Source organism: Corynebacterium glyciniphilum AJ 3170 (assembly GCF_007673095.1).
GTDB lineage: Bacteria > Actinomycetota > Actinomycetes > Mycobacteriales > Mycobacteriaceae > Corynebacterium.
Genome location: NZ_VDYZ01000017.1, coordinates 1 through 56,886 on the forward strand (window position 1 = coordinate 1; position 56,886 = coordinate 56,886).

A 56,886-nucleotide genomic window follows, 5' to 3' on the forward strand; every position below is an offset into this window, starting at 1 on the left:
TGACACCGTGGCCGCCGGGGATGCGGTCGCGGTGATCGAGGCGATGAAGATGGAGGCCTCGATCACCGCCCCGATCGCCGGGACCATCACCCGGGTGGTGATGAGCCAACCGACGAAGGTGGAGGGCGGCGACCTGCTCGCCGTTATCGAATAGGGCCCGAAAACGAACCCACACGTGATCGACGCCCCTATCTGACTTACTGAAAGTCAGATAGGGGCGTCATTCGTCTCAGCGATTCTCGGTGAGTTCTCGCTCAGTTCGCTACTCCCGCAACGAAGGTAGGACAGCCAAAGACCCCAACCACACGAGATGATCGGGGTCTTGACTGTCAGGTGCGGTTCAGAACGCCACTGCTATTTCACGTATTGGTCTAACAGGCCCAGCGCCTCATCCGTGATCTGCAACCCCCGCACCAACTCCCCCTCCGAAATCACCAACGGCGGTGCCACATGCACCCGGTTGAAATGCATGAACGGCCACAACCCGCGGGCCTTACACGCCGCAGCGAACTCCGCCATCGGCGCATTATCCTCACCCGCAGCATTAAACGGCACCAACGGCTCACGAGTCTGCCGATCACGCACCAGCTCAATCGCCCAGAACAACCCCACACCACGCACCGCACCAACCACCGGGTGACGCCGGGCAAGATCCTCCACAAACGGGCGCACAACCCGCTCACCCAGATCCCGCACCCGCTCCAGAACCCCGTCCTCCTCGATCACACGCAACGACTCCACACCCACCGCACACGCCAACGGATGCCCCGAATACGTCAACCCACCAGGAAACGCCCGATGAGCGAAGGTCTCCCGAATGGCGTCACTGATCACCACACCACCCAACGGCACATACCCCGAGTTCACCCCCTTAGCAAACGTGATCAGATCCGGGGTGACACCCCAATTGTCCACCGCAAACCACTGACCGGTCCGACCGAACCCCGCCATGACCTCATCAGCGATATACACAATCCCGTAACGGTCACACAGTTCCCGCACCCCGGCCAAATACCCCGGCGGCGGCACGAGAATACCATTGGTACCCACCACCGTCTCCATGATGATCGCCGCGATCGTGGAGGCACCCTCCAGAATGATCTGCTGCTCCAACTGCTCCAGAGCCCGATCCGACTCCTCCTGCGGACTGGACGAATAAAACGGCGAACGGTAATCATACGGCCCGAAGAAATGCACCACCGACGAATCCGACGGCTCATTAGCCCACCGCCGCGGATCCCCGGTCATACTGATCGCCGTCGACGTCGACCCGTGATACGAGCGGTACATGCTCATCACCTTGCGCCGACCGGTATGCACCCGCGCCATCCGCACCGCATTCTCATTGGCCTCAGCACCACCATTGGTGAAAAACACGTGGTTGAGATCCCCCGGCGCCACCGCCGCGATCATCGCCGCCAACTGTGAGCGCACATCATTGGCAAACGCCGGAGCAACCGTAGCCAACCGATCCGCCTGATCCTTGATCGCCGACACCAACCGCGGATGCTGATGCCCCAGATTCGTGTACACCAGCTGGGAGGCGAAATCCAGGTACTCATTGCCCTCATAGTCACTGAACACCGACCCCGAGGCAGACTTCACCGGCACCGGGGCGATCTCATCCTGCGCCGACCACGAATGAAACACATGGGCCTTGTCCATCTCCCGGATCTCAGCGTCAGAGGTGGGACGGGACGGAAAAACAGTCATGACAGATTCACGCTCCTACTAGTTGGTGGGGAAACCCAGGTTGATCTGCGACTCACTCGGCAACGGCCACCGCTCGGTGACCACCTTGCGCCGCGTGTAGAAATTGAACGACTCCGGGCCATACATATGGGTATCCCCGAACAACGAGTCCTTCCACCCACCGAACGAAAACGCCCCGATCGGCACCGGAATCGGCACATTGATCCCCACCATGCCCACCTCAATATCGAACTTGAACTGCCGGGCAGTACGCCCGTCACGGGTGAACATCGCCGTACCGTTAGCATACCGACTGGAATTGATCAACTCCACCGCCTCGTCATAGGACCCCACCCGCACCACCGACAGCACCGGCCCGAAGATCTCCTCGTCATACACCGCCATACCCGGGGTCACGTTGTCGACCAGCGTCGGACCGGTGAAAAAACCCTCGGTCGGCAGATCATGCTCACGACCGTCGACAACGACGGTCGCGCCTTCGTCCGCGGCACCAGCAACAATGGACTCGATCCGGTCACGCGACACCTCCGTGACAATCGGGCCCATATCCGCACCCGGCTCGACACCATTGCACACCCGGATATCCCCCATCCGCCGGGCGACCTTGTCCACCAGCTCATCGGCGATGTCACCGACAGCCACCAGCACCGACACCGCCATACACCGCTCACCAGCTGAGCCGTACCCCGCAGAGATCGCCGCATCAGCGGCTGAATCCAGATCAGCATCCGGCATCACCACCATATGGTTCTTCGCCCCACCCAGAGCCTGCACCCGCTTACCGTTGGCCGCCGCGGTGGTGTAGATGTGCTTGGCGATCGGAGTGGACCCAACGAAACTGACTGCCTTGATCCGCGGCTCCTCCAGAATCGCCTCCACAGCCTCCTTGTCCCCGTGCACCACGTTCAAGACACCGTCGGGCAAACCTGCCTCACGGAAGGCCTCAGCAATCCACAACGCCGCCGAAGGAACCTTCTCACTGGGCTTGAGGATCACCGCATTACCCGCGGCAATCGCGGTGGTGATCATCCACAACGGCACCATCGCCGGAAAATTGAACGGAGTGATACACCCCACCACCCCCACCGGCTGACGGATCTGAGAGACATCCACCCCACCGGCAGCCTGCTCCAACGCCTCACCTTTCATGTGATGCACCAGCCCGGCACAGAACTCCACGTTCTCCAGCCCACGGTCAATCTCCCCGGCCGCATCATCAAGCACCTTGCCGTGCTCAGCAGTAATCAGAGCAGCGAGTTCCCGCTTACGGGCGGTGATGATCTCCCGCAACCGGAACATCACACCCGCCCGCTTAGCCATGCCCGTGGCCCGCCAGCCCGGCTGAGCGGCCTGCGCAGCATCCACCGCCGTAGCCAACGTGCTCGCCGAAGCCAACGGCAACTCACCGGTCTGCTTGCCGGTAGCCGGGTTGAACACCTGCCCGCTACGCTGCCCGTCAGTGTTCTTGGCCCCACCGATCAGGTGGTACAGCTTCTCAGTCATGCTCGATCGCCTCCTCAAGGCTCATGTAGGACGTTCCAGATTGATTGTATTACAATTCCTACAGTGATGTAAACCACTTTGCTCGGAAACTTTTCCTTACGTCTCGAAGTATTTGACCTGCCCAGGGCCACTCCTGGTCAGGTCAACACCACCGCTACCAGGACAGTGAGCAGCCCTACCACCACTGCATTGGCAGCGAGAACCACCTTCATGATCCAGCGGGTATCCACCGAACCTTCGCACTCCCCTCGTAACGAATCCGCTACCCCCGCGGCCACTGCGACGCGTGCCGGACACATCATGATGGCCGCTCCTGTCGCGACGTTCTGCATCGCCAGCGCAGTGGCAGTGTCCGTACCCAGTGAGTGAGAAGCTTCGGTGATACCCACAGTGACAAGCGCCGCACTGGCGCTTCCTGAATTCGTCACGTAGCCAGACACTGCGCCGATAGCAGGGATAAGGAACAGGAACGGCGACCCCATGTCGGTGGCCTCCTCGGCGAGCCGGCTGCTCATCCCGTTCATGGAGAGCAGGGCCCCGAAGACGATGTAGAGCAGAGTCAGAGTGCAGATGGGGAGCCACAGCCGGGCCCCCCGCTCCACCGCGGCTGGAATCTCGGACCGAGACATACCGAGCATCAGGGGCGCAACCATCGCGATCACCATGATCCACAGCGCCGGACCGGTGAGGGTTTTCTCCCAGGAGCCGAGGTCCACCACACCGGCGAGTCCTGTGGCGGCGGCCATCACGACGACAAGGGACGCATACGGGGAGAACGACTGCCTGGTTGCGGAATCCATGGAGATCCGTGGACCACTGCGGAGACGTGCCAGCGCGATGAAGACGATGATGCCAGCGAAGGATGCGAGAATCCCGCCGAGGGCAGGCGTGACCCACGCATTGGTGGCGACGAGCACCAGCCACATCGCGACCGTCGCCACGAGGATCTCAGCGATGTACCGGCGAAGGACGACCGTCCCCAGGCCTACGATCCCGATGGCCGCCCCCATCACACACTGGACGGGGAAGTTCAGCACCGCCGACCAGACACCCAGCTCCGACAGTCCAACCCCGGACATCCCGGTGGTGATCAGCAGTCCGGGCCCCATCGACCCCCAGGGGGCGAGGATGATTCCGAGCAGTGACACCGCCGCGGCACGTGTCGGAGACAGCCCGGTCCGGAGGAGCAGTGGGACGGTGGTGATCACACCCACGCCGAACCCGATGACGGACTCCGCCAGCGGGGCGATCCCGAGCCCGAGCAGAAGCACGCTGCGCTCCCTTGTTCCGGCGGCATGGCTCAGCCATTCACTGATTCTGTTTTGCGCACCCGAAGTGGAGAGGAACTCAGACAGCACAATCCCGCCGAGCATGATGAACACGGCAGACAGTACAGAGAATGACAGGGACCCGACGCTATCCTGTAGTGCTGAACTGGTCACGGGGAACCAGGGCGACAGTGCCAGAGTGGCGACGATCACGATGAGCACGGCGTGAAGTGGGCGCACCCGTAGCAGAAGCAGAACTACGATGGCGACCATGGGAAGACCTGCGAGTATCAACTCCACAGCACTCTGGGACATGTACCTTCTCCTCTTCGATGAGTCCTCGCTTAACCAATGGAAAGAAGGTGCCGCACCTCGCCCATAGAGCAATGGGAGTGGTGACGGCACCTTCCGGGTAGTGAGTCGCCTTTAGTAGGGCACTCGCCTACACAAGATGAGGCTGGCGACGGGAACGTGTCAGCTTTGTGCCCTCTCCGGGGCGAAGATCAGATCGTGCCAGTCCTTATGCTGCTCTGCTGTGATGTCACTGATCACGTGTTTGACATTCGTGTATTCCTCGAGCGAGTACTGCGACATGTCCTTGCCGAAGCCGGACGCCTTGTAGCCGCCATGGGGCATCTCACTGATGATCGGGATGTGGTCATTGATCCACACACAGCCGGCCTGGATCTCGCGGCTCGCCCGCTGGCTGCGGTATATGCTCGTCGTCCAGGCCGAGGCAGCCAGCCCGAACGGAGTGTCGTTGGCGAGCTCGATGGCTTCATCGTCCGTACTGAAAGGAAGCGCGATGAGGACGGGACCGAATACCTCGTCCTGGACGATCTCCGAGTCCTGGGCAGCACCGGTGATCAGCGTCGGCGCGTAGAATGCCCCGTCCTCAGGCAGTCCTTCGGGGACACGCCCGCCACATCGGACCTGGGCACCGTCTTTCACGGCACGCTCGACCATGCCCTGGACCTTCTCTCGCTGGGCCACCGAGACCAAGGATCCCAGGTCCACTGACCGATCGGTGACCGGGCCGACTGTTACTTCGTTCATGATCTCGGCGACGCGTTCGGTGAATGCGTCGAAGATGCTCTCGTGGACGTAGGCGCGGGTCGCAGCAGTGCAATCCTGGCCGACGTTGATCAATGATCCCGCGACGGCACCCCGGGCTGCGGCCTCGAGGTCCGCGTCGTCGAAGACCACGAAGGGGGCCTTCCCACCAAGTTCGAGATGCACCCGCTTGACCATCCCTGCAGCGGTTTCACCGATGTGCTTACCGACGGCCGTGGAGCCCGTGAAGGAAACCATGTCCACGTCCGGGTGAGAAATCAGGGCCTCGCCGGTACTTGGTCCAGCGCCTGTGACAACGTTGAAGGCACCAGCCGGAAGCCCTGCCTCGACTGCTGTTTCAGCGAAGAGCAGCGAAGTCAGTGGGGTGATTTCGGCCGGTTTCAGCACGATGGTATTACCTGCGGCCAGTGCCGGGAGAACCTTCCATGCCGCCATCTGCAGTGGATAGTTCCACGGGGAGATCGAACCGACAACTCCAATAGGTTCACGACGAATACTCGAAGTATGGTCTCCGGAATACTCAGCCGATGCCTTACCCTCAAGTTGCCGAGCAGCACCGGCGAAAAAGGCGACGTTGTCGATGACGCCGGGGATGTCGAAGCCTTCGGCGAGTTTCCAGGCCTTACCGCCGTTCAGGCTCTCCAGCTCGGTGAACTCCTCGGCACGCTCCGCGACGATCCTGGACCACTGGTGCATGATCTCGCTCCGTTCTGCCGGGGTTCTCCCTGCCCAGTCCGGAAAGGCTCGTCGCGCTGCGGCAACGGCACTATCGACATCCCGGGGAGCAGCCTCGATACCAACAGCAAGTTCGTCCTCTGTTGAGGGGTTCGTGATCGTCAAGACCTGGTCCGAGGTACCGTCACACCGGCGCCCGTCGATGTACTGCAGAGGAGTGTTCATGACCCCAGCCTTTCGTAGTTGGGTGAATCGTCGTCTCGTCCCCAGATGTCTCCGGCACGATAGCCCGCCTGGAACGGATCGTCGGGTTCGAGGACAAGTTGGTTGATGCCTGTGATCCAGGCACGGCCGTTGATGATCGGTGTAGTCGCGTCGTAGTACCCGCAGGTGGTGGGCTCTCCGACTTCCCCGGTGAAGGTGACACCGACAAGTGATTCTGCGACATAGGTATCGCCCTGTTGCAGTCGCCCGCGCGCCACTTCCGTGGCGATCCGCGAGGAAGTACCGGTACCGCATGGCGACCGGTCCAGAACGCCATCCCACGTTTCCGGATCAGAGGGGTCGACTACACCGTTCGGCAGCACAGTCATATGGCGGGCGTCGACACCCTCATTCGGGCTGTCCTGGTAAAGCATCGGTAATGCAATGGTATTGAGGTCGGAATTGACCGGATGAAGTACGTCCACATCGCGTGCGGCGACTGCATGAATAAGCGACGCCACGCGAATTGCGCGCCGAGTGTTGTCAGCGGTGAGGTCGAAACCGAACTGTGAGGCATCCGCGAGGACATAGAACTGGCCCCCAAATGCGATGTCAACAGTCACTTTCCCGTATTCGGGAAGGTCCAGCTCAAGGTCTCGTTCCACGCTGAAGGAGGGGACGTTGGAGAAGCAGACATTGGAGGCACGCCCATTCTCCATCGTCACAGTGACCTCCACGGTGCCGACAGCGGTATCGACCCGGAGGGTCTCCTCACCGTCGAGGATGTCGATGGCACCCGTCTCGGCCAGGGCAGTGACAGCGCAGATCAGGTTGCTTCCCGACATTGGCCGGAAACCGCCTTGCTCCATCACGATCAACCCGAAAGCACTGTCAGGATTCACCGGTGCTGTGATCAGCGGTGCACAGACCGCCGGGTAGCCCCGCGGTTCACTCAGAACAAGGCGCCGGAACCAGTTGAGATTCTTCTCGCAAAAACGAAGACGCTCCGCCATGCTCGAACCTCGCACGCGGAGATCCTGTCCGAGAACGACTCTGCCGGGTTCCCCAGCATGCAGGTCAACCACATTGATTACTTTCCTACCCATACCGGGCTACGCCTTGACGTCGACGCCCGCGGAGCGAAGAACCTGCCGGAACTCCTCCACCACAGACTCAGAGAGGGGCCGCACGGGTTTACGGACGGGGCCCGAAGGGACACCCACGAGAGTGGTGCCTGCCTTAATGGCGGCAGCGTAGTTGTGGGACTCAAGGAACACGCAGACGGGCTGCAGCTTCCTCCACAGCTCGCGAGCTCGATCGAGATCCCGGTCGGCAAAGGCGTCGAAAAGGGCACGACATTCGGTGGGGAGGATACTGGCCGCTCCCCACACTCCGGCCTGTGCGCCCAACGCCAGTGCGCTGAAAGTGAGAGTGTCGTATCCGTTCAGGGCGGTGATGTCGTCAGCGTGGTGAAGAACGGCTTCGGTGAAGGACGGGAAGTCATCGTCGGTGTTCTTGTAGCTGAACACGTTGGTTTCCCTGCCCAGCTGAGCGAGCTGCTCTGGGGTGAGCTCAACCCCGGTGTTCGACGGAATGTTGTAGTACATGATCGGAAGATCGACAGCCTCGGAAACTGAACGGAAGTGATCGAGCAGCTCGTCGAACGAAAGCGCATCATAGTAAGGAGGAACGACCATCACGCCGTCGGCACCGTCGTCGGCAGCAGCGCGGGTCAGTTCGATAGTTTCCTCGGTCGTTTGTGCACCTGTCCCGACGAGCACGGGCACGCGCCCGGCGACCGCGTCAACGTACCTCTTGTTTGCAGCCTTACGTTCCTCTACCGACAACGTCGTGAATTCCCCGGTCGACCCACCGGGAACAAGACCGTGAATACCGTTGCCGACAATGTGCTCCACCTGCCGGTCAATCCCTTCGAAATCGATGCTCAGGTCTTCGTTGAAGGGAGTCACCACTGCGGCGAGGATGCCGGTGAGTTTGATAGTCATGAAAATGCCTTTCTGTGTGGAAGGTGCAGCGTGCTCAGAGGTAGCGCGCCGGACTGATCAGATCCTGGTCGTGACGATCCAGGCGAGGTTTCCTGCCGGTGACAAGGTCAGCGATGTGCTTTCCGGTACCGGGGGCGAGTGTCAGACCGAGCATCCCGTGACCGCCGGCGATGTACGTATTGGATGGCCCGTGAAGCCGTCCCACGACCGGAAGGCCGTCCGGAGTCATCGGTCTCATTCCTGCCCACGCCGCCCGTTCTCCGACGCCATCCGGCCCTGTCGCCTCCGCGGTCGCCCAACCACGGATGTTTTCTCGCGCAGCACGTCGAATCGCTTCCACCCTGACAGCAGATACGTTGTTCTTGTAACTGCCGAACTCCATGGTGCCTGCAAAACGGAGAAAACCATTGAGCGGAGTGACAGCGACGCGGGCGTCTTCGAGGGTCAACGAGGTCTTCAGATCGACAGGAGGGGCGGTGTAGTCGATGCTGTAGCCCTTACCCGGGTGGATCGGAAGGTTGACACCGAGTTTGTTCGCCAACGGACGCACCGCCACTCCCGCCGCAAGAACGACAGAGTCACACAACAGACGGTCGCCGTTAGTCAGTGAAACCGCTGTTACCTTTCCGCCCGAGACACCGAAGTCATCGACGGTCACGTTCTCCACAACCTTGCCGCCAGCTGAACGGATCGACGTGACCAGAGCCGCGGTCAGGGTGTCGGGATCGAGCTGCCGGTCAGTAGGGAACGACAACCCATAACGAATGCGTTCGGTCAAAGCCGGTTCTTTCTGCCGGACTTCATCGGCGTTGAGGCGCTCCGCAGGGTAGCCGTATTTTTCCCACACGGGAAGGAACGTCGCCTGTTCTTCCAGCCTCTCCTTGGTCTCGAAGGCCAGGAGCACTCCCCGCTCATGCATCTCGAAGTCGAGGCCATCCTCGACATACTCGTCGAGCAGGTCATTGGCGTCTTCAGCGAGTCTGAGCGTCAGTTCGAGGCCCTTCCTGAAGTCACGTTCGTTGCAATGGCGTGCCATCGAGAACATGAACTTCAGGTAGGACGGAGCCAGGGAAGGTTTGACCGACAGAGGACTGTCCGGCCGTAGCATCCACTTGATTCCTTGCAGAAGCACGCCCGGCGCCGGCACCGGACCGCATTCTCCGACAGCGATCTTGGCCGCATTTCCGTGAGACGCACCCTGCCCGGCGGCAGCCGCATCGACCACCACTACATCGTCACCGGCTTTGATCAGCTCGTATGCAGTAGCCAGTCCGACAGCACCCGCACCGACAATCACTGTTGTCACAGGTAGCCTCCTACTCTCCACAGGGCACCAGCCCGCGGTTTTGTATTACAATCAGGATACGTTGTGACACAAGTTACCCTACAACCATTTGGTCGTCAATAGCTCACTAGCCACCGTAAGAGCCGCACGTCACACAGGAATCCGGTCCGGTTAGCCCCCGGAAACAATGCCCCGACGCGCACTTCGGAAGCACAGGAGGTCGCAAGGCTGCCGAACAGATCACGCAGCTTCGTGCATCACGCGCAATCCCCGCATCCCAGAGCGGCAGAATGCCGAGAAGCGACTGCGGCACGGCCTTCTGCAGCAGACGCAGCGAAACAATCAGTCCTCCGCGCCGATGAGCTAAATGGCCGCCGCTACCCCCGTCACGATTCGCAGGCGCTCAGAAGACAAGAGCACAACCAGGAAAACCTGGCCCCACAGTGACATTCGAGCAACCAAACGCGGCCGCGCCGACGATTGACGGAACCCTTCACAAACCCGGCAGAAGCGCGACAAAGTACGCCGACATCATCGCGATAAAGAGACTATCGACCCCCGTCCCCTTCACCACCTCGTCCGACTAGCTACGCCTCGTCGACCATCATCCCCACCAGCTCTCTCGCACTACCGACGATATGCTTCTCAATCTCCACACGGATGGCTTCAGGATCCCCACCCCGGACCGTGTCAACAAGCCGCTCATGCAGTAGCACAGCACGCGCATTGTCGTGGCGGTGACGCTGTTCGTACGCCAACACAAGCGCCATTTCAGCTTCAACTGCGGGCCACAACTTGAGGAGGAACGAGTTTTCTGACGACTGCCAGAAACCCTTGTGGAACCGGACATGCGCCTCGTGGACCGATACGGGGTCCTCTGAGACCATGTCGCGGCGATAACGCTCGAGAGCCTGCTCGAGACGGACGAGCCTCAATCCCGAACTGTCATCGAGAATATCCTTGGCAGCATTGACATCAAGCCCGTAGCGCACCCAGGCGAAGTCCATGACCCGTTGCGGGTCTACACTCCCGACCCTGTGACCCCGGTATGCTTCCTGAACGAGATATCCGCTCCAAGCAAGCTGATTCAGAGCTTCCCGAGCGGTGGGGCGTGAGACCTCGAGCCTGGCGGTCACCTGAGCCTCGACAAGCCGCTCTCCGGGCGCAATTGCACCGGAGATAATCCAACGTCGAATCTCGTCGACGACCCGCTGACGGCGGTCAGTATTCCCAGCGTTGCGCACCATGTCGCTTACCTTCCCAGAACCGTCAGAGACGCGCGCCGAGACAGATCCCGGTCAGAGCTGCATAACATAGAGACCATATTGCCATACATCAACATCGACCCCCCAGGTCACTCGGTGGTAGCCTAGCAGCAAGCCATCATTGTCTGACAAAAGGAGGCCGGTATGTCGAGAGTTCTCGTCATCGGAGCAACAGGCACCATCGGTGCAGCCACTGCCGAACAGTTCCGCTCGCACGGAGACGAGGTCATTGAAGTGTCCCGGAGTACATCTCCGTCTGTGGACCTTTCCAGCGGTGACAGTCTCTCTTCCCTGTTCAAGGAGATCGGGACTGTCGACGCCGTCGTGTGCGCCACCGGCGGTTCCCCATTCGTCAACACAGCCGACGCTTCTCTCGACCAGTTCCGCGCAGGCCTCGAGGACAAGCTGCTCAATCAGGTCAACCTGGTTCTGGCTGCGGAGCCGCATCTCACCGACAACGGGTCCATCACGTTGATCAGCGGAATTCTGACGCAGCACCCGGTCTCAAAGAGCGTCATCGCGGGCACCGCAAACGGCGGTGTCGAAGCATTCGTCACGAGTGCTGCGACGGACCTCCCCCGGGGAGTTCGTATAAATGCGGTAAGCCCGAACGTCGTACGTCAGTCACTCGCGAAATACGGCCCCTCATTCCCGGGCTTCCAACCGGTGGAGGTTGACCACGTCGCCGGTGCGTTCGTGCGATCAGCGCACGGTGTTGAAACGGGCCAAGTCTTCAGAGTCTGGTAGTTCACCGCTCCAACACGATGACCCCGGCCGCAAACGCGGCCGGGGTCATGTCATGTCTGCCCGTAGACAACTACCGGGGTGCGCGATGCTCCAACGCAACCGGTGCAATCTCGCCGCTCCTCAACTCGCCAACATAGGTTGAGAACTCTCTCCTGATCACCTTGGACATCAGGTACAGGCCGATACCGTTACACACAGCCGGCAGGAAGAACACTGAGTCTGTGAACTCGATGATCGGCCCGAGCGCGACAGCTGACCCGATGACGGTGAACCCCAGGTAGACAATCTTGTAGACGTTCTCTGCTGTCCTGTTGTCCCCGAACAAGTACCCGAAACCTTTCATCCCATAGAATGCATTACTCAGCAGGGTGGAGAAGGCGAACAACACGACCGCAACGGCCAGCAGGTAGGGGAACCACGAGGAAACTGTTGCAAAAGCGTCCGACGTCAGCGTAACCCCGCCTACGGCGTCAGGGTCCTGGACCTTGTAGACGCCGGTGACCACCACCGCCAGTGCCGTCATAGTGCAGACAATGATGGTGTCGAAAAAGGGCTCCAAGGCGGCGACAAATCCTTCTGTTGCAGGCCGATTCGTTCTCACCGTAGAGTGAGCAATGGGGGCGTCTCCGACACCTGCAGAGTTCGAATAGGCTGCCCGCTGGAACCCGACGATCAACGCACCTATGACGCCTCCGGCAACCCCTTGCGGGTTGAATGCTCCAGAAACTATATCGACGAAAGCCCCGGGCAGATCCGTAATATTCACGCCGAGAACGATCAAACAGCAGGCCACGTAGAGAATCGCCATCAATGGAACAAGAAGACTCGCCATCTTCGCAATTGACTTGATTCCGCCGATCACGACAGCGCCTGCCACAACCGCCATGAGGAGACCAAAGGTCCAGCGGTTGGAGCTAATCCACTCTCCGAAACCGCCGTCTCCTGACACCGCCACGACTTGGGCGGTGGCTTGGTTGGACTGGAACGCATTGGTCCCTAACGCAGCGATCATCATGAAGAATGCCCACAGAGCTGCGAGAACCTTACCGGTCTTCGCTTTTCCGATGGAAGCCAGACCATCACGAAGATAGTACATCGGCCCACCCGACACTGTGCCATCGTCCCTTACGTGCCGGTACTTGACGGCCAACATACATTCAGCCATTTTTGTCGACATCGCCAGGAACCCTGCCACGACCATCCAGAATGCGGCACCGGGACCACCAATCGAAATAGCCACCGCGACGCCCGCAATGTTACCCAGGCCCACAGTAGATGCTAGCGCAGTAGCCAGCGCTTGGAAATGACTGACTTCACCAACGGCATCTTTAGGTGTATATATTCCCCTGACGAGGTCGAATGCATGTTTAAAGCCCCGAATATTGAGGAATTTTAACCACAGCGTGAAGAACAGGCCGAGCAGGACAAGCCAGAGCACGATCAACGGCATTTCCGTGCCAAAGACGGGTACCGCGTAGAAAACCACACTCGACACAGCTTCCGACACCGGCGAGAAGTACTTCTCGAGGAATGCATCGATCCCAGTTGCCTCTTGGGCCATGTACAGCATTGAGGTATCCATCAGGGGACCACCACCACGGGGACGGTGGCATACTGCGCAAGCCTGCTCGCCGTCGAGCCGAAGATCGCCACCCTGAGGTTTGACTCTCCTGCCCGGGCCACGACGATAATGTCGAATCCTCCTGTCGCGGCGATATCTGCCAGGACCTCGGACGGACGACCGAAGCGAACGACAGTATCGACCTCGACTCCGTCGGACCAGTGTTGTTCCTCGGCATGCTTCAACATGGGAGCGATGACTTTCTCTTTCGCCCGTTCCATCTCCGCAGCGAAGCGAACAGGCCGATTCTCATTCTCCTGGGGAGTCGTTGGCCGGTATGGGTTCCAGTTGATGACGTGCGCAACCGTCACCCGCCACGAGTTGGCCTTCGCCCTCTCCATCGCGAAACGGATGGCGCGCTGCGAGTTCACACTGCGGTCCACCCCTACTAGTACGGATTCCATCTTCCTCACCTCTCAGGTCAGCTCCGCCGGGCGTACTGCCACCGGCCTCCGAGTGACTCGCATCACTCTCACACCCAAGAGTGTCATACAATCTGCGTGAAGTGAAGTACAAAACAAAACTTCTTCGCAGGCTGACGAGCTCGGCACCGCACGAGGGTGTGGCCCACCCCTACGTCCCCGAGGATGCCTTTACTCCTAACGCACGTAGTCGGCGCCCGTGATATCGATGGTCGCCCCGGTCACATGCCGCGCCCGACCCGAGGCAAGAAAAGCCACGGTCTCAGCCACATCACTGGGCGGAGTAACCTCCCCCAGAGGAAGCGCCGACAGTGTTTTCTCGTCAACCGCGCCGGCGGCAAGACCGGTATCAACCCACCCCGGCGCCAACGCATAGGCACACACTCCTGCGTGCCCGTATCCACGCGCGATACCTTTGGTGAGGCTCAACAGTCCCGCCTTCGCCGCACCGTATGCGAGGTGTTCAGCATCGTCACCACGGTGTGCCGACCTACTGGTGATGTTCACGATCACCCCGCCGCCAGTCGCCATGAAATGCACGAGTCCGGCACGACACAGGTCAGCGGCGGACAACAGATTGAGGGAGAGATTCCTGTCCCATCCGGAAGCCCAACCCTCCACGTTTTCGACTGGCGACGCGATCCATGCGCCAGCGTTGTTCACCAACACATCCAGACCGCCCCAGAACTCCGAGGCCTTGTCCCACAGCGCATTCCCGACTCCCGTTTCAGACAGGTCCGCCTGGACACTCACCGCCGCCTCCCCCAGCTCGGCGACCAGCCCCTCAGCCTCACGCCTACCACTGTTGTAATGGACAACCACCCTCGCACCTTCGCGCACAAGGGTGCGCACGATGCACTCACCGATGCCGCGGGAACCTCCTGTCACCAGCACGCGGAGCCCTTCAAGCATTCCTCCTGCAACGTTAGTCATGGTGCCACCTGCCCGCCTGCGATTTCCACCGTAGCGCCGCTAACGAAGGTGGACCCGTCCCCCAACAGGAAGGCAACCAGAGTCGCGACGTCTTCCGGACGCCCGAGCCTGCCTATCGGGATATCCGCCGCAAGTTCCGCTTCCGACATACCGCCCGACGCCAGCTTCTCTTCCACCATCGGGGTGAGAATCTCGCCAGGACAAACAGCATTGACTCGCACTCCGACATGACCATGATCTCGCGCCAGACTGCGACTGAAGGCCACCACGGCAGCCTTCGAGGTGTTGTATGCTACGTGTCCGGCAGCTGGATGCACGCCCCACTGCGAAGCGATGTTGACGATGGAGCCTCCACCACTGGCGCCCATCATCGGGACAAAAGCCTTACAGAGCCGAAAGACGGCATCGAGGTTGACGTCGAATGTGAAGCGCCAGTCATCTTCTCCGATTTCCGTCACGTCACCTCGGCGCATCACCCCGGCACAATTGACTAGACCATCAAGCCGCGCGTTCTTCTCAGTCAATTCCTTGACAAGAACGTCACAGCCTTCCTGCGTAGACAGATCCGCCGTCAGCGCTACCACCCGACCTCGTACATCTTCCGGCACCCCGCCTAATTCGGCAGCGACCTGGTCGACCAGCACGACTTCCGCTCCGCGCTCTGCACACGTAGACGCTATTCCAGATCCGATGCCACCGGCTGCGCCCGTGACCACGACCACTTTTCCTGCCAGGTCTTGGCCCATACTCTCCTCCTGAGATTGTCCATCAGATACCGTCCTGATGACAACTAGTCTTCTTCGTCAGACAACTAGCTGTCGGACTTCAGAGTATTCATTCCCCAAGGAAACTGTCAATCTATTACTTTTAGCAAATAATTTGATTACCGGATGATTCCCGGAGTCTTTGCGGAGCATTACCGCACGCGACACCGGGCCCGCCTTTGCCGCTGAACGCATGTGTGCGCCCCGGGGCGAGCAAAGAGCCGAGCCAGCAAGAACACCAATTGCTTTCATTTGCTCCCCCGCACCCATCTATGCGCAACCAAAGAAACCCCCGGGCCTGCGGGTGCAGGCCGGGGGTATCGGTGGAGCCGCCGGGGCTACACCCTTACTCGGCATCTATGCAGTTAGATGGGCATTTTTCACAGGAGGTTTTCCTGGTCTGGTCTGGATTCTGGTCTACCCCCGCATGGTGAGGCCACCCTAACCCTCTTGTTGTTGGCCCCCGCCCCGTGGTCCTGGCTTCATTCTACCGCTCCGGCATGATCCTAGGGGACAGTCGTCTTCCCAACCGGACAACGATCAGTGTTTCACTGTGCGGGACACATAATCTCACTATGTGGGATCCTGCATACCCTTATGCATAAGTAAATGTTGGAAGGTTCGCGGAAACTAATGGCCAGCACCGGAGGCGCACGCTCTGAAGGGGGCGGGGGTCTCCCCTCCCCGGGGCTTAGGCACACTCCATGACGAACATACACGCGCCACCGCATACCCACGTACCCTCGCCAACGTTCGACCCCGCACAGGGCCAGCCAGAGCCGATTGTGCAGACCACCAGACCCACACCACCCCACACCACGGCACCCCGCCGCGGTGAGCGACGGGGCACAGGGGTAATGGATGACCAACAGCTACGGAGCCGTTAGGAATCATGGTACCCCACGGGGTAGGGGTAGCGCGGGGGTATCCCCGTCAAAACTTTTAGTTGCGGACCCTAAGTAGCTCAGTAAGCTCTACCGTGCTGCCAACTTCCTCGGCACTAGTCACGCGCACCACGCGCCTTCAAGAGAGAAGCACATTATGGGATCCCTGCCTGACATCTTTACCGAATTGACCGCCAAGTTTGAAGAGATCTTCGGTGAGCTCATTGACTTCATCGTCAGCCTGACCGCTGGCTCTTCGGCACCTGAAGCACCGGAGACCACCCCGACTCCGACCCCCACCCCGGAGCCGACCGCGTAAAAGCGCTCGGAACTTCTAGCCCCGCTCTTCATATCCTCGGAGCGGGGCTTGTGCGGCTCTAGGCCAAGGTAACCCCGCATACTCATACCAAGGTAGGTACAGCTTGACCTCTCAGCTTGACCCTCAAGCAACACCACAGATTGCACCTGTGGCGGTTGTCCTAGCCCCACAACCGCGAACGAGAATGGGGATCCTCGGCTTCCTGTATGTGGTGTTCATGGTGGTGTTCGCATTTTGTCTGCTCGCCACCCTATTCGGTGTCGCCTTTGCAATCTCGTCAGCATGGGATCCTGACCCGCTACCGGCCGATGAGGTCATGTCTAACACGATGTTCGTAGGTAGTGGCGTACTCGGCATGGTCCTATCCGGGATCGGCTGGTCGATCTGCATCATCGCTGAGCGACTGGCGAACAAGGGGATCATCTAAAGCGCTCTCAGTGCCACCCTTAGCCTTCCCCGGCCTAGAGCCACGCGTAACACCGCCTGGCTGTCCCGCTCCCGCGCTTACAGCACGTACCCTTCCCCGTGGGTCGTGGTTCCCCCTGATAGCTCAGACGGCCGTATAGGCAACCCTTCTGGGTAGCTCTACCGCTTCCGCGTGAATCGCTCCGGTGGCCTACCGTTCCACGCGTACCGCACCACCTCATCGCCAACGGTGATAGCGATTTCATTCTGTCCTCGAGAGAAGTTCAGCGAGTGATCACGCGCGTAGTTGAGCACATCACGCTCGGTAGCAAAGTCATCGGGAAGATCGTCGGTGTTCATACGTCAAGGCTACCCAGATCACCTACCACCGCGGGGGTAAGCCGTGCACGACCTTGTCACGACCTTGTCACGACCTCGAGAGCAAGGTTGTGCACGACATAACACCAGGTAGATGCCCTAATTTGCGCAGCTGATCACGACCTCACGACCTCGAGGTGAAAACTCCCCTATACATAATCCGCTCTCTCCTATCCTCGTATGCAACTTTCATCAATGAGGTTGTGAGGTCGTGATTCAGAGGTAAAAAATACCCTCTGAACTGGACTTTTACTCTGCACAACCTCGTTGAAAAGGTCGTGCAAGGTCGTGCACAAGAAGACCCCCACCGATAAGGGCGGGGGTCGGTTTCGGGCGGCGATGAGACTAGGAGATCTGCCGGGTCTCCTCCGGGAGGTGGGGGAACTCGATGACGTTGCTGATCCTCCACCCGCGATAGCCGCGCTTCCGGTCGACCTGGGCGGCGTCATTCTCGTAGCCCTGATCTTTGAACCACCGACCAACACGCATCTGAAGACTCTTCGATGTCACCTCAACCTCGGACTCCCCGGTGACTTTGCGTAGCTTCGAGGCAAGCTCCGCGGTGGCTACGAAGTCCTCCGGATCCCCGGTGCGCTCCAACTTCCGGAAGAAGGCCTGGGACGGGTCCGCGGCCTCGATGAACCGCACGGTCGCCTCTGCCACGGCGGGCGGGTAATCTTCGGTCTCCATCCTCTCGGTCATCGCCATGATGAAGCCCTCAACGAGCCACCGCAGCATGTAGACCTTCTCCTCCTCGCGGTCGCGCCACGGCTCCATCACGGGCGGTTGGGCGTCTCGGATGGATGCACGAGACTCGTTGAACGGGATCACTGCCAGGCGCCGCTCCACGGCGGTGTCATGCTTGAATTCGAAAGGGCGATTGGTCATTACCGTGACCGTGTTAGCGTCCGACTCCACAACCGAGTTGGAGTACAGCGCACGGCCCTTACGAACCTCAGTAGCCCGTTTTATCGCAGCAGCATCTATCTTCTGCCCCTCGTCGGTCTCGTTGACGAACGACAGTCGGGTACCTAGGGACATCGCGTAGTCCGGATCCGGGCGGGAGCCAGACCCCTTGATGAACGACTGCGGGGTCATCTCCGAGACATAGTCAGCTCCAAGCGTCGCGGTGACCGACTCAGACAACGACCCTTTACCGCCTCCGCCAGGTCCGAACCAGACAAAGAACTTATGCATCTTATTGTTCCCGGACATGCTGTAGCCCAGAGCCTTCTGAGCGAAGGTGCGGGTCTCTGGATCCGGGAAGATAGCTTCGAGCAACTTCTCTGTGTGGGTCTTGCGGTGGGCGACAGGGCCGTCCTCCCGGTGAGCCAGCGAGGCCAGCCCCGCCTCTACATCCACGGGCGCGGAGCGGGTCACGGCGTCCTCGTAGGTCCGCGGGCGCATCCAGTCAGTCAGGTCACCGTCCGGGTTGTCCTTGGCTAGGCGGAGGTCCAGGACCTCCTCCCCGACACCGATCAACCACGGGTCACGATCTAACTTCTCCGCATCAAGCACCCGTCCTGCATCGGTCACCGCGTTGGCCACCAGATCCAGTAGCGCATTCAAGGTAGCCGCACCGATGAGCTTGGATACCTCCCTCTTGGTTGTGGACGCAATCGTGTGCTCGGCGGTGTCCTCCTCAAGACCACGAACCAGACGACCCACCACGGGCGTGACGGTCTCACCAAGGATTCTCCGCAGCTCACCGGACGTCAGTACCGCACGGGAGGACTCGTCGCGCACGATATCATCACCTCCACGGACACGCACGGCCACCAGCCCCGGACACAACAGCGCAATCAGGGCCGCCACCGCGACACCCGGTGCGGGCGCACCAAGGACGATCCTCCGGACGGTCTTCTCATGCTCGTTCACCGCATTGCTGATACCCCGGGCACCGGCGATCGACACAGCGTCCAGCCCCTCGAGACCGGCCACCTTCGACTTCCACGTCCGCTGGTGCCCGAACTCGACTTCCCCACGTACAAGGTTGACAGCACCAGTCAACGACGACCGCCATTCCCACTCCACGGCACGATCACCGGCGCGCCGGGAACTCACCGCAGCGTAGAACATCTCCTCCAAGGTCCGTAGGGCGGTTTCTAGCCCCACCTCACCCTCGAGGACGGCCAGCTTCACGGCCCACGTCTGGCGTTCAATCATCGTGGGGTGAGCACTGGCATTGAACCGGGCGATAAGCTCGTCCCTCTTGACTGCCCCGAACTCAGAGCCAAAGATCGCGCCGGGCTCATCGTCGAACCCCGGTGCGGACGCCTTCAACCATTCCATCGCCTCAGTCACGTTGTAGGGCTCGGTCGGATCAGCCGCACTGGTCTCGGACACTGCACCGGTCGATAGGTAGTCGATCCACTTGCCGGGGAAAACGGCCAGCTCGTCCGACCGGGGCGGGCGCTCCGACAGCTCACCGTTAGGCTTGTACCACTCGTAAGTGTCGCCGTTGAACTGCGACGGCCATACGACTGTGTACGACAACCTCATATGTCGGACATCGACGGCCCCGATGGTCTTCCCATCGACCTCTACCCGTGCCTCAGATTTCCAGCTCAAATCCTTCGGAACAGTGAAGTAGTAGTGACGGCTCTCTGCATCCGCACCGTGGCGGGTGCATGACCAGGTAGCCGGAAGTGATCCTAGCTTTTCCTCGAGAGCGGCCATGGTCTCAGCACCGGGCTTACCTCCGTGGGCATCGACATCGAGGGCAAGGATGTTGGGTGCCAGACGGAGAGCAATGTTGGCGTCGTCCTCAGCGGCCGTCCACGCCTTCTCCGCTACCTGTGCGGACGCCTCCGGGCTCACTCGCTTCCCGGTGACATTCGCGGGTGGCTTCCCTTTCTTGCCGGACGGCAAGGGGAAAGGCACCCCTAGACCACTGTCTCGGTAGACCTCTGCGGCTTCACTAGCGGTCATAGGTGTGCTATTCTGAGTCATGCGTATCCTTCCTTCCAGTTGCTCACTGGGATTGAATTGGAGTGGGTGGTGCCCCCGTGATCCTTGTGGTCATGGGGGTACTTTCTTTTGTCAACTTCGGGCGGGGTGGTAGGGACAGTCTTGGTAGACACCGCTTTCGCGTCGACAGTTAGCAAGGTGCGTACCTACAAGGTGCAACCAGATTCCGTCGGGGACATCGACCAGGGGCTCTTCCTCGAGAGCTTCAATATGGGTCAGTGAAATTAGGGGATCAGGAACCTTAAGGCCGTGTCGATCGTAGAAAACGACTTGGCGATATAGGTCGTCATTCTTGAGTGGGTTCCACAGCGGGAGGTAGTCGCGACGGTAATAGTCCTCCGCTACCTTCCTAGCCGCGGAATTAATGGCGTAGGCGCGTTCAAGTGCGGTCATCATGCGGCCACCGCCTTAGTGCTCCGGCCAATTTCCCGCATAGTTTCGGTGAACAGCTCCGGCGTGGCAGGTGCAGCCATACAGAGACTAGCCAGACTTTCGATCGTCAGCCGTCCGTGGTGAATGTTTTCCGCCATTGCTCGAATGACGTGGGTGCTGTAGCTCATTGCGTATCCTTCCCTGTGGTTCAGCTAGCTTGTACGGATTGAGTTGATGAACTGGTCAAGGTCGCGCTGTGGGTAGCGATAGCGACCACCGATCTGATACCAGCCGGGTCCCTTTCCATTGTTCCGCCAGACCACCATCGTTGCGGGGCTGACACCCAAAATGGCGGCTACCTCTTTGGCAGTGAGATCTTCATTGAGCATTAGCTCGTTCCTTCCTCCAGAGACCATCTCCGGCTTGCTCGTATTTCTCATCATATCAGGATTAATTTTCCTAGGTCGCCGTCTTCCGGCTGTAGAAGCCCCCTCCGACCTGCTGCGGAAGGCGCAAGGTGCCGACTTTCGGGCGGTTTCTAGGCGTGTCCGGGCCGTAGGCGGGTATTGGCCTCTTCCAGAAAAACTCCGGAAGAAAGTTTCTACTCGACGTCTCGGCCCAAAGCCAGACATATCAGGGCATGTACGTCTGGCCACTGAGCGGGCGACTTCAAGGTCCGCTCCGCCGCGGCGACAATCTCGGCATTGTCGTCCGTCATTCCCGCCGTGATGTCGTCCCACGACCGCGCCAGGTCGTCAAGTAGCGTGCCAGTCGACACGGTGACACCCTCGCGGTCGACAGCCCTCTCTGCCAGTTCACTCAATGGTTCGTGCATTTGCACCGTGAACTTCCCCACCCCCGCGGGGGAAATACCACGGAACAACGCGGCCGCTAATTCGGCCACCAGCTCCGGCCCAGTGCTCGCAAGATCCGCAAGCCGCTTGGCTTCCGCGGGCACGGCTTCGGCCAGCCGTCCGAGGCCAACGTCAGCGGCTTCCTTTCGGTCGCGTTGTTCCGCTGGTGTGGCGGCATTGCGGTTGGCCCTTGCTGCCGCGGACACCGCTTCCGCATAGAGTTTCGCGAACGTCTCATCCGTCCTATTTTCCATATGGATCATCGATTACGCTCCTTCTACTAGTTCGATCGTTACTTTGAGTCGGTCGTCTTCAGCTTCGATATCGACGTTGAAAGGCTTACTCCACCGGACTCTCTTGGAAATGTAAGCCAGAGCGGCCATGTCATTTGGGCTAAGGCGCTCCGGTCGTGAAATCCACACGGTATGGCTATCATTCACGGTGGCATTCTGAATCCATTCGCGGGAGAATTGCTCTCCGTAAGGATCGCGGAGCTTAGAGACCAGTGGCCCTTCGGTCCACTCCGGTGCTTCGGGTACGGGCGGAGAAACCACTGAGCCTATCGATTCGAACCCTCTCATTACGCCACCCCCTTTTCATTCTCGGACGGTTCGTCGTCCACTCCAAGGAATTTCTCGACAGCCTTCACGGTGAAGCGGCGACGTTCTCCGACAAAGATGGACTCCGGCCCCTCTCCCCGTCTACACATAGCGTGCAGATTGCGGGTGGACGTTCCGAGGATCTTCGCGACCTCCGCGGTATCTAGCGTTCGATCAAGGTACATAGGTGTGACCTCCTTTAGGTCGATGAATGAATGCGATAGCATAATGCTATCAAAAAGAGTCGAAACGGCGGCTCGTCTTATATGGGCTGACCAACGGGTGGTTTTAGGCCTTTCGGACAATCACCGCGGCGCTGTACGGCTGTCTGAGACGTTGAAAGGCACCGTGGGGTGTCGTAGTACCCGACAACCGCTCTGAGCGTCTGCGGGTGCCCCGGCGCGATAGCGGGGCACTTAACGAGCGGCGCTACCCATCGGGACCATTGCAGCTTCCAGCTCGGAGATCCTTACTCGGATCTGCCGTCCCAACCGGTAGGCAGGAATCTCCTTCCGCGCGGTAAATCGCCTCAAGGTCTTTTCGCTCACACTGAAGTGCTCGGCGGCTTGCTGAAGACTCACGTAGGGCTCGGTCATGCTCTCGACCGTAGGTTCCGATCACAGGTCAATGACCGGGAGGACGGTAGCGGTCGCCTCAATATCCGATAGTCGGACTCGAGTAGCACGGCCTAACTTCATCACCGGTACGCGTCCCGCCGCTATGAGTCGGTGCACGGTGCGGGTACTCACCTCGAAGTGTTCCGCTGCGGTCGCGACACTCACCCACGGCTCAGCAGTGATGCTGTCCTCGACGGGTGCGGACATATATTTGGGCATGGCGAGATCTCCTAGGATCTCAAGCCATGCCCACTGGTTTGATGTGTTCCCGGATTTCCCGGGGGCGAAGTAAGTTGTGGAACAGAGAATAGACCAAGCTGTCTGCCGATGTCAACTCCTGTCCCACCGAGACACGGTATGGCGAAGCTTCTCTGTGGGCGACATCGACGGTGAGCCGTCCTCGGTGAACGGACTACGAACAAGCCGTCCCGCGTCCTCCCCCGCCACGGGCGCGATGTCGTCCGAGGTTAGGATGATGCTCTTCCTCCCCGTCAGGACGGTCTCGAGAGGCACCAGGCCGCGAACATGGGCGCTTGCGACGAACACACCAGGAACGATCTCGGCAGAGTCGCTAACCTCGTCCTCGTCCACGTAGGCGGTCCACGTGATCCGTGGATTGCCACCACTAGAGCGATACAAGCCGTTGAGATCCCTGTCGGTGACCTGTTCCTCGTCGATCTTCCGCATAGCCTCTGAGAGCGTCCAGGACGCTACTTCCCCCAGGCTCAGGCGCGGGTGCTCGGCAGGGATCGGCGCGAAGTTCGCTCCGCTGGACTTGGCATTGACCTGACCTACGACAATCGCGTTCCCGTCGACCGCGAGTGTCCATCCGAGGACGTCCCCCGCTCCCGCCAGACGCCACGTTGAGACCAGGTGCCTTTTCTTTACCTCCGGATTGAGCTGTAGCCACCGTCCGAGTGCATCCGCCTTCGTCATCGTCCAGACACCTTCTTCATGAGATCCGTAGGCCGGTTGGCCTTCACCTTCATATACACGCTAACGATCGTCGTCAGGTCTTTCTGTCCGAGGATAGAGCCGATCTCGGCGGGCGTAGCTCCGCTCTCTGCCAACTCCACAGTGAGCCAGTTCCTCCCGTAGTGGGGAGTGATGTCGGCTCGGACTCCCGCCTTCTCCCGCGCTCGATTCCAGATCGACCTGAAACTCGTATCCATGACGACCGCGCCGTTCCTCGTCGTCGTAAGGTACTCGTCCCCCGCAGCGGACGCGGTGGCCTTCTGGTTGAACACGATGCCCTCGAAGCCGTCCAGGACAGGCACCTCACGTTCTCCGGAGACGGTCTTCGTGCCCTGTCGAACCATCATCGTGTGACCGTCCTCGACGATGCGCTGGACGTTGCCCTTGACGCGGATCTTCACGGATGGCAGCAACGGGCCGATGAAGAGCTTCCCGTCGACGGTAGGCCGGTCGTCGTCCGTCAGCTCGGAAACCAGGACATCGTCAGGCTCCAGCCCTAAGGCCTCACCGATCCGCAGACCATGGAACGCACACATCACCGCGACGAAGCGATAGGCGTCAGGTACATGGTCGACGATGGCCCGTAGCTCGTCGCGGGTCGGCAGCTCCTTCGTCTTCGTGGTGATCTTCTTACCGGCCTTGCGCACCTCGACAGGGTTCGCGGGGATCATCTTGCGGGCCACGGCCTCACCGCAAGCGGCCTTGAGCCGGACGTAGGCCTTACGACTCGTTTCCCGTCCGCTGGCCTTGCGGTCGTCTCGTTCCGGGAACTCACGCTGTAGTCCGTCCCACCAGTCCTGCACGTCTTCGGCGGTCAGATCGACCAATGGGATCTTGGCTATGGGGTATGCGTGGATTCTTGAGGCCGTATGGTTCCGGTACGTCCGCAGAGTCGACTTCCGCAGCCCTTCGGCTTCCTTGATGTCGTGATACCGGTCCAACCACTGACCCACGGTTAGCTTTGAGCGCTGCTTAGCCGCGTAGCGCTCTGCGGGATCCGTCCAGTCGCCATCGCGAATCAGGGCACGCTCCTTCTCTAGCCATGCTCGTGCCTGAGACTCCTTGACGAACGGTTCGGGGCTGGAGTATTTGCGACCGGCAACCTGGTATCGCGCAGACCACTTCCCCTCACCGGTTGGTCGGACGGTGCCGAAGCTACGTGGTGCCATTGGGGGCTCTCCCTGGTCTGGTCTGGTCTGGATCCTGGTCTGCGACCGTCGATTCTGGTCTCAAACTGTCATCTCCAGTCACTTTCGGAGACTAGCGAAAAACCTCTTGACATGCGAAAACCCCCGGTCACCTCAGTGGTAACCGGGGGTATCTGTGGAGCCGCCGGGAATTGAACCCGGGTCCTTCGCGACCTCGCCAGGGCTTCTCCGTGCGCAGTCCGCGGCCATCTCTGCTCGGCTCTCCGGGTCATGCGGACGTGCCCGGACGATGAGCCCAGTCGCTCTGAAATGTCCGCTACTCGCCCGAACGACAGGACGGTAGCGTCAAGTCCCTTAGCTGATGCCAGTGACCGGGTCAGGGACCTACCCGGGCTGACAGACACGCGGTCGCTGATTAGGCAGCGAGGGCGTAGTCGCGCTGAGTGTTCTTCTCGGCGCCTATAGGTTGCTGCGACGCTTACGGTGGTCTCCAGCCTGCACCGGCACGCTTCCCCTGGCTCAATGCACGAAGTCGAAACCTGATCGACCCCTTGTGGTGCATCCCTGTCACCGGAAAGCTCGGCGGTGGCAGGATGACTCACTCTAGTTCGGGTGAGTTACCCCAGTCAACCTGGTGACTCAGCCCTTTATTCCCTTGATCCGACGACCCAGCTCACGGGTCGCCTCACGCTCCTCGGTACGGCGCTTGATGTCCTGACGCTTGTCGTAGTCCTGCTTACCGGTGGCCAACGCCAGCTCAACCTTCAACCGTCCTGAGACGAAGTAGAGCTGCAGCGGGACCAGGGTGTTGTTCCCGTCCCGGACCTTCCCCATCAGCGAGTCGATCTCGCCGCGGTGGAGCAGGAGTTTACGGACCCGACGTGGCGAGTGGTTCGTCCACGTCCCCTGCGCGTACTCGGGAATGTGGAGGTTGCGCAGCCATACCTCGCCGTCGTCGATGGTGGCGAAGGCGTCCACCAGGGACGCCTTGCCCTCACGCAGCGCCTTGACCTCGGTGCCGACCAGGGCGACCCCGGCTTCGACGGTGTCGAGGATGCGGTAGTTGTGGCGGGCCTTACGGTTGGTGGCGACGACGAGCGGGCCACCGTTCTTCGTGCCGGCTTTCCCCGACTTGGCGGCCTTCTCGCCCTTTTTACGTCCGGAGTCCACCGGTGTGCTCTTCTTCGCCATAGCCCGAAGAATTCTACCTGCTTACTTCTTCACGTACCAGCGCAGTGTGACCTGCGCAGTCACCCCGGCGACGAGGGCTCCCGCCACGATGATGAACGGGGAGACCAGCCATATGTCGGCGGCGGTGATTCTGGCGATCAGGTTCGCGTCGTACAACGACCCCAGTGCCTGGTCAAGAAGGAAACTCTTGCCGAGCAGCAGCGCACCCACCGACAGCAGCGAACCGATGAGGGACGCCAGCACCGCTTCCAGGATGAACGGCGCCTGGGTGTACCACCGGGTCGCCCCCACCATGCGCATGATGCTGGTTTCGTGCCGGCGGGAGAACGCCGCGAGCTGCACCATGTTCATGATCAGGAAGACCGCGGCGACCGCCTGCACTGCGGCGAGGACGAAGCTGGCGTTGCGCACCGCGTCGAGGTTCTGTGTCGCCCCGCGCAGGTCGTCCTGCTGGTCGACGATGGTCGCCACTCCGGGCTTTTCGGCGATCTCGTCGATGGGGCTGGTGTCCAACGGGTCGGCCAGACGCACGTGCAGCGCCGCCGGGAAGGCATCCTGCGAGGTCTGTTCGACGAGAACGGGGTCGGACTGGCCGAAGAGTTCCACGAACCGCTCATAGCTCTGGTCCTTGTTGCGGAAGGTCACCGATTCGACGTCATCATCGTTCTCCAGAGTGTCCCGGATGTCCTTGCAGACGTCACTGGAGCAGTCGAGGTCGCTGGCGGAGATCTCGTCGTCGAGCTGGACCATCACCTCGATCCGGTCGAGGTAGAGCTCCTTGGTGTCGGCGGTCATGTTGGTGATCAACACGCCGGTGGCCAGCAGGGCCAGGGAGATGGCGGTGGTGATGATCATCGCCACGGTCATCGTCACATTACGGGTCAGCCCCGCGAAGGCTTCCTTGAGGACGAAACGGATCTTCATGGTCGTGTTCCTTCCCTAGCGCCCGACGGCGTAGATGCCGTGGGCGTCGTCGCGGACGAGCTTTCCGTTGGACAGTTCCAGCACGCGCCGCCGCATGGAGTCCACGGCGACGTCGTCGTGGGTGCTCATCACGACGGTGGTCCCTCCGCGGTTGATGCGGTTGAGCAGTGCCATGATCTCCGCCGAGGTGTCCGGATCCAGGTTGCCGGTGGGCTCGTCGGCGAGCAGGACGAGAGGACGGTTCACTGAGGCCCGGGCGATGGCGACCCGCTGCTGCTCACCGCCGGAGAGTTCGTCGGGCATCCGCTGACCCTTACCCGCGAGGCCGACCATGTCCAGAACCTCGGGGACGGTTTTCTCGATGGCGTCGCGACGCCGACCGGTCACCTCCAGCGCGAACGCGACGTTGTCGTAGACGTTCTTGTTCGGCAGCAGCCGGAAGTCCTGGAAGACGTAGCCGATCTTCTGCCGCAGCTGAGGTGTCTTCCGCTTGGGGAGGGTGTTGACGTGGAAGTCGGCGACGTGGAGTTCGCCGGCGTCGACCTCCTCCTCCCGGATCATGAGCTGCAGGAAGGTCGACTTGCCCGACCCACTGGGGCCGATGAGGAAGACGAACTCCCCTTTCTCGATCTCGACCGAGATGTCCTGCAATGCAGGCCGGGTGGATGTCCGGTATGTCTTGCTGACCTTGTCGAATGTGATCACGTCGCTACCGTACCCGACCCCGTGGGACAAAAGAAACAGATGTGACTGCTGTGACAAGTCTATTTCCGTACATTTCCTGCACACCCCCTGCCGCGTTGGTAGTCTGCTGCCCCATGACGCCACAGGAGACCCCGACCTCGTCGGAGACCCCCGGAGACCACAGAGACACGGACACCCGGAAACGGGGAGACCGACCCCACGGTTTCCTGGGATGGGTGGAGTGGCTGGGCAACAAGCTGCCCAACCCGTTCTGGCTCTTCGTCATTCTCGGCGGCCTCGTCCTCGTTATCAGCTGGCTGGGATCACTGGCAGGTTGGTCCGCGTCCGATCCCCAGACGGGGGACCCGGTCGAGGTGACGAACCTGCTGACCACCGACGGCCTGCACCAGATCGTGACCGGTGTGGTCACCAACTACACGGACTTTCCGCCCCTGGGCGTGATCATCACCGTGATGCTCGGTGTCGCGGTCGCTGAACATGCCGGACTCATCAGCGCCCTGGTGCGGGCGATGGTGGCGAAGACCGGACCGAAGACCCTGACGTTCGCCGTCGCACTCGCCGGTGTCACCGGTTCGGTGGCGTCGGATGCCGTCTACGTCATCGTCATCCCCCTCGGCGCGATGGCCTTCCACGCCATCGGACGCTCACCGATCGTGGGCGCCATGGTCGCCTTCGTTGCATCCTCCGGCGGCTTCAACTCCTCGCTCGTGCTCAACATCACCGATGTCCTGCTGTCAGGACTGTCCACCTCTGCCGCGCAGATCGTCGATCCAGACTATGTGGTGAACCCGCTGTCGAACTACTTCTTCGTCATGGCCTCCGCGATCGTGTTGTCCGTCATCATCACTCTGGTCACCGAACTGTTCATGAACAGGCGCATCCACCAGCTGGTGGACCACGACCACGTCAATTACGAGGAAGTGGCCTTCACCGACGAGGACGGGAACGAGGTCAAGGACCTCACACTTCAGGACAAGGAGAGCCGCGGACTGAAGATCACCGGCCTGGTCAGCCTGGTCGGACTCGCCGTCTACTTCGCACTGCTCTTCGTGCCGGGGTCTCCGCTGCAGGGCGAGGGCGGTGAGGTGATGGACAGCCCGTTGATCACGGACATCGCCGTACCGATCGCGCTCGGCTTCTTCCTGTTGGGCACCGTGTACGGTGTCGTCGTCGGGACAGTGACCGCTCCCGCCGACATCCCGGAGTTCATGGTCCGCGGACTGAAGACGCTGCTGCCGATGATGGTGCTGTTCTTCGCGGTCTCGCAGTTCCTGGCCTGGTTCGAATGGTCCAACCTCGGGAACTTCCTGTCGATCAAGGGCAGCGAACTGCTGCAGACCTGGGACCTGCCCCCGGTGGTCCTCTTCATCGGTTTCATCGTGATGGTGTGCCTGCTGAACCTCATGATCACGTCGGGTTCCGCCCAGTGGGCGCTGATGGCACCGGTCGTTGTGCCGATGATGATGTACGTGGGCATTTCACCGGAGGTCACACAGATGCTCTACCGCATCGGCGACTCGACGACGAACATCATCACCCCCATGAGTCCGTATTTCGCGCTCGCCTTGTCCTTCCTCACCCGGTACTACAAGAAGGCGGGGCTCGGAACCCTGCTGTCGATGTCCATCCCGTACTCGATGGCGATGCTCGTCGGATGGTTCCTCTTCTTCCTGGCATGGTGGGCTCTGGGCATTCCGCTCGGCCCCGGTGCACCGATGGAGTACCCCGCGAACTGATGACCTGGCGGACAACGACGATTTCTGTCTGAAATCGAGCGGAAGCACGCTATTCCCCGTTCATTTCATACAGAAACCGTTGTTCACCCACCTGCAAGGGTGGTGCACGGGCACACCCGTGACCGCGCTCCCACCGGCACAGTTCCTGACGTGCGCGTAGGCTCGGGCCCCAGATCACCCACGGGCCCACTCTCCTCTGCCCCGCGCGGTGGAACAGAACGCCGCCGTCCGACGACACCCCGGACACGTACGACGAGAGCGAGGAGCACCGTGCTGCACCACCTACCGTCATCTGGCCTCACGGCACTGACAGGTCTCCGACCGGTCGGAGACCGTCCTCCTGCTGCAGAGTGACTACCCCAGCTGACCAGCTCATTCACCGTCACTGACACACCCGGGCCGGCGCACCGGCCCGACAGGAGGTCACCCATGTCCCCGAACACGTCCCCAGCCGCCGCAACCACCCGTCCAGAGCACGCCGACGACGTGGAAGCCGTGGTCAAGAAGTCCCTCGATCTCGCCGACACCTGGTTGCAGGTCAAGGAAACCAGCAAGTCGACCAAGCAGCTCGCTGACATGGTCCACGAGCCCAGCGGCGTTGAGTTCACCTTCAGCTTCGTCGACCGCGTCGCCCGCCCCGAGGACAACAAGGTCGCCGCCGACGAGTTCGCCAAGATCGCCCACCCAGTCAAGCGTCAGGCGCCGGTCCCCGGCTTCCTCGGCATCGTCGACCAGATCCTCATGACCGCAGGGTCGATCGCCGCGCCGCTGCTCCCCCAGATCGTGATGCCGATCGCGCGCGCGTACCTGCGCTCCGTCGTCGGACACCTCGTCCTCGACGCCGAGGGATCGACCATGGACAAGATGCTGGATAACGCCCGCGAATCCGGCTTCCGTCTCAACATCAACCTCCTCGGCGAGGCCGTCCTCGGTGAGGACGAGGCCGTGCGCCGCCGCGACGACCTCATCGACCTGGTACGCAACCCCAAGGTCGACTACGTCAGCGTCAAACCCTCCGCCGTGGTGTCCCAGCTGAACCACTGGGACCTCGACGGATCCACCGAACGCCTCAAAGAGCGGCTCCGGCCGCTCTACCGCGAGGCCATGAAGCGTTCACCTCACCCCTTCATCAACATGGACATGGAGGAGTACAAGGACCTCGACCTCACCCTGAGGATTTTCACCGAACTGCTGGACGAGGAGGAATTCCTCGAGCTCGAGGCAGGGATCGTCCTTCAGGCGTACCTGCCCGACTCCTTCGACGCCCTCCGTCAGTTGACCGAGTTCGCCCGGAAACGTCGTGACCGTGGCGGCGCAAAGATCAAGGTCCGCATCGTCAAGGGCGCGAACCTCTCGATGGAGCGGGTGGACTCCGAACTCCACGACTGGCCCCAGACCCCGTACCTGACGAAGGCGGAGGTCGATGCCAACTATCTCCGACTGCTCGACTGGGTACTGCGTCCGGAGCACTCCGACGCCATCCGCATCGGTGTGGCCACCCACAACGTCTTCCACATGGCGCTGGCCCACGAACTCTCGGTTGAGCGGGGCGTCGAAGACCAGATCGACGCGGAGATGCTCCAGGGCATGGCACCCGCGCAGGCCGAGGCGGTACGCGATGTCGTGGGCGAGGTGATCCTGTACACCCCGGTCGTCAAGAAGGAGAACTTCGACGTCGCGGTGAGCTATCTCGTCCGACGTCTCGAAGAGAACGGCGCCAAGCAGAACTTCCTGTACGCCATGTTCACCCCCGAGAATGACGAAGAAACAGGCATGACCCCGATGGAGGGGCAGCGCGAACGCTACCTCGCCGCTGTACGTGAACGGTGGTCCACCGACGCAGGCCCCCGTCGGACGCAGGACCGCACAGAGGAGTCCCGTCGGAAGCTCGGGGCGCGCTCCGCCAGCGTTCCCGGCAACTTCGTCAACGAGCCGGACACGGACTCCGACCTGCCGGCCAACCGTGACTGGGCGGCACGTATCGTCGACCCGTCCTCCGACCCGGGCCCGGCGGTCAGTGAGGAAGTCACTGACCCCGCCGTCGTCGACAAGGCTGTCGAACGCGCCCTGGGAGCACACGAGGCCTGGGCTTCCAGAACCGGCGCCGAGCGCGCCGAGATACTGGACCGTGCCGCGGACGCGCTCGCCGACAACCGCCACCGTCTCATCGCTGCCGCCGTCCACGAGGCCGGCAAGACCGTGGCGGAAACCGACCCCGAGGTCTCCGAGGCCATCGACTTCTGCCGCTACTACGCGGAATCCGCGCGCAAGATCGACCGCCACCGTGGTTCCACCTTCACCCCCTACCGGACGGTGGCCGTCGTCCCGCCGTGGAACTTCCCCATCGCGATTCCCGTCGGCGGCTGCATGGCCGCACTGGCCGCCGGTGCCTGCGTGATCATCAAACCCGCGCCGCAGACCCTGCGCATCGCGGAGGTCTTCGTCGAGGCCCTGCGGGAGGCAGGTGTCACCGAGGACATGCTGCAGCTCGTCAACGCCGACGAGGGGGACGCAGGTAAACGCCTGGTGTCCCATGAGGACATCGACTCGGTGATCTTCACCGGCGGTTCCGAGACCGCCCGGCTGTTCCGTTCCTGGGATCCGCGGATGGTCATCAACGCCGAGACCTCCGGGAAGAACGCGATCATCGTCACCCCGGCCGCCGACCCGGATCTGGCGGTGTCCGACATCCTGGCGTCCGCCTACGGACATGCGGGCCAGAAATGCTCCGCCGCGTCACTGATCATCACCGTGGGATCGATGGGCAAGTCCAAGCGGTTCATGGGGCAGCTCGTCGACGCCGTGAAGTCGCTGAATGTCGGGCCGGGAAGTGACATCTCCACCGACATGAACGGCATCATCGAACCCGCCGGAGACAAACTCCTGCGCGGACTCACCAAGCTGGACAAGGGTGAGAAATGGCTGGTGAAGCCCGAGCCGCTGAACGGGACCGTGGATGACGCCACCCTGTGGAGCCCCGGCCTCCGCGACAACGTCCGCCCCGGCGCCTGGTTCCACACCCATGAGTGCTTCGGCCCGGTCGCCGGCGTCATGCACGCCGACACGCTGGAAGAGGCCATCGAATGGCAGAACTCCACGGGATACGGTCTGACCGCCGGCCTGCACACCATCGACCGCGACGAGACGGCCTTCTGGCGCGACCGGGTCGAAGCCGGCAACGTCTACGTCGAGCGGGGCATCACCGGCGCCATCGTCCAACGCCAGTCTTTCGGAGGTTGGAAGGGCTCCTCCATCGGCAACGGCGCCAAGGCAGGCGGCCCGAACTACGTCGCCCAGCAGGGATACTGGACTGAGGGAGACATCAGCGAACTCCACAGCGGCAGCGTCTCCACCGAAATCACCCAGATGCTGCGCGAGTTCCACGGCATGGCACATCCGGTGCTCACCGAGGACGACCACCGGTGGCTCCGACGCGCCGCAGAGTCGGACGCGCAGGCCTGGACCTCCGAGTTCGGTATCGAACACGACCGGACAGCCCTGGTGGTGGAGTCCAACGTCTTCCGTTACCGGCCGCTGCTGGAGCCGCTGCGCGTACGCATCGGCACGAACGCCAACCTCCGTGACCTGCTGCGACTCTACCTCGGCGCGTCAGTGACCGGGACCAGACTCGACGTCTCCGCAGCTGCGTCCGTCGCGTCGGAGATGGGCGAGCTGGCCAACCGGATCCGCATGGTCTCCGACACCGAGTTCGCCGCAGAAATCGGTGTCCAGCCGAGTGTGCGGATCCGCACCCTCGGTGACGTCGACGAGGGCCTCTACGAGGCTGCCGCGCGGTCCGGTTCCGTCGTGCTCGACCGCCCCGTCCTTCCGGACGGTCGCCGCGAGTTGCTGCCGATGCTGCTGGAGCAGGCCGTGACGACCACGGAGCACCGCTTCGGCTACATCCACGGCACCACGCCGTAGGGAGTCGTGAGGGTGGCGGCGGGAATCGATCCCGCCCACACACTCGTCTGCTACCCCAGGTTTGTGTCGGTCTCACCCCCTGAGAACCGACACAAACCTGGGGTCATGTGTTGTTCAACCGCGGATCCCGCTGCGCCGTCCTCATCCACGCGCGGGAACAAGCGTACGGCCCGCTACTCCGCATTCCATAAACGGCGGTAGTAGTCGATACGCTCCGGGTCGGGGTCTGCACCGTAGGCCTCCCAGAAACCCGTCTCGTCGGCGTCACCGTAGTTCCATGCCAGAGACATCGACATCACCGCAAGATCCGCCCACCGGTCGGCCACTCCGAGCCGGGCGAGATCGACGTGCGCGAGGAATGAACCGTCGTCCCCGATCAACGTGTTCGGCGCACAGGGGTCACCCTGACACAGCACCAGACGGTCAACCGGCGGAACGGAGTCCAATGGCGTAACCCCACGGCGCACACCCAACGCAGCGAGCCGTCTTTCCGCACTCCAGTCATACGGGCATCCGCCAATCGGCACGCTGTGCAGTCGACGGAGCCCCTCCCCCAGCGCACGCAGTGCCGCCTCTGGTGTCGCACGCCATCGCGCCGACACCGCGCTCTCACCCGGCAGTGCCCTGGTGAGCAGGACCTCGCCACTTCCCCTGGTGTCCAGTTCAATAACCTCCGGCACCGGATGACGCTCCCGGAGCCAAGTCATGCGTCGTGCCTCGTTCTCCAGCGACTCTCCCGACGAGGCCGGGTTCCACTTCGCGTAGATCTCTGGATGCCCCGGCGTCCCGGCGACAGCGAACGTCAGTCCACCTGCTTCATTACGCCAGACAGGCTCCACACCTTCCATACTGAAGCTATGAGTCTCAAGCGTCCGGCGGAGCATTTCTGGCACCCGTAGCTCCCCTGCAGGTGGTCCGGCGAGGGCCGGGGGAACAGTCACGACGTCTTTCCCATGGTCACCATGGGTCTCACCCTACCTCCACGACATACGGCCGGAAGGGCCGTTAGGATCATCCTCATGACACCTACCGTGGCTGCAGGAGCGTACGGCGCCCGGGCTGACGAGTACATCAACGCGGTAGGACGTATCGACCACGCCGCCGACGCGGATCTCCAGTTGATCGGCAAATGGGCCCAGAGCGTCGATGGCCCGATCCTCGACGTTGGATGCGGCCCCGGCCAGTGGACACATTGGCTGGCCGCGCAGGGTCTCGCCATTGAGGGGATCGATCCGGCCCGGGAGTTCATTGGCCGGGCACGTCGAATGCATCCGGAGGTCCCCTACCGCATCGGACGTGCCGAGAACCTCGACGTCCCTTCCTCTTCCCTCGGCGGGGTCTTGGCCTGGTACTCCCTGATTCACTCGGCCCCGGGCGAGGTTGCTACGGCTCTCGGAGAATTCGCCAGGTGTGTACGGCCCGGAGGTGGTCTACTCCTCGGCTTCTTCACGGCCGCAGAACACGGATCCTTCGACCATGCCGTCACCACGGCCTACCACTGGCCACTCGATGCCCTCGAGAAGCTCGTCGGAGAGGCCGGTTTCACGGTCACCCACGCAGCAACACGATGCGGGCGTCCTGAACGCACCCACGGGGAGATCATCGCGGTCAGGAACTCAGACGCTACGTCCCCTTGACGTTCATCACCTGGCGCAGCTTGTGCACCACGCGGACAAACGGCTCGGCGTCGGCCATGACCACGTCGATGTCCTTGTACGCGTCCGGAATCTCATCGACGAAAGCGTCACCGGGCCGGTAGACGATACCGTCCATCCGGGCGTCCAGGTCCTCCGCACTGAAGCGCTTACGTGCCTGGTTCCGCGAGAACCGACGCCCCGCACCGTGGGGTGCCGAGCGCAGACCCGGCGCGAAGCCACGTCCCTCGACCACGTAGGACGCCGTCCCCATCGACCCGGGGATCAGCGCTTTCACTCCTTCGTCGGCGCGGACCGCACCCTTACGGGTCAGCCACACCGTCCGTCCGTAGTGCTGCTCTTTGACGGTGTAGTTGTGGTGGCAGTTGATCCGTTCGGTCTCCTCGACCTGCCTGCCGACCCACTCGCCGAGCAGTGTGGAGAACCTGTCCATCATCTCCTCGCGATTCAACCAGGCGAACCGCTGCGCCCAGGCGAGATCCCGCAGGTAGGAGTCGAACTCGGGAGTGCCCTCAGGCAGGTATGCGAGGTCCTGGTCCGGGAGCTGCACCCAGAACGTACGCATCAGCCGCTGGGCGGTCTTGATGTGCTTCTGCGCGATCTTGTTGCCGACCCCGCGCGAGCCGGAGTGCAGGAACATCCAGACCCGGTCTTCCTCGTCGAGACACAACTCGATGAAGTGGTTACCGCCGCCGAGCGACCCCAGCTGCTGACGCCACTTCTTCGAGTGCCCGAGATCCACACCGGTGTTCTCCGCGAGTTCGGAGAGTTCCCGGGTACGTGCCTCCGCGGTTCCACCCAGCACCCAGCCGTTGTAGCGTCCGGGGGACAACGGAATCGTGCGCTCGATGGCGTCACGCAGGTCCGTGAGTTCCCGTCCGGCCAGATCGCCGCTGCTGAACGATGTACGTACACCGATCGTTCCGCAGCCGATGTCCACGCCGACGGCGGCGGGGATAACGGCTCTCTCAGTCCCGAAGACGGTACCGACGGATGAGCCTTTACCGAAGTGAGCATCGGGCATCAGCGCAACGTGGGGGAATACGAAGGGCAGGCCGGCAAGCTGGCGTGCCTGGTCGAGGGTGTTGTCGTCGACGTCGGAGGCGAAGCTGAGGAGCTTGTTCTCCTTCAGCGTCACTCCCGGTATGTCGACGGAGTCAGTGGACATGATGGTCGTCCTTTCTGGTGAAAGGGCGAAGCAGTCAGGTACACGTCCGGGGAGCGAACCGACTGCTGACAGCAGGTTCTCAGGCTCTGTCAGCGTCCTCAGCGTGATGTCTCAAGCGTGACTTCCGTCCGGACGGGGCACCGACGCCTCGCCCGGAACATGGGTGAGAGTCAGTGAAGGCTGCGTGGCTGCAGCGACCACGTAAAGGGGGCAGCGGGCAGCGTCGCGAGCACCGGCAGGTGCTGTTGCACATGCAGGCGCTGGACCTGGAGGTCACGATGCTTCGTGTCCATGCCACTCCCCTTCCCGGAGCTCTGACTCGTCATTGGCTTGTGCCCGGGGCGTTCTGCTCCGGGCCGCCTGATCATGACACAGTTTCGTCGGTTCGACAAGGGCCAGGTCTCGCGGTTCCCGGGTGTGAAGGCGCAGAACCCCAGGGTTGTGTCGGTTCTACCGAGCCGGGACCGACACAGCCCCTGGGGTTCTGCGGCGACGGGCACCGTGGACGGTGAACGCCCGTCACCCGATCCGGCGCGCCCCGGCGGACGGTTCCGCGATGAAGAACGCCGGGTCCGGGAAACCCCGCTCACGGGCGGCCGTGGCCACACCTGAAGCGACGCGCTCTACCCCGTCATTCCCGACCAGCGCGATCACGCTGCCCCCGAATCCGCCACCGGTCATCCGTGCACCCCGTGCCCCGCAGGCCAGCGCGCTCTCCTGTGCACAGTCCAACTCGGGCACCGTCACCTCGTACAGGTCACGGAGGCTTGCATGGCTGGCGTTCATGAGCTCCCCGAGCGAGGTGGTAGTGCCGTAGGCAGGAAACGCCCGGCCGTCCCGCAGTGCCGGTACAGCACCGTCCCTGGTCCGTCGGATCTCGTCGACGACGTGTCGGACGCGGCGCAGAGCGGTCCTGGTAATTTCTTCCTGTCCCGTACCTCCGAGCAGGTCACGGGCCTGCTCGGTGGCCGACCACCTCGTCACCGCGTCCTCCACCGCCGTGACGTCCACCGACGCCACCGCCTCCCCCAGCGTCGCCGCACCGAGATACCCGGCAACGGCGTCGATCACGCCTCGCCGTGACGCATACTGTCCGTCAACGAGCCGGTGCTGCGCATTGGTGTTGATGATCAGCAGCGACAGACCCACCGCCGACAGGTCGCAGGGAACCGTCTCGACCGAGTCGTCGAGGAAGTCGACGGCCAGAGCCATCCCCACACGTCCGTAGAAAGCGCTGCGTTGGTCGAGCCCGCCGGTTGACGCGCCGACCACCTCGTTCTCCGCCCGCATGCATGCCGCAACCAGCCGTGGAAGATCCTCGGTACCGGGTGTCCGGCCGGTGGCGAGTTCGTAGGCAGCCAACGCGACAGAACACTCGAGTGCCGCAGAACTGGACAAACCGGCACCAACGGGGACATCGGACACCAGGGCGACGTCCAGGCCGTCACAGCGCGGGATCACCCCGTCCTGCAGGCCCGCCCACACTGCACCGGCCGCGTACCCCGCCCAGCCGTCGGGCTGCTCAGGGCCCACGTCGTCCAGGCTGATCTCCGCGTACTCGGCAGCGTCCGCCCCCGGCGGCACGGACACCAGTCGCAGCAGACCGTCTGTCCGACGTCCCACGGCGGCGGCGGTGTTCTGCGGCAGCGCGAACGGCAGGGACATCCCGCCGGCGTAGTCGACATGCTCGCCGATGAGGTTCACCCGCCCCGGCGCAGCCCACACGCCCTCGCAGTGCGCACTGTCACCGAAATGGGTCGCGAAAAGTGCGCGGGCATCGGACGCGAGCCGGGCGTCGTCGCGGGTCGTCCACCAGTCAGGTGTCCCGTCAGGTGTCACTGCCACTCCTTGTCGCCGGGCCATACCGCACGCATCCTCTCCGCGACCGCCTCCGGTGTGGTGTCACTGATCCAGGCGCCGAAGGCCGATTCCGAGCCGGCGAGGAACTTCATCCGGTGCGGTGAGCGCATCAGGGAGAACAGCTGCAGGTGCAGACGCCCCTCCCCGCGCAGTGACTCGTCGTCCCCGGTGAGCCGTGACTGTACCGGCACCTGGTTCCACGCGGCGATGTACGGGGTGCGCTCCACGCCTTCGAAGAACCGGTCGACGGCCATGTAGAGCGGCTTCAGCACACGTGCCAGCGCCGCGCGTTCGTCCCGGGTGAGGTCGGTGAAGTCGGCGACGGGACGGTTCGGCGTCACCATGACCTCGACAGGCCACTTCGCCGCGGCGGGGACGAGGACGGTGAACTCCTCGGTGCTGAGGATGATTCTCGTACCGGCGCGACGCTCGGCGGCGAGCATGTCGTCGAAGAGGTCACGGCCGGTGGTGGCGCGGCGCTCGCGGGCGTTCTCCAGGACCTGGCGGGAGCGCGGCGGCAGGAAGGGGTAGCTGTAGATCTGCCCGTGCGGGTGCTGCAGTGTCACCCCGATCTCCTCGCCGCGGTTCTCGAACGGGGCGACCTGGACCACGCCGTCGATCCGTGACAGGGCCGCGGTGCGGTGCGCCCAGGCTTCGACGACGGTTCGGATCCGGCTCAGCGACAGGTCACGGAAGGACTTCGTGGTGTCCGGGGTGAAGCAGATGACCTCGCAGGCGGCTTCCGCGGGGCGCCGTGGGTACAGGTCCTGTCCGTCGACGGTCCACGCGTAGTCGGCCGGGTCGTCCGGCATGGCGATGGACGTCGAGAAGGACGGGAAACGGTTGCCGAAGACGACGACGTCGTAGTCGTCGGCGGGTACCTCCGTCGGCAGATTCCCCGGCGTGGTCGGGGCCAGCGGGTTCTCGTTCGCCGGCGGCATGAACGTGCGGTTGTTGCGGTGCGCGGCGTAGGTCACCCACTGGCCGGTCAGCGGGTCGCGTCGCATCTCGGATTCCGCCACGGTCTCTGGCAGGTCCCGGGAGTCGTGGAGTTCGCGGGTGGCGCGTCCGGCGAGGACGTCCGGGTCGTCGTCGAAGTAGATCAGCTCACGGCCGTCGGACAGGCGGGTGGGGGTGATCTTCAGCGGGTGCTCCCCCATCAGTCGTCGGACCCCGGCAGTTTGTCCTCGTCGATGAGCGACTCGTCGACGACGACCGGGTTCAGCTTCGCCCAGAGGACCAGCACCCCGGCGACGACGAGCAGGGCGACACCGGTCCAGAGGTTGTCCACGGAGGACTTTGCCTCGCCGGTGTCGGGGTTGACCCCGGGGTCGAGGAATGCGGCGCAGAGCAGCAGGACGACCCCGTAGATGCCGAGCAGGGCCGCGGTCACGGTCCGTATGTCGAAGGCGCCAGCCTTGTGCTTCGTCGGAGCTGCAGGATCGGTGGTCTGGATGTCAGGCGTTGCAGTCATTGTTCTCTCCTTTCAGGTCAGCGGAATCAGTGGAAGACGATGTTGAGGATCACGGTGATGGCGAGAGCCAGCATGCCCAGCGGGACGGTACGGCGGTACCAGGGCAGCGTCTTCTCCTCGGGGTCCTCGAGCATCGCCTTCGGGGTCACGGACTTCACGAAACCGACGAGTTCCTTGTCCGGTTTCGGTGCGGTGAAGGACGTGACGATCACAGACACCAGGATATCCACGACGAACGCCAGGCCGGCGGCGACGAACGCCGTACCCTGGCCGGGCAGGTTCACCAGCGGGTCCTCGCCGAGAGAGAAGGCCCAGAAGATGATGGCGGCGGCGGTACCGGCGACCAGGCCTGACCAGCCGGCGTGCGGGGTCATCCGCTTCCAGAACATACCGAGCAGGAAGGTGGCGAACAGTGGGGCGTTGAAGAAGCCGAACAACGTCTGCAGGTAGTCCATGACGTTGCCGAAGTTGTTGGCGATCATCGCGGTGCCGACGGCGATGACGGTGGCACCGACGGTGGCCCAGCGTCCGACCTTCAGGTAGTAACCGTCCTTACGGTCCTTGACCACGTAGGCCTGCCAGATGTCGTAGCTGAACACCGTGTTGAACGCGGAGATGTTGGCCGCCATACCTGCCATGAACGACGCCAGCAGACCGGCGATCGCCACACCGAGCAGTCCGGTGGGCAGCAGGTCACGCATGAGGTAGAGGATCGCGTCGTTCGGGGCGGCGTCCCCGCCGTCACTGTAGGCTGCGACGACGACGGAGGCGATCATGCCCGGGACGATGACGATGAACGGGACGAACAGCTTCACGAAGGAGCCGATGATCGGCGTCTTACGCGCAGCACTGATCGAGTCGGACGCCATCGCGCGCTGAACCTCGACGAAGTTGGTGGTCCAGTAGCCGAAGGACAGGACGAAGCCCAGGCCCAGCACGATACCGATCACGGAGAGCACCGGGCTGTTGAAACCGGAGAGTTCCTGCGCCGGCCACGCATGGTTCTGGAAGTCCTGGACCTGCTCCTTGAGCCCGCCCCAGCCACCGACGCGGTTCAGGCCGATGACCGTCAACGGGGCAAGGGCGGCGACGATGACGAAGAACTGCAGGACCTCGGTGTAGATCGAGGCCGACAGTCCACCGAGGGTGATGTAGGACAGCACGATCACCGCGGCGACGACCAGTGTGACCCACAGCGGCCAGCCCAGCAGGGCGTTGACCACCTTGGCCAGCAGCACCAAGTTCACCCCGGCGATGAGCAGCTGGGCGACGGCGAAGGAGAGCGCGTTGACCAGGTGAGCCCCGTTGCCGAACCTGCGCCGCATGAACTCCGGCACCGAGCGGACCTTCGAGCCGTAGTAGAAGGGCATCATCACGATGCCGAGGAAGATCATCGCCGGCACGGCGCCGATCCAGAAGTAGTGCATGGTCTGCAGGCCGTATTCGACACCGTTGGCGGACATGCCGATGATCTCGACGGCACCGAGGTTCGCGGCGACGAACGCCAGGCCGGTCACCCAGGCTGGCAGACCACGCCCGGAGAGGAAGAAGTCGATGGAGCTGGAGACCCTGCGTTTCGCCGCCCAGCCGATGCCGAGGACGAAGATGAAGAACAGGGCAACCAGCGCGTAGTCCACCCAGCTCGCGTCGAGCCGGAGGACGTTCTGTGCGGTCTCCATGAGGGATGCGCTTTCTGTCGGGGTCAGGAAGGGGCGAGCACGTCGAGGCGCCAGGAGCAGGTCAGGCTCTCCCCCGGCGGTAGACGTGCCAGGCCGACGCCCGAGTTCAGGGCGTCCGGAGGGGCCGTCATCGGTTCCACGGCGACGGCACGACCTCCCGGGCGGCCGGGATAGGGCATCCCGGTCCGGGCGTCCGGGGTGAAGATCTGGAACCAGCGCAGTTCCGGGGAGGTGCTGAGCGCGACACCGGCCCCGTCGGGACGCGACAGGACGAACCTCGGGCCGTCGGTCCGCAGGCAGTGGTCGAGCACACGTCCCGCGAGGGGGTTCTCCAGGTCAGGCAGCACTCCGACGTCCTCCTGTTCCTCCCCGCACGGCAGGCCGCGCTTGTCGAGGGGCACGTGCCGGTGGGCCGGCACCGTCAGTGAACAGGTGTCGGTCGAGGCACCGAGTGCCGACGGGTAGAGATGGAAACCGACGGCCGCGGGCATGTCCGTCGCGCCGTCGTTACGCAGCGTGAGGTCCGCCCGCAGTCCGTCCTGGGTGATGCGGTAGCGCACCGACACGTGGACAGGCCACGGCCATCCGGGCTGCGGCCCCGGTGCGACGACGAGACGGACGGAATCCGTCTCATGCGCGGCCACGGTCCACTCCCGCTCAGCGACGAAGCCGTGCAGGGCAGTGGACTTCCCCGGTTCCGTGATGCCCAGTCGGTGATGCCGGCCGTCGAAGCTGTAGGCCCCGTCCCTCGTCCTGTTCGGCCAGGGGGCGAGGACGACATTCGCGGACAGGGGTGCGGTGGCCGGCTGCCCCGGGCCGCCGTAGCCCTCGAGCATCTCCATCCCCCGCCAGGTCAGCTGGGAGGGGCCACCACCCCGCAACGCCAGGGTCGCGGCACACTCCCCCGAGACGATCGCCACGCTCGTCGGGCCAGCTGTCATTCAGCTCACACTAGTCCAGTGTGCTTAAGGAAGGAACCTTAGATTTCCACGGCCGTCCGGCAGGAGTTCCCCCAAGGCCTCCGACCTATTCCCCGTCGCCCTGCTGCTCCGCCATCCGCCAGCGGATCCCCGCCTCCAGCAGCCCGTCGATGCCACCGTCGAGCACCTTGGACGGGTCGTTGACCTCGAAGTTCGTCCGCAGATCCTTGACCATCTGGTACGGGTGCAGCACATAGGAGCGCATCTGGTTACCCCAGGAGTTCGAGCCATCGCCGCGCAGGGCGTCCATCTCGGCGGCCTCCTCCTGCCGCTTACGCTCCAGCAGCTTCGCGGCGAGGACGCGCATCGCCGAGGCCTTGTTCTGGATCTGCGACTTCTCGTTCTGGCAGGTCACCACGATGCCGGTGGGAATGTGGGTCAGCCGCACCGCCGAGTCGGTGGTGTTCACCGACTGGCCGCCGGGGCCGGACGACCGGTAGACGTCCACACGCACATCGTTGTCGTCGATGTCGACGTGGTCAGAGGTCTCCACCACCGGCAGGACCTCCACTTCGGCGAAGGAGGTCTGACGGCGGCCCTGGTTGTCGAAGGGGCTGATGCGCACCAGGCGGTGGGTCCCCTGCTCCACCGACAGGGTGCCGTACATGTAGTCGCCGTGGACGACGAAGGTCGCGGACTTGATGCCGGCCTCTTCGGCGTAGGAGATGTCGTAGACCTCGACCTTGTGTCCGCTCTTCTCCGCCCACCGGGTGTACATGCGCATGAGCATCTCCGCCCAGTCCGCGGCGTCCACCCCACCGGCGGCGGAACGGATGTTCACGACTGCCTCGCGCGAATCGTATTCGCCGGAGAGCATCGTCGTGACCTCGAGGGAGTCGATCTCCTCGCGCAGGTCGGCGAGTTCGGTCTCCGCGAGTTCCGCGGCCTCGGCGGCGTCGTCGCTCCCGGATTCCCTGGACTCCTCCGCCATCTCGTACATCACGGGCAGGTCGTTGAGCCGGTCACGCAGACCGCGGACCTTCTTCAGCCGCGCCTGGACGTGGCTGAGCTGGCTGGTGATCTGCTGGGCGTGGTCGGGGTCGTCCCAGAGGGACGGGTCGGCGGCCTGGTCCTCGAGTTCGCGCGCGCGTGACTCCAGCTCATCAAGGTCGAGCACCTTTTCGATCGTGGTGAGGGTGGAGTCGAGGTCGTCGATCGCGGAGGTCACATCGGGCTGCATGGTCGTCCAGTCTACTCACCCCAGGGGCGGCACCCGGGCCACACCCCGTGCACAATGGACGCATGAACTCACCCATCCCCGCAGACGCCCTGCAGGCCATCACGAAGACGTTCATCATCTCGCATGACCGGGACGACGACGGCACCCTCGCCCAGGCGCTGGTGTACAACGCCGGGCGGCTGGCCTGGCGGATGCGGGAGGCGGGTGTCACCACCGAGTTCAAGACCTCGGTGTCGGACGTGGTGACGGCGGCGGACCGGGCGGCGGAGGATTTCGTCGCCGAGGTGCTGCGTACGCTGCGTCCGCAGGACGGCCTGCTCGGTGAGGAGGGTGCGTCCGCGCCGTCCGAGTCGGGACGTACCTGGGTGATCGACCCGGTGGACGGCACGTACAACTTCACCACCGGGTCCGACTACTGGTGCTCTGCGCTGGCGCTGGTCGACGGTGACCCGGAGGACCCGGACGCGCTGCACTTCGGTGCGGTGCACCGTCCGGCGATGGGCTACACCTGGTTCGGTGGTCCGGACGTCCCCACCACGTTGGACGGCGCACCGGTCGGCACCCTGGCCGACCTTCCCCCGGAGAAGTCCTGCCTCACCGGTTACCTGCATCCCACGGACATCGCGACCCCGGAGCTGAACCGGGTGTTCACCGACACGGTCCGGGACTTCGCGACGGTGCGGTTCAACGGCTCCGCCTCGGTGGACATGGCCGGGGTGGCGGCGGGCAATGCGGGCTGCTGGTTCCAGCACAGCGTCCTGCCGTGGGACCTGCTGCCGGGGCGGGCGCTGATCGAGGGCGCGGGGGGACGGTGTGCTCGGGTCCGCGCCGGCGGGAAACTGTGGTCGGTGGCGGGCTCCCCCTCCAGTGTCGGTCACGTCCTGGAGAACCTATCCTTGGAGCCATGAGCACATCCACGTCCGACTGCCCCGACTACTCTGACGACCTGACCCTGGCGCTGTACCTCGCCGACATCGCCGACAAGGTCACCCTGGCCCGCTTCGGGGCCAGCGACCTGGAGATCACCACCAAACCCGACCTGACCCCGGTGTCCGACGCCGACACCGAGGTCGAGCGACAGCTGCGCGAGGTCCTGTCGACGCGCCGTCCGGACGACACCGTCCTCGGCGAGGAGTACGGCGGCACCGCGTCGTCCGGCCGGCAGTGGGTCATCGACCCGATCGACGGGACGAAGAACTTCGTCCGGGGCGTGCCCGTGTGGGCCACGCTGATCTCGCTGGTCGTCGACGGGACGCCCGTCGTCGGTGTGGTGTCCGCGCCCGGCCTGGCACGACGGTGGTGGGCGGCCGAGCAGATGGGCGCGTGGGCCGTCTTCAGCACGGACGAGGCCCGCAGGATATCGGTGTCGAAGGTCTCCGATATCGCGGACTGCTCGATCTCGCTGTCCTCGTTGGAGGGGTGGAGGAAGGTGGGGCGTCGTGACGAACTGATCGCGCTGACGGACGCGGCGTGGCGGCTGCGGGGTTACGGCGATTTCTGGTCCTACTGCATGGTCGCCGAGGGCACGGTGGACGTGGCCGCCGAGCCGGAGGTCAACCTCTGGGACCTCGCGGCGCTGGACGTCCTCGTCCGTGAGGCCGGGGGGCGGTTCACCGCCCTTGACGGCACACCGGGGCCCCATGACGGCTCCGCGGTGGCCAGCAACGGGCTGCTGCAGGACCGGGTACTGTCCGCGCTGGATGCGGGGCAGAACCCCGCCACCTGATTTTCCGCTACCGTGGGCAGGGACCACGAATACAGACACCGGATTCTCGAAAGGGCGACACCTGTGACTTTCACCGTCCCGAACCCCACCCCTGTGACGAAGACGCCGGAGTGGCAGGCTCTGGTCGCCCACGCGACGCGTTTCAAGGGAACCACGCTGAAGGACCTGTTCCGGGAGGACCCGGGCCGGGCCGGTGACATGACGTTCGAGGTCGGCCCGCTGCACGTGGACCTCTCGAAGAACCTCGCCGACGAGAACACCGTGCGCCTGCTGCTCAATGTGGCACGGGCGATGGGGATCGAGGACTACCGTCAGGCGTTGTTCAACGGTGAACACGTCAACACCACGGAAGACCGCGCGGCGCTGCACACCGGCCTGCGCGTGCCGATTGAGCAGGATCTCAGTGTTGACGGCCAGGACATCGCCGAGGACGTCCACCACACCCTCGACCGGATGCGTGGGCTCGCCAAGGCGCTGCGCAGCGGCGACTGGCGGGGGGCGACCAACCACACGATCAAGAACGTGGTGAACATCGGCATCGGTGGCTCTGACCTCGGCCCGTCGATGGCCGCACAGGCACTGCGCCCCTACTGCACCGCCGGGATCACCCCGTACTTCGTCTCCAACGTCGACCCGGCGGACATCACCGCCACTCTGGACGGCCTCGACCCGGAGTCCACCCTGTTCGTCGTCTCCTCGAAGACGTTCACGACCTCCGAGACCCTGGCCAACGCCCACGCCGCGAAACGCTGGCTGCTTGAGGAGTTGAAGCGGCTCGGCCTCGACACCTCCGACGAGGCGGTGGTGAACGACGCCGTGGCCAAGCACTTCGTCGCCGTGTCGACGAATGCCGACGAGGTGGCGAAGTTCGGCATCGACACCCGCAACATGTTCGGCTTCTGGGACTGGGTCGGCGGCCGTTTCTCGGTGGACTCGGCGATCGGGCTGTCGTTGATGGCGGCGATCGGGCCGCGGGACTTCATGGAGTTCGTCGCCGGTTTCCATGACGTGGACAACCACTTCTACTCCGAGCCGTTGGAGATGAACGCACCGGTGCTGATGGGCCTGTTCGGGGTCTGGTACACCTCGGTGCTGAACTCCCAGTCGCACGTGGTCCTGCCCTACTCGCAGGACCTCGGCCGCTTCCCCGCCTACCTCCAGCAGCTGATGATGGAGTCCAACGGCAAGTCGGTGCGCCTCGACGGCGAACTCACCACCGCCGAGACCGGTGAGGTCTACTGGGGCGAGGCAGGCACCAACGGCCAGCATGCCTTCATGCAGCTGATCCACCAGGGCACACACCTCATCCCGGCGGACTTCATCGGCTTCGTCAACCCGCACACCGACCACCGGAGCTCCGACGGCGAGACCAGCATGCACGACATGCTGCTGTCGAACTTCCTCGCGCAGTCGCGTGTCATGGCCTTCGGTCGGACCGCGGAGGAACTGCGTGAGGCGGGCGTGGACGAGAAGCTCATCCCGCACAAGGTGATGCCGGGTAACCGTCCCTCCAGCACGATCATCGCCGACAAGCTGACCCCGCGCACCCTGGGCTCGCTGATCGCCCTCTACGAGCACATCTGCTTCGTGCAGGGCGTGCTCTGGGGCATCAACAGCTTCGACCAGTGGGGTGTGGAGCTCGGGAAGAAGCAGGCGAATGAACTTCTCCCCCTGCTGAGCAATAACACCGACTCCGCGGACGTCGACACCGGCGACCCGTCGACGGACTCCCTGCTGCGCCACGTCCTGCGCAACCGGAAGCGGTAGCGCGGGCTGGGCTCTCCGCTCCCGGCAACACGTCCGCCCCCGGGTGGGCATGGCAGAGGTATCGCCCGCGTGGCAGATGCACCGATCGATTTACCTCCGGAAATCGACCGGTGCATCTGCCATCTGGCCGACAGGTCTGCCACTCCTAGCCTCTCGCCCGGCACCTGTCTCCCCGGCGGCTCAGCCCGCCTGGCAGCCGGGGCACCACCAGATGACTCTCTCGAGCTCTCCGTCATCCCCGCCGGCGTCCACCCCTCCCAGGAATCCTTTGAGTACCGGGGTCCCGCAGCGGAGACACGGCTTCGCCGCCCGACCGAAGACGTAGTTGCCCATGCCGGGACGCCGGTCGCCGGTGAACAGCCGCCGGGGCTCGAGACGGTTCTCCCACATCACCTTCCGGGACAGGTCGAGCAGGTGGGCGGCCGTCGTTTCCGCCTCTGATCCGACGCCGACGGGACGACGCGGGTCCACGCCACCGAGGTAGCAGACTTCCGCCCGGTACTCATTGCCGATCCCGGCGACATTGCGCTGGTCGAGCAGCGCCGCCCCGATGCTACGGTCCGGGCGCGCGAGGATTCTACCCAGTGCTTCATCACGTCCGAACGCCGCACTCTCCCAGTCTGCCGCGAGGATATCCGGCCCGAGATGGCCCACGACCTGGCCGTAGTCGTCGCGGTCGAAGATCCGGACGAAGCCGAGGCTGTGTCCGACGGTCTCGATCTGCGGCCCTCCCGCATGCTGCGGGGACAGTCGCAGGACGACCCGCCCGGTGTGACCGGGTCTGCGCCACCGGGATCCGGCGGCGTGGATGGACCAGACACCCTCCATCTTCAGGTGGGTGTGCAGGACGCGCCCGTCGAAGTCCATGAAGAGATGCTTGCCGTAGGGCCACACCCCGGTGACCTGCCGACCGGTGAGATCCTCGGTGGCGAAGCGGGGTACACGGATGTCCGAGCGGGTCACTGTCCGGCCGGTCATCCACTGCATGCGGTCAGACAACTGGAGTACAGAATCGCCTTCAGGCACCTACACCCTCCTTGTCCTCACATGACCGTCGCGACCAGGGTACGCCCGCGCCTGCGCCGCCCCCCGCATCACCGCACCACCAGCCCTTTCGGCGTCAGACGCGCCCCGGCCTCCGTCCACGCCCCCGTCGGGGCACCCATCACGTCCACGCCATTGATCCGTTCCACCGTCACCGGTGACAGCCGCCCGGCCTGCACCGCGTCCGACAGCACCGCGACCAGGGCCGCCACGTCCCCGGGGTCCGGCGCGACCGGCTCATCGGACAGGGCCGGTCTGGTGAAGACCGTGACGGTCCGTCCACCGCGGGTCAGGTGCGCCAGAAGGCGTCCCTCACGCAGGACGACCAGTGCACCTGCACCACGGGTGGGCCGCGGCGCATCCTCGGTAGGAAGTTCGGGCCACGGCACGGCCGCGCCGTAGGGATTCGCCGGGTCCGACGCCGCCAGCAGCACCGGGCCGGCTGCCTTTTCTGCCCCGGCACCGGTGTTCTCCTCCACACGGCGCAACTGGTCGATGACCTCGCGGGAGGCGAACTGTGCCCCACCCAATCCGTCGACGATGTACCCGCGTAGGACGGTGCCGTTGTCCTCCCAGGCGGTGAGCATCCGGTAGGCGGCGGCGAAGCCGCCCTCGGTGTGCTCCGACATCACCGCGCCCCTGGTCACCACCGCATAGCGGTCCAACCAGGCTTCACCGGTGGCGATCGCACGGTCTGTGGCTGCCCCGGCCGGCCCCGGGACTTGCGACCAACGGCCGGGCACACCCGAGTGTGCGTTCATCGCCGCCCGACGGGACCGCACCTCCTCGGACGCCACGGTCTGGGCGAAGGTGCTCCTTCCCATCCGCAGCCGCCGGGTCGTCCCTCTCCCCCGGTTCCGACGGGGTGCCTTATGTGCACCGCTCCCGGCGCGGTCGGTGATGCCGGTTCCGGCCAACCGGGCGCGGACAGCGGCGAAGGAGTCGGGCATGAGCCGTCCCGCGTCGAAGAGTTCCCAGATCGCGGAGTCGACGGCGTCATGGCCGGCGCTTCCGGAGTCACCGAGCCCCCGTTCGATCTCGGAGGCGAGGAACGCTCCTCCCCCACTGACCCGGTCACGTACGAGTGCCGCGACGGGCCCCACCGCGTCCTGGTCGTCGGTGTCCTCCAGCCCGTCCGGCCCGTCGACGAGCAAAGGCGCGAGGTCGGCAGGTAGCAGCATGATCCGCGGGTCGGTCGCCGAGGTCGCCCCCGCTCCAACGACCAGGACCTCCCCGGAAGCCACCAGATCGTCCAGGTCACTTGTCCGGTAGTCGGGGATCCGGGACGGAAGCACCACGGTTTCCCAGGCGCTCGCGGGGAGCGCGACTCCGGCGAGTTGTTCGATGACCGCCGGCAGGTCCTCCCGCTCGCCGGCGCCGAGGCCGTGCCAGTCCGCCAGTACCGCGGCGTAGGTCTGCACACTCACCGGTTCAAGTGCTCCGCGCGCCTTCGCCAGGGTGGCGGCCCGGAGTCGGCGCAGGACCCCGGCGTCGACGTACTGGTCGCCGTCCTCACCGCTGTGCGACTCCAGCCGTCGGCCGCTGACCCAGCGTTTCGCCAGCGAGTCCGCGGTGGCCACTCCCAGGCCGAATTCTTCGGCGATATCGGTGGCGGTGAATGGTCCATGGGTCCGGGCCCACCGCAGGACGAGCTGGTCGACGGCGTCGGCGACGGTCTCACGGGCTGCGGCGACCCCGGGGGGTACGGGGATCCCCAGGCCGTCGCGGAGCAGGGTGATGTCCTCGACCACGGCCCAGCGCAGCACGCCACCGACCTTCACCTCACAGATCCGGCGTGGGATCATCGTCTGCACCTCCGGCAGAACGATTCCCTGCGGGTCCTCGGTGCGCCGTGCCACCTCCCCCGGCGCCAGCGGCCCCAGGGCCCGGAGCATGTCCACCACCTGCTCGGCGCTGCGGGCACGCCTCCCCTCGGACAGCCACTGCAACGACTCCACGACCTCAGTGACCACGTCCGGATCCAGGACGAGGCCTTCTCCCCGGGCACCGAGGACGGCGGCGAGCAGTGCCGGGTCCACAGTCAGAGCCGCGGCCCGCTCGGCAGAGTCCCCCTCGTACAGGAACGCGCCGGTGTAGCTGAACAACAGGGACTCGGCGAAGGGCGAGGGGGTGTCGCTGGTGATCTCGGCGACACGCATCGACCTGGTGCCCACCGCGGCGACGACCTTCTCCAGGGCGGGGAGGTCGTAGACGTCACGCAGGCACTCGCGCATGGTCTCCACCATGATCGGGAACTCCGGGTGTGGTCGTGCCACGTCCAGCAGTTGGGCGGCACGCTGGCGCTGCTGCCACAACGGCTGACGTTTGCCCGGGTTACGCCGCGGAAGCAGCAGGGCGCGCGCCGCGCATTCACGGAAGCGTCCGGCGAACAGCGCCGAGGAACCCACCGACTCCGTCACCTCGGCGACGACCGGTGCGGTGTCAGCGCCGGTCCCACCACCGGTGAGCAGTTCCATGCCGGGGGCGTCCTCGGTGTAGGGCAGACGGAGAACAATGCCGTCGTCCCCGGCGACGGCCATGGCGTCGATGCCGGACGTCCGGGACAAGGATGCCCCGATCGCCAACGCCCACGGTGCGTTCACCGACCGACCCCAGGGGGTGTGCACGACGACCCTCCAGTCGCCGACCTCGTCGTGGAAACGTTCGATGAGGATCGTGCGTTCATCGGGGACGACCTGGGTGGCCTCCCGTTGTCCGGAGTAGAAGTCGTCGAGATTCCGCCGTGTGTTGTCGTCGAGGAAGTCGGCTCCCCTGAGATCCCCGTCGGAACCCCGTCCCCATGCCCGGCGCGCCGCCCCGATCACCGGGGCGAGTTCGGCGGGACGCCCCTCGGCGTCACCGACCCAGAACGGCAGCCGACCGGTGTGTCCTGCGGCCGGGGTGACGATGACCTGGTCCCGGGTGATCTCGGCAATCCGCCATGAGGACGCCCCCAGGGTGAAGACGTCCCCCACGCGTGACTCGTAGACCATCTCCTCGTCGAGTTCACCGACACGTCTGCCCCCGGCATTCTCGCCGTCCGCCGGGAGGAAGACCCCGAACAGTCCGCGGTCAGGTATCGTCCCGCCGGAGGTGACCGCGGTGCGTTGCGTCCCGGGACGTGCCTCGAAGTGCCCGGTGGCGGCGTCATAGATGACCTTGGGACGCAGTTCGGCGAAGTCGGTCGAGGGGTACCGTCCGCTCACCAGCTCGACAACGCCGTCGAAGGCCTCGCGGGGCAGCGCCGCATACGGATGGGCACGCCGGACGGTCCGGAACCAGTCCTCGACGTCCACTGTGCCGTCTCCTCCTCCGACGGCGGCGGCCTGGGCCGCCACCGCAACGGTCTGCTGGGCGAGCACGTCCAGCGCATTGGACACGACCTGGAGAGGTTCAAGGTCACCGGCGAGCATCCGGTCGACGATCACCGTCGCCACCTCGGCATCCTGTCGGTGCAGCGGGTAGATCGTGGCCCGGGACACCGCTCCGACAGAGTGCCCGGCGCGCCCGCACCGCTGCACCGCCGAGGACACGCTCGGTGGTGCACCGACCTGGACGACATGGTCTACCAGCCCCATGTCGATGCCGAGCTCCAGGGATGACGTCGCCACCACGCAGCGCAACGAACCGTCCTTCAGCGCCCCCTCGATGTCGGCACGTTCGTCCTTGGACACCGACCCGTGGTGCGCGCGGGCGATGACCTGCGGGGCCGCCGGGACCGCACCGGACTGGGCCATCAGCTGCGCCGGGTCGCGGCGGGTCGGTGCCGCCAACGACTCCGGATCGTGCTCCTCCGCCCACATTTCGTTGAGGGCCCCGGTGAGCCGTTCGGCGGTACGCCGGGCATTGACGAACACCAGCGTGGAACGGTTGTCCATCACCTGCCCGTAGACCGCACGCTGCACATGCGGCCACACGGACTTCTGCTGCGGCAGGGCCGATTCGCGGTCCACGCCGGAAGCGACCCGGCTGCCGCTGCCCACCTCGGTGACCCCGCCGACGCCCTCACCGATCAGGGACGGCCCGAGCAGTGCCTCGTCGACGGGAATGTCGTCCGCCACGTCAGTGTCCCCGGCGACCGCCGACACATCCTCCACCGCAGGCGGGTCCTGAAAATCCTCGACCACACTGCGCACGCGCACATCCCACAGTTTCTGTGCGGGAGGGTTCACCACCGTCACCGGACGGTCGCCGCCGAGGAACGCGGCGACGGTGTCGACCGGGTTCACCGTGGCCGACAGACCGATGCGTTGGACGCCGGTGTCGCTGAGCTGCTCCAGACGTTCCAGGCTGAGCGCCAGGTGCGTCCCCCGCTTCGAGCCTGCGACCGCGTGCACCTCGTCGATGATCACGGTGTCCACGTCCCGCAAGGTGCCCGCCGCTTTCGAGGTGAGCATGAGGTACAGCGACTCCGGCGTGGTGATCAGCACATCCGGTGGGGTACGGAGCAGTTTCGCCCGCTCCGCCTGGGGAGTGTCCCCTGACCGCACCCCGACACGCACCGGCGCGACGTCCGTGCCCGTGGCCGTCGCCGTCCGCGCGATCCCTGCCAGAGGGACCTGCAGGTTGCGTTCGACGTCCACACCCAGGGCCTTCAACGGCGAGATATAGAGCACCCGGGTACCGGTATTCCGGTCCTGCCGGCCTTTCATCAACCCTTCCGAGCTGAGCCGTGACAACGCCCAGAGGAAAGCCGCCAACGTCTTACCCGACCCGGTCGGGGCGACGACGAGAGCGTTGTCACCCCGGCTGATCGCGTCCCACGCCTGCGACTGCACCACCGTCGGCTCGGTGAAGACCTCACGGAACCAGGAGGCCACCGGCGTCGCGAAACGGTCAAGGGGATCGGTCATGCCCACCAGTCAACCACGCGTGCCGGACATGAAACTTCCGCACTATGTTGCACTGGACACGGAGCTGCGTCGTGTCTCCGACTACACTAGGGCGCCATGACGCGTTTCATCGACGACGATGCCCTTGCCGGTCGCCTCGCCCAGGGCACCGGAGAGATCCTCAAGGGGGTCCGGAACGTCGGGCTGCTCCGGGGCGGCGACCTGGGGGCCGCCGGTGACGCGATCGCCCAGGACTGGATCGCCCGGGCCCTTGCGCTGCACCGTCCGGACGATGCGGTCCTCTCCGAGGAGGCGACGGACGACCTGTCCCGGCTCGACCGTGACCGCGTCTGGATCATCGACCCGCTCGACGGAACCCGCGAATACGCCGGCGTCCGTCAGGACTGGGCGGTGCACATCGCCCTGGCCGTGCAGGGGACGGTGACCGTCTCCGCCGTCGGGATGCCCGACCTGGGGCAGGTGTTCACCTCCGCGGAATCCCGCGCCGTGCTCGGCGCCCCGACGAACCGTTTCGTGATTTCCAGGAACAGCACACCGGACGTGGCCCCCCATGTTGCCGAGGCCCTCGGCGCGGAGTTGACGACGATGGGATCCTGCGGTGCCAAGGCGATCAGCGTCCTGCTGGGCGACAACGACGCCTACATCCACGCCGGCGGGCAGTACGAATGGGACAACGCCGCACCCGTGGGGGTGTGCCAGGCCGCGGGCCTGCACTGCAGCCGCCTCGACGGGACCCCGCTGGTCTACAACAACGAGGACACCTACCTCCCCGATCTGCTGATCTGCCGGCCTGACGTCGCCGACGGCATCCTGGCCGCGGCCGCGGAGTTCTCCGCGAAGCACGGCTCGTACACCACCGTGTAGCACCTCCGTCATTAGAATCGGTGCGATGAGCATCCTGCGCACCTCCCGCGGTCACGAGGACCGGACGAACTCCCCTTCCCTGGCCGCCTACGGTGGTCTCGCCGTCGCAGGTGCCGCGGGTCTGGCGGCTGCGGCCGCGCTCCCCGCACTCACGGCCGACCTCATCCAGCGGCGGGGGCGCAGGGAACGTACCGCACCCCGGCCCGGCACGTTCTCGACGACCGTCGGCGACTCCGAGATGACCGTCTACACCGACGGCAGGACCCTCTACGACGACATGATCGAGGCGATCGACGGCGCCGAGGAGATCATCCTCATGCAGAACTACCTGTGGAAGAACGACGAGGGTGGCCTGCGGTTCATCAAGGCCCTCAACGCCGCGGCCGACCGGGGTGTGGACGTGTACGTGATCTACGACGGGTTCGGGAACCTGGTGGTGCCACGGTCCTTCTACCGGAACTTCTCCGACAAGGTGCATGTCGCCCGGCTGCCCTTCGTCACCCGCAAACTGTGGACCGCGCCGGTACGCACCACCGGCGTCAACCACTCCAAGATCCTCGTGGTCGATGACGAGACCGGGTTCATCGGCGGCTACAACATCGGCTCACAGTTCGCCGGGCACTGGCGCGACACGCACGTCCGGCAGGTCGGGCCGAAGACGTGGGGACTCCGCAACGCGGTGACCCGGGTCTGGAACCAGAAGTGGCCGGAGGGTGGCGACATCCCCTGGACCGCTCCCGACAGCTGGGACTCCCGGATCCAGGTGGTGGCGAACCTGCCGGTACAGCTGGTCTACCCGTTGAGGAACATGTACCTCACCGCCATCGAGCGCGCCCGGGACCACATCTGGATCACCACCCCCTACTTCATCCCGGACCAGCAGATCCTGCAGGCCCTGTACCGTGCCGCGGACCGGGGCGTGGACGTACGCCTCATGGTGCCCAAGGAGTCCAACCACATGATCGCCGACTGGGTGAGCCGCGGGTTCTACGGCGAACTCCTGGAACACGGCATCACGCTGCACCTCTACGCTGCGACGATGATCCACGCGAAGACCGCCACCATCGACGGGGAGTGGTCCACCGTCGGTACCGCGAACATCGACCGTCTGTCGCTGTCCTTCAACTACGAGACGAATGTCGAGGTCACCGACAAGGACTTCGCGGCGACGATGGAGAAGGTCTTCACCGCCGACATCGAACACTGTGAGACCGTGAACTCCACATCCTGGCGCGACGAGCACCCGTTGTCACGCGTGGCGGAGATCGCGTTGATGCCGCTGCGGAAAGTGTTGTGACCCAGGTGGTCGCGGACACCTCCATGACCCTATTCTGGAACCCATGAGCTCAACGTCCCCTGTCCCCACACCCTATGAGGATCTCCTGGCCGAGATCCTCGCCGACGGCACGGCGAAGGGCGACCGCACCGGCACCGGCACCCGGAGCCTGTTCGGCCGTCAGATCCGTTATGACCTCTCCTCCGGTTTTCCCCTGATCACCACGAAGAAGGTGCACCTCAAGTCCGTCGTGGGCGAGCTGCTGTGGTTCCTGCGCGGCGACTCGAACGTGGCCTGGCTCCATGAGCACGGTGTGAGTATCTGGGACGAGTGGGCTGACGACAACGGCGATCTGGGGCCGATCTACGGTGTCCAGTGGCGCAGCTGGCCCACCCCGGACGGACGCCACGTCGACCAGATCGCCGCCGCTCTCGAGACGCTCACCTCGAACCCGGACTCCCGGCGCAACATCGTCTCCGCCTGGAATGTCTCGGAGCTTGACGATATGGCACTTCCACCCTGTCACCTGCTGTTCCAGCTCTACGTCGCCGACGGGAAGCTCTCGTGCCAGCTCTACCAGCGCAGTGCGGACATGTTCCTCGGCGTGCCGTTCAACATCGCCAGCTACTCGATCCTCACCCACATGTTCGCCCAGCAGGCGGGCCTGGAGGTCGGTGAGTTCATCTGGACCGGCGGCGACTGCCATATCTACGACAACCACGTCGACCAGGTACGCCGGCAGCTTGACCGGGAGGCCCGCCCTTACCCGACGCTGTCGCTGACCAAGGCTGCGGACATGTTCAGCTACACCTTCGACGACATTTCCGTGAACGACTACGACCCCCACCCGGGCATCAAGGCCCCTGTGGCGGTATGACAGAGAACACGGAGATCACAGAGAACATCATGAGTGACACCCTGAGCACGCCCACGAGTGCCGACCTGGCCCGTCGCGACCTGCGTGACGCCGGACTACCCGACGATGTCGAGATCGCCATGATATGGGCACAGACCACCGACGGGGTCATCGGCGACGGATCCGACATGCCCTGGTACCTGCCTGAGGACCTCGAGCACTTCAAGAACTCCACCGTGGGAGCTCCCGTGGTGATGGGCAGGATCTCCTGGGAGGCACTGGACCCCCGGTTCCGCCCCCTCCCCGGACGCGACAACGTGGTGATCACCCGGAACTCCTCCTACGACGCCCCCGGCGGGACCGTGTGCGCCTCGATCCCGGAGGCTGTGGTCGCGGCACACCGGATCGCCGCAGAGCGGGACGTCGACGGAGTATCGACGGTGTGGATTCTCGGTGGCGGCGAAATCTACCGGCAGTGCCTGCCAGTCGCCGACCGTGTGGTCGTCACCGAGATAGCCTGCGGTGCCCCCGAGCGGTTCCGGGTGGTCGCGCCCGACATGCGTGCGACACTGCAGGACGGCTCGTTCACGGTCTCTGACGGCCCATGGTTGGATTCAGAGAAGGGCACCGCCCTGACAGGTGAGGACCCGCTGCGGTACCGGATCTGCGAGTACACGGCCACCACTTCCCCGAAAGAACGTTCCTAGGAGTTTGCATTGTCTGTCACCCTGTACACCACCACCTGGTGCCCCTTCTGCCAGCGTCTGACCGCCGACCTGGATGCGACGGGGACCCCGTACGGGCGCATCGACGTCGAGCAGAATCCTGAAGCCGGCGAGTGGGTGAAGTCCGTCAACGACGGGAACCGCGTTGTCCCGACCGTCAAGTACTCCGACGGCACCTACGCGACCAACCCGCCGGCCGATGACGTGCGGGCGAAGCTGGAGGAGCTGGGCTAGGTGTACTTCCCGGGGAGGTTGTGAACACTCCGTCGGGGGATGACGCATAAGGAAGACCTCCGGT

At 63.8% G+C, this 56,886-nt stretch carries 49 protein-coding genes and 1 other RNA gene; 14 read left to right on the top strand and 36 right to left on the bottom strand.

Annotation, left to right across the window (positions count from 1 at the left end):
- Positions 1-154 (top strand): biotin/lipoyl-containing protein (locus FS507_RS19250; RefSeq protein ID WP_186314702.1); only part of this gene is annotated, 154 nt, incomplete at its 5' end.
- Between the two features lie 200 nt (positions 155-354).
- Here the strand turns inward: FS507_RS19250 and FS507_RS14385 are convergent.
- The 8 genes from FS507_RS14385 to FS507_RS14420 all read right to left on the bottom strand — a co-directional run bounded on the left by FS507_RS14385 (position 355) and on the right by FS507_RS14420 (position 10,975).
- Positions 355-1,713: an aspartate aminotransferase family protein gene (locus tag FS507_RS14385; RefSeq protein WP_145943476.1), complete on the bottom strand. Its 1,359-nt coding sequence runs from the start codon at positions 1,711-1,713 to the stop codon at positions 355-357.
- Between the two features lie 18 nt (positions 1,714-1,731).
- Positions 1,732-3,216, bottom strand: coding sequence for a CoA-acylating methylmalonate-semialdehyde dehydrogenase (locus FS507_RS14390; protein ID WP_145943477.1), 1,485 nt, complete (start codon positions 3,214-3,216; stop codon positions 1,732-1,734).
- A 137-nt stretch (positions 3,217-3,353) separates the two neighbouring features.
- Entirely contained in the window at positions 3,354-4,799 is a 1,446-nt protein-coding gene (locus FS507_RS14395) for an L-lactate permease (RefSeq protein WP_145943478.1), read from the bottom strand.
- Between the two features lie 159 nt (positions 4,800-4,958).
- The gene (locus FS507_RS14400) at positions 4,959-6,458 is read right to left on the bottom strand and encodes a gamma-aminobutyraldehyde dehydrogenase (RefSeq protein ID WP_145943479.1); all 1,500 of its coding nucleotides are present in this window, start codon (positions 6,456-6,458) and stop codon (positions 4,959-4,961) included.
- On the bottom strand, positions 6,455-7,543 hold the full coding sequence (locus tag FS507_RS14405; protein WP_145943480.1) for a proline racemase family protein: 1,089 nt from the start codon (positions 7,541-7,543) through the stop codon (positions 6,455-6,457). The genes FS507_RS14400 and FS507_RS14405 overlap by 4 nt, the downstream gene beginning before the upstream one ends.
- Before the next feature lie 6 nt (positions 7,544-7,549).
- The gene (dapA, locus tag FS507_RS14410) at positions 7,550-8,443 is read right to left on the bottom strand and encodes a 4-hydroxy-tetrahydrodipicolinate synthase (RefSeq protein ID WP_145943481.1); all 894 of its coding nucleotides are present in this window, start codon (positions 8,441-8,443) and stop codon (positions 7,550-7,552) included.
- 34 nt (positions 8,444-8,477) lie between these two features.
- Complete coding sequence (locus FS507_RS14415) at positions 8,478-9,749, bottom strand: NAD(P)/FAD-dependent oxidoreductase (RefSeq protein ID WP_145943482.1); 1,272 nt, start codon at positions 9,747-9,749, stop codon at positions 8,478-8,480.
- A gap of 566 nt (positions 9,750-10,315) precedes the next feature.
- Positions 10,316-10,975 carry a GntR family transcriptional regulator gene (locus FS507_RS14420; RefSeq protein ID WP_145943483.1) on the bottom strand — a complete coding sequence of 220 codons (660 nt, stop codon included), beginning with the start codon at positions 10,973-10,975 and terminating at the stop codon, positions 10,316-10,318.
- A 162-nt stretch (positions 10,976-11,137) separates the two neighbouring features.
- On the opposite strand from FS507_RS14420, the gene FS507_RS14425 reads away from it, so the two are divergent.
- A complete protein-coding gene (locus tag FS507_RS14425; protein WP_145943484.1) occupies positions 11,138-11,740 on the top strand; it encodes a short chain dehydrogenase in 603 nt (200 codons plus the stop codon).
- A 70-nt stretch (positions 11,741-11,810) separates the two neighbouring features.
- On the opposite strand, the gene FS507_RS14430 is transcribed toward FS507_RS14425, so the two are convergent.
- From FS507_RS14430 to FS507_RS14445, 4 genes are all read right to left on the bottom strand, one after another.
- The gene (locus FS507_RS14430; protein WP_145943485.1) at positions 11,811-13,322 is read right to left on the bottom strand and encodes an alanine/glycine:cation symporter family protein; all 1,512 of its coding nucleotides are present in this window, start codon (positions 13,320-13,322) and stop codon (positions 11,811-11,813) included.
- Positions 13,322-13,765 carry a universal stress protein gene (locus tag FS507_RS14435; RefSeq protein WP_145943486.1) on the bottom strand — a complete coding sequence of 148 codons (444 nt, stop codon included), beginning with the start codon at positions 13,763-13,765 and terminating at the stop codon, positions 13,322-13,324. Before FS507_RS14435 ends, FS507_RS14430 begins: the two co-directional genes overlap by 1 nt.
- A gap of 195 nt (positions 13,766-13,960) precedes the next feature.
- Positions 13,961-14,716: an SDR family NAD(P)-dependent oxidoreductase gene (locus FS507_RS14440; RefSeq protein WP_145943487.1), complete on the bottom strand. Its 756-nt coding sequence runs from the start codon at positions 14,714-14,716 to the stop codon at positions 13,961-13,963.
- Positions 14,713-15,462, bottom strand: coding sequence for an SDR family NAD(P)-dependent oxidoreductase (locus FS507_RS14445; protein WP_145943488.1), 750 nt, complete (start codon positions 15,460-15,462; stop codon positions 14,713-14,715). Before FS507_RS14445 ends, FS507_RS14440 begins: the two co-directional genes overlap by 4 nt.
- A gap of 1,059 nt (positions 15,463-16,521) precedes the next feature.
- Between FS507_RS14445 and FS507_RS17665 the strand changes: the two genes are divergently transcribed.
- A complete protein-coding gene (locus tag FS507_RS17665; RefSeq protein ID WP_186314703.1) occupies positions 16,522-16,683 on the top strand; it encodes a hypothetical protein in 162 nt (53 codons plus the stop codon).
- 585 nt (positions 16,684-17,268) lie between these two features.
- Here FS507_RS17665 and FS507_RS14450 read toward each other — a convergent pair.
- The 14 genes from FS507_RS14450 to ftsE form a co-directional block, all read right to left on the bottom strand.
- Positions 17,269-17,448, bottom strand: coding sequence for a hypothetical protein (locus tag FS507_RS14450; protein ID WP_145943489.1), 180 nt, complete (start codon positions 17,446-17,448; stop codon positions 17,269-17,271).
- Positions 17,449-17,811: 363 nt separating this feature from the next.
- On the bottom strand, positions 17,812-20,418 hold the full coding sequence (locus FS507_RS14455) for a bifunctional DNA primase/polymerase (RefSeq protein ID WP_145943490.1): 2,607 nt from the start codon (positions 20,416-20,418) through the stop codon (positions 17,812-17,814).
- Positions 20,419-20,828: 410 nt separating this feature from the next.
- The gene (locus FS507_RS17670; RefSeq protein ID WP_186314704.1) at positions 20,829-20,996 is read right to left on the bottom strand and encodes a hypothetical protein; all 168 of its coding nucleotides are present in this window, start codon (positions 20,994-20,996) and stop codon (positions 20,829-20,831) included.
- Between the two features lie 24 nt (positions 20,997-21,020).
- Positions 21,021-21,197 (bottom strand): helix-turn-helix domain-containing protein, encoded by a 177-nt coding sequence (locus tag FS507_RS17675; protein ID WP_186314705.1) that lies wholly within the window; start codon positions 21,195-21,197, stop codon positions 21,021-21,023.
- A 212-nt stretch (positions 21,198-21,409) separates the two neighbouring features.
- Complete coding sequence (locus tag FS507_RS14465) at positions 21,410-21,925, bottom strand: hypothetical protein (RefSeq protein WP_145943492.1); 516 nt, start codon at positions 21,923-21,925, stop codon at positions 21,410-21,412.
- 317 nt (positions 21,926-22,242) lie between these two features.
- Entirely contained in the window at positions 22,243-22,488 is a 246-nt protein-coding gene (locus FS507_RS19255) for a helix-turn-helix domain-containing protein (protein WP_145943493.1), read from the bottom strand.
- A 189-nt stretch (positions 22,489-22,677) separates the two neighbouring features.
- Positions 22,678-22,857 carry a helix-turn-helix domain-containing protein gene (locus tag FS507_RS14475; protein WP_145943494.1) on the bottom strand — a complete coding sequence of 60 codons (180 nt, stop codon included), beginning with the start codon at positions 22,855-22,857 and terminating at the stop codon, positions 22,678-22,680.
- Between the two features lie 21 nt (positions 22,858-22,878).
- Positions 22,879-23,097: a helix-turn-helix domain-containing protein gene (locus FS507_RS14480; protein ID WP_145943495.1), complete on the bottom strand. Its 219-nt coding sequence runs from the start codon at positions 23,095-23,097 to the stop codon at positions 22,879-22,881.
- Positions 23,098-23,208: 111 nt separating this feature from the next.
- Complete coding sequence (locus tag FS507_RS14485; protein WP_145943496.1) at positions 23,209-23,814, bottom strand: hypothetical protein; 606 nt, start codon at positions 23,812-23,814, stop codon at positions 23,209-23,211.
- Positions 23,811-25,022: a tyrosine-type recombinase/integrase gene (locus FS507_RS14490; RefSeq protein ID WP_145943497.1), complete on the bottom strand. Its 1,212-nt coding sequence runs from the start codon at positions 25,020-25,022 to the stop codon at positions 23,811-23,813. The genes FS507_RS14485 and FS507_RS14490 overlap by 4 nt, the downstream gene beginning before the upstream one ends.
- A gap of 152 nt (positions 25,023-25,174) precedes the next feature.
- Positions 25,175-25,552, bottom strand: a transfer-messenger RNA (tmRNA) gene (gene ssrA / locus FS507_RS14495).
- A gap of 88 nt (positions 25,553-25,640) precedes the next feature.
- Positions 25,641-26,192 (bottom strand): SsrA-binding protein SmpB, encoded by a 552-nt coding sequence (gene smpB / locus FS507_RS14500; RefSeq protein ID WP_038549935.1) that lies wholly within the window; start codon positions 26,190-26,192, stop codon positions 25,641-25,643.
- Between the two features lie 21 nt (positions 26,193-26,213).
- The gene (gene ftsX / locus FS507_RS14505) at positions 26,214-27,116 is read right to left on the bottom strand and encodes a permease-like cell division protein FtsX (RefSeq protein ID WP_145943498.1); all 903 of its coding nucleotides are present in this window, start codon (positions 27,114-27,116) and stop codon (positions 26,214-26,216) included.
- 15 nt (positions 27,117-27,131) lie between these two features.
- Entirely contained in the window at positions 27,132-27,821 is a 690-nt protein-coding gene (gene ftsE, locus FS507_RS14510; RefSeq protein ID WP_145943499.1) for a cell division ATP-binding protein FtsE, read from the bottom strand.
- Positions 27,822-27,934: 113 nt separating this feature from the next.
- Here ftsE and FS507_RS14515 point away from each other — a divergent pair, with 113 nt between their 5' ends.
- Positions 27,935-29,557 carry an AbgT family transporter gene (locus tag FS507_RS14515; protein WP_186314707.1) on the top strand — a complete coding sequence of 541 codons (1,623 nt, stop codon included), beginning with the start codon at positions 27,935-27,937 and terminating at the stop codon, positions 29,555-29,557.
- Between the two features lie 429 nt (positions 29,558-29,986).
- Complete coding sequence (locus FS507_RS14520; RefSeq protein WP_145943500.1) at positions 29,987-33,481, top strand: proline dehydrogenase family protein; 3,495 nt, start codon at positions 29,987-29,989, stop codon at positions 33,479-33,481.
- 173 nt (positions 33,482-33,654) lie between these two features.
- Here FS507_RS14520 and FS507_RS14525 read toward each other — a convergent pair whose 3' ends face one another.
- Positions 33,655-34,329, bottom strand: a complete 675-nt coding sequence (locus tag FS507_RS14525) for an aminoglycoside 3'-phosphotransferase (protein WP_260853519.1) — start codon at positions 34,327-34,329, stop codon at positions 33,655-33,657.
- A gap of 171 nt (positions 34,330-34,500) precedes the next feature.
- Between FS507_RS14525 and FS507_RS14530 the strand changes: the two genes are divergently transcribed.
- Positions 34,501-35,118, top strand: coding sequence for a class I SAM-dependent methyltransferase (locus tag FS507_RS14530; protein ID WP_145943501.1), 618 nt, complete (start codon positions 34,501-34,503; stop codon positions 35,116-35,118).
- Here the strand turns inward: FS507_RS14530 and FS507_RS14535 are convergent.
- The 7 genes from FS507_RS14535 to prfB form a co-directional block, all read right to left on the bottom strand.
- Positions 35,105-36,304 carry an RtcB family protein gene (locus FS507_RS14535; RefSeq protein WP_145943502.1) on the bottom strand — a complete coding sequence of 400 codons (1,200 nt, stop codon included), beginning with the start codon at positions 36,302-36,304 and terminating at the stop codon, positions 35,105-35,107. The genes FS507_RS14530 and FS507_RS14535 overlap by 14 nt on opposite strands.
- Positions 36,305-36,823: 519 nt before the next feature.
- Positions 36,824-38,167: a galactokinase gene (gene galK, locus FS507_RS14540; RefSeq protein WP_145943503.1), complete on the bottom strand. Its 1,344-nt coding sequence runs from the start codon at positions 38,165-38,167 to the stop codon at positions 36,824-36,826.
- Positions 38,140-39,309 (bottom strand): galactose-1-phosphate uridylyltransferase, encoded by a 1,170-nt coding sequence (galT, locus tag FS507_RS14545; RefSeq protein ID WP_186314709.1) that lies wholly within the window; start codon positions 39,307-39,309, stop codon positions 38,140-38,142. Before galT ends, galK begins: the two co-directional genes overlap by 28 nt.
- Positions 39,310-39,323: 14 nt before the next feature.
- Entirely contained in the window at positions 39,324-39,638 is a 315-nt protein-coding gene (locus FS507_RS14550) for a hypothetical protein (RefSeq protein WP_145943505.1), read from the bottom strand.
- Between the two features lie 26 nt (positions 39,639-39,664).
- Positions 39,665-41,317, bottom strand: coding sequence for a sodium:solute symporter family protein (locus FS507_RS14555; RefSeq protein ID WP_145943506.1), 1,653 nt, complete (start codon positions 41,315-41,317; stop codon positions 39,665-39,667).
- Between the two features lie 23 nt (positions 41,318-41,340).
- Positions 41,341-42,258, bottom strand: a complete 918-nt coding sequence (locus FS507_RS14560) for an aldose epimerase family protein (RefSeq protein ID WP_145943507.1) — start codon at positions 42,256-42,258, stop codon at positions 41,341-41,343.
- Positions 42,259-42,343: 85 nt separating this feature from the next.
- Positions 42,344-43,477: a peptide chain release factor 2 gene (gene prfB, locus FS507_RS14565; RefSeq protein WP_145943508.1), complete on the bottom strand. Its 1,134-nt coding sequence runs from the start codon at positions 43,475-43,477 to the stop codon at positions 42,344-42,346.
- Positions 43,478-43,539: 62 nt separating this feature from the next.
- Here prfB and FS507_RS14570 point away from each other — a divergent pair, with 62 nt between their 5' ends.
- From FS507_RS14570 to pgi, 3 genes are all read left to right on the top strand, one after another.
- Positions 43,540-44,385, top strand: a complete 846-nt coding sequence (locus FS507_RS14570) for an inositol monophosphatase family protein (RefSeq protein ID WP_145943509.1) — start codon at positions 43,540-43,542, stop codon at positions 44,383-44,385.
- A complete protein-coding gene (gene hisN / locus FS507_RS14575) occupies positions 44,382-45,203 on the top strand; it encodes a histidinol-phosphatase (RefSeq protein ID WP_145943510.1) in 822 nt (273 codons plus the stop codon). Before FS507_RS14570 ends, hisN begins: the two co-directional genes overlap by 4 nt.
- A gap of 63 nt (positions 45,204-45,266) precedes the next feature.
- Complete coding sequence (gene pgi / locus FS507_RS14580) at positions 45,267-46,970, top strand: glucose-6-phosphate isomerase (RefSeq protein ID WP_186314708.1); 1,704 nt, start codon at positions 45,267-45,269, stop codon at positions 46,968-46,970.
- Positions 46,971-47,150: 180 nt separating this feature from the next.
- Here pgi and FS507_RS14585 read toward each other — a convergent pair whose 3' ends face one another.
- Positions 47,151-47,996, bottom strand: a complete 846-nt coding sequence (locus FS507_RS14585) for a DNA-formamidopyrimidine glycosylase family protein (RefSeq protein ID WP_145943511.1) — start codon at positions 47,994-47,996, stop codon at positions 47,151-47,153.
- A 68-nt stretch (positions 47,997-48,064) separates the two neighbouring features.
- On the bottom strand, positions 48,065-52,867 hold the full coding sequence (locus FS507_RS14590) for a DEAD/DEAH box helicase (protein ID WP_145943512.1): 4,803 nt from the start codon (positions 52,865-52,867) through the stop codon (positions 48,065-48,067).
- A 96-nt stretch (positions 52,868-52,963) separates the two neighbouring features.
- On the opposite strand from FS507_RS14590, the gene FS507_RS14595 reads away from it, so the two are divergent.
- The 5 genes from FS507_RS14595 (at position 52,964) to FS507_RS14615 (ending at position 56,822) form a co-directional block, all read left to right on the top strand.
- The gene (locus FS507_RS14595) at positions 52,964-53,731 is read left to right on the top strand and encodes a 3'(2'),5'-bisphosphate nucleotidase CysQ (RefSeq protein WP_145943513.1); all 768 of its coding nucleotides are present in this window, start codon (positions 52,964-52,966) and stop codon (positions 53,729-53,731) included.
- Positions 53,732-53,756: 25 nt separating this feature from the next.
- A complete protein-coding gene (locus FS507_RS14600; protein WP_145943514.1) occupies positions 53,757-55,028 on the top strand; it encodes a phospholipase D-like domain-containing protein in 1,272 nt (423 codons plus the stop codon).
- A 43-nt stretch (positions 55,029-55,071) separates the two neighbouring features.
- Positions 55,072-55,884, top strand: a complete 813-nt coding sequence (locus FS507_RS14605) for a thymidylate synthase (protein WP_145943515.1) — start codon at positions 55,072-55,074, stop codon at positions 55,882-55,884.
- A 119-nt stretch (positions 55,885-56,003) separates the two neighbouring features.
- On the top strand, positions 56,004-56,570 hold the full coding sequence (locus FS507_RS14610) for a dihydrofolate reductase (protein ID WP_260853520.1): 567 nt from the start codon (positions 56,004-56,006) through the stop codon (positions 56,568-56,570).
- A 9-nt stretch (positions 56,571-56,579) separates the two neighbouring features.
- Positions 56,580-56,822, top strand: coding sequence for a mycoredoxin (locus FS507_RS14615; RefSeq protein WP_145943517.1), 243 nt, complete (start codon positions 56,580-56,582; stop codon positions 56,820-56,822).
- Positions 56,823-56,886: the final 64 nt, after the last annotated feature.

Bases quoted from the DNA above. Each gene is read 5' to 3' on its own strand.
- FS507_RS14385 (WP_145943476.1), bottom strand. From the start codon at position 1,713: ATGACTGTTTTTCCGTCCCGTCCCACCTCTGACGCTGAGATCCGGGAG.
- FS507_RS14390 (WP_145943477.1), bottom strand. From the start codon at position 3,216: ATGACTGAGAAGCTGTACCACCTGATCGGTGGGGCCAAGAACACTGAC.
- FS507_RS14395 (WP_145943478.1), bottom strand. From the start codon at position 4,799: ATGTCCCAGAGTGCTGTGGAGTTGATACTCGCAGGTCTTCCCATGGTC.
- FS507_RS14400 (WP_145943479.1), bottom strand. From the start codon at position 6,458: ATGAACACTCCTCTGCAGTACATCGACGGGCGCCGGTGTGACGGTACC.
- FS507_RS14405 (WP_145943480.1), bottom strand. From the start codon at position 7,543: ATGGGTAGGAAAGTAATCAATGTGGTTGACCTGCATGCTGGGGAACCC.
- dapA (WP_145943481.1), bottom strand. From the start codon at position 8,443: ATGACTATCAAACTCACCGGCATCCTCGCCGCAGTGGTGACTCCCTTC.
- FS507_RS14420 (WP_145943483.1), bottom strand. From the start codon at position 10,975: ATGGTGCGCAACGCTGGGAATACTGACCGCCGTCAGCGGGTCGTCGAC.
- FS507_RS14425 (WP_145943484.1), top strand. From the start codon at position 11,138: ATGTCGAGAGTTCTCGTCATCGGAGCAACAGGCACCATCGGTGCAGCC.
- FS507_RS14430 (WP_145943485.1), bottom strand. From the start codon at position 13,322: ATGGATACCTCAATGCTGTACATGGCCCAAGAGGCAACTGGGATCGAT.
- FS507_RS14435 (WP_145943486.1), bottom strand. From the start codon at position 13,765: ATGGAATCCGTACTAGTAGGGGTGGACCGCAGTGTGAACTCGCAGCGC.
- FS507_RS14440 (WP_145943487.1), bottom strand. From the start codon at position 14,716: ATGACTAACGTTGCAGGAGGAATGCTTGAAGGGCTCCGCGTGCTGGTG.
- FS507_RS14445 (WP_145943488.1), bottom strand. From the start codon at position 15,462: ATGGGCCAAGACCTGGCAGGAAAAGTGGTCGTGGTCACGGGCGCAGCC.
- FS507_RS17665 (WP_186314703.1), top strand. From the start codon at position 16,522: ATGGGATCCCTGCCTGACATCTTTACCGAATTGACCGCCAAGTTTGAA.
- FS507_RS14450 (WP_145943489.1), bottom strand. From the start codon at position 17,448: ATGAACACCGACGATCTTCCCGATGACTTTGCTACCGAGCGTGATGTG.
- FS507_RS14455 (WP_145943490.1), bottom strand. From the start codon at position 20,418: ATGACTCAGAATAGCACACCTATGACCGCTAGTGAAGCCGCAGAGGTC.
- FS507_RS17670 (WP_186314704.1), bottom strand. From the start codon at position 20,996: ATGAGCTACAGCACCCACGTCATTCGAGCAATGGCGGAAAACATTCAC.
- FS507_RS17675 (WP_186314705.1), bottom strand. From the start codon at position 21,197: ATGCTCAATGAAGATCTCACTGCCAAAGAGGTAGCCGCCATTTTGGGT.
- FS507_RS14465 (WP_145943492.1), bottom strand. From the start codon at position 21,925: ATGATCCATATGGAAAATAGGACGGATGAGACGTTCGCGAAACTCTAT.
- FS507_RS19255 (WP_145943493.1), bottom strand. From the start codon at position 22,488: ATGCTATCGCATTCATTCATCGACCTAAAGGAGGTCACACCTATGTAC.
- FS507_RS14475 (WP_145943494.1), bottom strand. From the start codon at position 22,857: ATGACCGAGCCCTACGTGAGTCTTCAGCAAGCCGCCGAGCACTTCAGT.
- FS507_RS14480 (WP_145943495.1), bottom strand. From the start codon at position 23,097: ATGCCCAAATATATGTCCGCACCCGTCGAGGACAGCATCACTGCTGAG.
- FS507_RS14485 (WP_145943496.1), bottom strand. From the start codon at position 23,814: ATGACGAAGGCGGATGCACTCGGACGGTGGCTACAGCTCAATCCGGAG.
- FS507_RS14490 (WP_145943497.1), bottom strand. From the start codon at position 25,022: ATGGCACCACGTAGCTTCGGCACCGTCCGACCAACCGGTGAGGGGAAG.
- smpB (WP_038549935.1), bottom strand. From the start codon at position 26,192: ATGGCGAAGAAGAGCACACCGGTGGACTCCGGACGTAAAAAGGGCGAG.
- ftsX (WP_145943498.1), bottom strand. From the start codon at position 27,116: ATGAAGATCCGTTTCGTCCTCAAGGAAGCCTTCGCGGGGCTGACCCGT.
- FS507_RS14515 (WP_186314707.1), top strand. From the start codon at position 27,935: ATGACGCCACAGGAGACCCCGACCTCGTCGGAGACCCCCGGAGACCAC.
- FS507_RS14520 (WP_145943500.1), top strand. From the start codon at position 29,987: ATGTCCCCGAACACGTCCCCAGCCGCCGCAACCACCCGTCCAGAGCAC.
- FS507_RS14525 (WP_260853519.1), bottom strand. From the start codon at position 34,329: ATGGAAGGTGTGGAGCCTGTCTGGCGTAATGAAGCAGGTGGACTGACG.
- FS507_RS14530 (WP_145943501.1), top strand. From the start codon at position 34,501: ATGACACCTACCGTGGCTGCAGGAGCGTACGGCGCCCGGGCTGACGAG.
- FS507_RS14535 (WP_145943502.1), bottom strand. From the start codon at position 36,304: ATGTCCACTGACTCCGTCGACATACCGGGAGTGACGCTGAAGGAGAAC.
- galK (WP_145943503.1), bottom strand. From the start codon at position 38,167: ATGGCCCGGCGACAAGGAGTGGCAGTGACACCTGACGGGACACCTGAC.
- FS507_RS14550 (WP_145943505.1), bottom strand. From the start codon at position 39,638: ATGACTGCAACGCCTGACATCCAGACCACCGATCCTGCAGCTCCGACG.
- FS507_RS14555 (WP_145943506.1), bottom strand. From the start codon at position 41,317: ATGGAGACCGCACAGAACGTCCTCCGGCTCGACGCGAGCTGGGTGGAC.
- FS507_RS14560 (WP_145943507.1), bottom strand. From the start codon at position 42,258: ATGACAGCTGGCCCGACGAGCGTGGCGATCGTCTCGGGGGAGTGTGCC.
- prfB (WP_145943508.1), bottom strand. From the start codon at position 43,477: ATGCAGCCCGATGTGACCTCCGCGATCGACGACCTCGACTCCACCCTC.
- FS507_RS14570 (WP_145943509.1), top strand. From the start codon at position 43,540: ATGAACTCACCCATCCCCGCAGACGCCCTGCAGGCCATCACGAAGACG.
- hisN (WP_145943510.1), top strand. From the start codon at position 44,382: ATGAGCACATCCACGTCCGACTGCCCCGACTACTCTGACGACCTGACC.
- FS507_RS14590 (WP_145943512.1), bottom strand. From the start codon at position 52,867: ATGACCGATCCCCTTGACCGTTTCGCGACGCCGGTGGCCTCCTGGTTC.
- FS507_RS14595 (WP_145943513.1), top strand. From the start codon at position 52,964: ATGACGCGTTTCATCGACGACGATGCCCTTGCCGGTCGCCTCGCCCAG.
- FS507_RS14600 (WP_145943514.1), top strand. From the start codon at position 53,757: ATGAGCATCCTGCGCACCTCCCGCGGTCACGAGGACCGGACGAACTCC.
- FS507_RS14605 (WP_145943515.1), top strand. From the start codon at position 55,072: ATGAGCTCAACGTCCCCTGTCCCCACACCCTATGAGGATCTCCTGGCC.
- FS507_RS14610 (WP_260853520.1), top strand. From the start codon at position 56,004: ATGATATGGGCACAGACCACCGACGGGGTCATCGGCGACGGATCCGAC.